Annotated in this window: 53 protein-coding genes (1 of these 53 cut by a window edge); 26 read left to right on the forward strand and 27 right to left on the reverse strand. The window is 77.6% G+C overall.

All coding sequences use genetic code 11. The annotated features are described in order from the left end of the window. The coding region (locus ACRYR7_RS03015) for a hypothetical protein (protein WP_432570579.1) at window positions 1–2,301 on the reverse strand (2,301 nt) is incomplete at its 3' end. 81 nt (window positions 2,302–2,382) lie between these two features. On the opposite strand from ACRYR7_RS03015, the gene ACRYR7_RS03020 reads away from it, so the two are divergent. From ACRYR7_RS03020 to pheA, 3 genes are all read left to right on the forward strand, one after another. Then, window positions 2,383–3,711: a glycosyltransferase 87 family protein gene (locus ACRYR7_RS03020; protein ID WP_432570580.1), complete on the forward strand. Its 1,329-nt coding sequence runs from the start codon at window positions 2,383–2,385 to the stop codon at window positions 3,709–3,711. 76 nt (window positions 3,712–3,787) lie between these two features. Continuing rightward, on the forward strand, window positions 3,788–4,093 hold the full coding sequence (locus ACRYR7_RS03025) for a WhiB family transcriptional regulator (protein ID WP_432570581.1): 306 nt from the start codon (window positions 3,788–3,790) through the stop codon (window positions 4,091–4,093). Between the two features lie 94 nt (window positions 4,094–4,187). Then, window positions 4,188–5,123 carry a prephenate dehydratase gene (gene pheA, locus ACRYR7_RS03030; protein ID WP_432570582.1) on the forward strand — a complete coding sequence of 312 codons (936 nt, stop codon included), beginning with the start codon at window positions 4,188–4,190 and terminating at the stop codon, window positions 5,121–5,123. A gap of 33 nt (window positions 5,124–5,156) precedes the next feature. Here pheA and ACRYR7_RS03035 read toward each other — a convergent pair whose 3' ends face one another. Next, window positions 5,157–6,275 (reverse strand): diacylglycerol/lipid kinase family protein, encoded by a 1,119-nt coding sequence (locus ACRYR7_RS03035; RefSeq protein ID WP_432570583.1) that lies wholly within the window; start codon window positions 6,273–6,275, stop codon window positions 5,157–5,159. A gap of 86 nt (window positions 6,276–6,361) precedes the next feature. On the opposite strand from ACRYR7_RS03035, the gene serS reads away from it, so the two are divergent. The 3 genes from serS (at window position 6,362) to ACRYR7_RS03050 (ending at window position 10,340) form a co-directional block, all read left to right on the forward strand. Continuing rightward, window positions 6,362–7,633, forward strand: a complete 1,272-nt coding sequence (gene serS / locus ACRYR7_RS03040) for a serine--tRNA ligase (protein ID WP_432570584.1) — start codon at window positions 6,362–6,364, stop codon at window positions 7,631–7,633. 114 nt (window positions 7,634–7,747) lie between these two features. Then, window positions 7,748–8,584: an HAD family hydrolase gene (locus ACRYR7_RS03045; protein WP_432570585.1), complete on the forward strand. Its 837-nt coding sequence runs from the start codon at window positions 7,748–7,750 to the stop codon at window positions 8,582–8,584. A 244-nt stretch (window positions 8,585–8,828) separates the two neighbouring features. Next, complete coding sequence (locus ACRYR7_RS03050; protein ID WP_432570636.1) at window positions 8,829–10,340, forward strand: methyl-accepting chemotaxis protein; 1,512 nt, start codon at window positions 8,829–8,831, stop codon at window positions 10,338–10,340. Between the two features lie 44 nt (window positions 10,341–10,384). On the opposite strand, the gene ACRYR7_RS03055 is transcribed toward ACRYR7_RS03050, so the two are convergent. Further along, window positions 10,385–10,618, reverse strand: a complete 234-nt coding sequence (locus ACRYR7_RS03055) for a hypothetical protein (RefSeq protein ID WP_432570586.1) — start codon at window positions 10,616–10,618, stop codon at window positions 10,385–10,387. Between the two features lie 251 nt (window positions 10,619–10,869). Here ACRYR7_RS03055 and ACRYR7_RS03060 point away from each other — a divergent pair, with 251 nt between their 5' ends. After that, window positions 10,870–11,835, forward strand: a complete 966-nt coding sequence (locus ACRYR7_RS03060) for an oxygenase MpaB family protein (protein ID WP_432570587.1) — start codon at window positions 10,870–10,872, stop codon at window positions 11,833–11,835. 171 nt (window positions 11,836–12,006) lie between these two features. Beyond that, window positions 12,007–13,545 (forward strand): multidrug effflux MFS transporter, encoded by a 1,539-nt coding sequence (locus ACRYR7_RS03065; RefSeq protein ID WP_432570588.1) that lies wholly within the window; start codon window positions 12,007–12,009, stop codon window positions 13,543–13,545. Between the two features lie 6 nt (window positions 13,546–13,551). On the opposite strand, the gene lysA is transcribed toward ACRYR7_RS03065, so the two are convergent. Together lysA and ACRYR7_RS03075 are read right to left on the reverse strand one after the other, a co-directional pair. Then, window positions 13,552–14,886: a diaminopimelate decarboxylase gene (gene lysA / locus ACRYR7_RS03070; RefSeq protein ID WP_432570589.1), complete on the reverse strand. Its 1,335-nt coding sequence runs from the start codon at window positions 14,884–14,886 to the stop codon at window positions 13,552–13,554. After that, entirely contained in the window at window positions 14,883–15,272 is a 390-nt protein-coding gene (locus ACRYR7_RS03075; RefSeq protein ID WP_432570590.1) for an SAV_915 family protein, read from the reverse strand. The genes lysA and ACRYR7_RS03075 overlap by 4 nt, the downstream gene beginning before the upstream one ends. 179 nt (window positions 15,273–15,451) lie before the next feature. Between ACRYR7_RS03075 and ACRYR7_RS03080 the strand changes: the two genes are divergently transcribed. Further along, on the forward strand, window positions 15,452–15,607 hold the full coding sequence (locus ACRYR7_RS03080; protein ID WP_432570591.1) for a hypothetical protein: 156 nt from the start codon (window positions 15,452–15,454) through the stop codon (window positions 15,605–15,607). 51 nt (window positions 15,608–15,658) lie between these two features. Next, a complete protein-coding gene (locus tag ACRYR7_RS03085) occupies window positions 15,659–18,550 on the forward strand; it encodes an AfsR/SARP family transcriptional regulator (protein WP_432570592.1) in 2,892 nt (963 codons plus the stop codon). On the opposite strand, the gene ACRYR7_RS03090 is transcribed toward ACRYR7_RS03085, so the two are convergent. Then, complete coding sequence (locus tag ACRYR7_RS03090; RefSeq protein WP_432570593.1) at window positions 18,543–18,872, reverse strand: hypothetical protein; 330 nt, start codon at window positions 18,870–18,872, stop codon at window positions 18,543–18,545. The two genes, ACRYR7_RS03085 and ACRYR7_RS03090, sit on opposite strands and share 8 nt — an antisense overlap. A gap of 144 nt (window positions 18,873–19,016) precedes the next feature. On the opposite strand from ACRYR7_RS03090, the gene ACRYR7_RS03095 reads away from it, so the two are divergent. Beyond that, the gene (locus ACRYR7_RS03095) at window positions 19,017–19,883 is read left to right on the forward strand and encodes an HAD family hydrolase (RefSeq protein WP_432570594.1); all 867 of its coding nucleotides are present in this window, start codon (window positions 19,017–19,019) and stop codon (window positions 19,881–19,883) included. On the opposite strand, the gene ACRYR7_RS03100 is transcribed toward ACRYR7_RS03095, so the two are convergent. The 6 genes from ACRYR7_RS03100 to ACRYR7_RS03125 all read right to left on the reverse strand — a co-directional run bounded on the left by ACRYR7_RS03100 (window position 19,864) and on the right by ACRYR7_RS03125 (window position 24,163). After that, window positions 19,864–20,124, reverse strand: coding sequence for a hypothetical protein (locus ACRYR7_RS03100; RefSeq protein ID WP_432570595.1), 261 nt, complete (start codon window positions 20,122–20,124; stop codon window positions 19,864–19,866). The two genes, ACRYR7_RS03095 and ACRYR7_RS03100, sit on opposite strands and share 20 nt — an antisense overlap. Continuing rightward, window positions 20,121–21,104 (reverse strand): chymotrypsin family serine protease, encoded by a 984-nt coding sequence (locus ACRYR7_RS03105; protein ID WP_432570596.1) that lies wholly within the window; start codon window positions 21,102–21,104, stop codon window positions 20,121–20,123. The genes ACRYR7_RS03100 and ACRYR7_RS03105 overlap by 4 nt, the downstream gene beginning before the upstream one ends. A gap of 92 nt (window positions 21,105–21,196) precedes the next feature. Continuing rightward, window positions 21,197–21,523, reverse strand: coding sequence for a hypothetical protein (locus ACRYR7_RS03110; RefSeq protein ID WP_432570597.1), 327 nt, complete (start codon window positions 21,521–21,523; stop codon window positions 21,197–21,199). Between the two features lie 94 nt (window positions 21,524–21,617). Then, on the reverse strand, window positions 21,618–22,208 hold the full coding sequence (locus tag ACRYR7_RS03115; protein ID WP_432570598.1) for a bacterial proteasome activator family protein: 591 nt from the start codon (window positions 22,206–22,208) through the stop codon (window positions 21,618–21,620). Between the two features lie 28 nt (window positions 22,209–22,236). Continuing rightward, on the reverse strand, window positions 22,237–23,106 hold the full coding sequence (locus ACRYR7_RS03120; RefSeq protein WP_432570599.1) for a phosphatase PAP2 family protein: 870 nt from the start codon (window positions 23,104–23,106) through the stop codon (window positions 22,237–22,239). Window positions 23,107–23,230: 124 nt separating this feature from the next. Next, entirely contained in the window at window positions 23,231–24,163 is a 933-nt protein-coding gene (locus tag ACRYR7_RS03125) for an aldo/keto reductase (protein WP_432570600.1), read from the reverse strand. A 111-nt stretch (window positions 24,164–24,274) separates the two neighbouring features. Here ACRYR7_RS03125 and ACRYR7_RS03130 point away from each other — a divergent pair, with 111 nt between their 5' ends. Then, window positions 24,275–24,862 (forward strand): TetR family transcriptional regulator, encoded by a 588-nt coding sequence (locus ACRYR7_RS03130; RefSeq protein ID WP_432570601.1) that lies wholly within the window; start codon window positions 24,275–24,277, stop codon window positions 24,860–24,862. A 61-nt stretch (window positions 24,863–24,923) separates the two neighbouring features. Next, window positions 24,924–26,609 carry an MDR family MFS transporter gene (locus tag ACRYR7_RS03135; protein WP_432570602.1) on the forward strand — a complete coding sequence of 562 codons (1,686 nt, stop codon included), beginning with the start codon at window positions 24,924–24,926 and terminating at the stop codon, window positions 26,607–26,609. 6 nt (window positions 26,610–26,615) lie between these two features. On the opposite strand, the gene ACRYR7_RS03140 is transcribed toward ACRYR7_RS03135, so the two are convergent. The 4 genes from ACRYR7_RS03140 to ACRYR7_RS03155 all read right to left on the reverse strand — a co-directional run bounded on the left by ACRYR7_RS03140 (window position 26,616) and on the right by ACRYR7_RS03155 (window position 31,752). Next, entirely contained in the window at window positions 26,616–28,472 is a 1,857-nt protein-coding gene (locus ACRYR7_RS03140) for a putative bifunctional diguanylate cyclase/phosphodiesterase (protein WP_432570603.1), read from the reverse strand. A 156-nt stretch (window positions 28,473–28,628) separates the two neighbouring features. Beyond that, on the reverse strand, window positions 28,629–29,753 hold the full coding sequence (locus ACRYR7_RS03145; protein ID WP_432570604.1) for a calcium:cation antiporter: 1,125 nt from the start codon (window positions 29,751–29,753) through the stop codon (window positions 28,629–28,631). Window positions 29,754–29,764: 11 nt separating this feature from the next. Then, window positions 29,765–30,454, reverse strand: a complete 690-nt coding sequence (locus tag ACRYR7_RS03150) for a LuxR C-terminal-related transcriptional regulator (protein WP_432570605.1) — start codon at window positions 30,452–30,454, stop codon at window positions 29,765–29,767. Then, window positions 30,451–31,752, reverse strand: coding sequence for a PspC domain-containing protein (locus ACRYR7_RS03155; protein ID WP_432570606.1), 1,302 nt, complete (start codon window positions 31,750–31,752; stop codon window positions 30,451–30,453). The genes ACRYR7_RS03150 and ACRYR7_RS03155 overlap by 4 nt, the downstream gene beginning before the upstream one ends. A 125-nt stretch (window positions 31,753–31,877) precedes the next feature. Between ACRYR7_RS03155 and ACRYR7_RS03160 the strand changes: the two genes are divergently transcribed. From ACRYR7_RS03160 to ACRYR7_RS03175, 4 genes are read left to right on the forward strand one after another with little or no spacing between them, the layout of a single operon-like run. Continuing rightward, entirely contained in the window at window positions 31,878–32,258 is a 381-nt protein-coding gene (locus ACRYR7_RS03160) for a PspC domain-containing protein (RefSeq protein ID WP_432570607.1), read from the forward strand. Window positions 32,259–32,316: 58 nt separating this feature from the next. After that, entirely contained in the window at window positions 32,317–33,972 is a 1,656-nt protein-coding gene (locus ACRYR7_RS03165) for a PspC domain-containing protein (protein ID WP_432570608.1), read from the forward strand. Between the two features lie 14 nt (window positions 33,973–33,986). Next, the gene (locus tag ACRYR7_RS03170; protein WP_432570609.1) at window positions 33,987–34,265 is read left to right on the forward strand and encodes a hypothetical protein; all 279 of its coding nucleotides are present in this window, start codon (window positions 33,987–33,989) and stop codon (window positions 34,263–34,265) included. Between the two features lie 56 nt (window positions 34,266–34,321). Continuing rightward, window positions 34,322–35,437 (forward strand): aldose epimerase family protein, encoded by a 1,116-nt coding sequence (locus ACRYR7_RS03175; protein ID WP_432570610.1) that lies wholly within the window; start codon window positions 34,322–34,324, stop codon window positions 35,435–35,437. A 119-nt stretch (window positions 35,438–35,556) separates the two neighbouring features. On the opposite strand, the gene ACRYR7_RS03180 is transcribed toward ACRYR7_RS03175, so the two are convergent. From ACRYR7_RS03180 to ACRYR7_RS03190, 3 genes are all read right to left on the reverse strand, one after another. Further along, window positions 35,557–36,015, reverse strand: coding sequence for an SRPBCC family protein (locus ACRYR7_RS03180; RefSeq protein WP_432570611.1), 459 nt, complete (start codon window positions 36,013–36,015; stop codon window positions 35,557–35,559). A gap of 129 nt (window positions 36,016–36,144) precedes the next feature. Next, on the reverse strand, window positions 36,145–36,495 hold the full coding sequence (locus tag ACRYR7_RS03185) for a DUF3140 domain-containing protein (RefSeq protein ID WP_432570612.1): 351 nt from the start codon (window positions 36,493–36,495) through the stop codon (window positions 36,145–36,147). A 17-nt stretch (window positions 36,496–36,512) separates the two neighbouring features. Next, entirely contained in the window at window positions 36,513–37,577 is a 1,065-nt protein-coding gene (locus ACRYR7_RS03190) for a spore photoproduct lyase family protein (protein ID WP_432570613.1), read from the reverse strand. Between the two features lie 118 nt (window positions 37,578–37,695). On the opposite strand from ACRYR7_RS03190, the gene ACRYR7_RS03195 reads away from it, so the two are divergent. The 3 genes from ACRYR7_RS03195 (at window position 37,696) to ACRYR7_RS03205 (ending at window position 41,414) form a co-directional block, all read left to right on the forward strand. Continuing rightward, on the forward strand, window positions 37,696–38,589 hold the full coding sequence (locus ACRYR7_RS03195) for an SDR family oxidoreductase (RefSeq protein WP_432570614.1): 894 nt from the start codon (window positions 37,696–37,698) through the stop codon (window positions 38,587–38,589). A gap of 172 nt (window positions 38,590–38,761) precedes the next feature. Continuing rightward, a complete protein-coding gene (locus ACRYR7_RS03200; RefSeq protein WP_432570615.1) occupies window positions 38,762–40,411 on the forward strand; it encodes a RecQ family ATP-dependent DNA helicase in 1,650 nt (549 codons plus the stop codon). A gap of 43 nt (window positions 40,412–40,454) precedes the next feature. Next, complete coding sequence (locus ACRYR7_RS03205) at window positions 40,455–41,414, forward strand: DMT family transporter (RefSeq protein ID WP_432570616.1); 960 nt, start codon at window positions 40,455–40,457, stop codon at window positions 41,412–41,414. A gap of 61 nt (window positions 41,415–41,475) precedes the next feature. Here the strand turns inward: ACRYR7_RS03205 and ACRYR7_RS03210 are convergent, their stop codons facing one another. Continuing rightward, window positions 41,476–42,129, reverse strand: a complete 654-nt coding sequence (locus tag ACRYR7_RS03210) for an HD domain-containing protein (protein ID WP_432570617.1) — start codon at window positions 42,127–42,129, stop codon at window positions 41,476–41,478. Between the two features lie 313 nt (window positions 42,130–42,442). Between ACRYR7_RS03210 and ACRYR7_RS03215 the strand changes: the two genes are divergently transcribed. Next, window positions 42,443–44,842 (forward strand): WD40/YVTN/BNR-like repeat-containing protein, encoded by a 2,400-nt coding sequence (locus tag ACRYR7_RS03215; protein ID WP_432570618.1) that lies wholly within the window; start codon window positions 42,443–42,445, stop codon window positions 44,840–44,842. Window positions 44,843–44,922: 80 nt separating this feature from the next. On the opposite strand, the gene ACRYR7_RS03220 is transcribed toward ACRYR7_RS03215, so the two are convergent. After that, entirely contained in the window at window positions 44,923–45,678 is a 756-nt protein-coding gene (locus tag ACRYR7_RS03220) for an NAD-dependent epimerase/dehydratase family protein (protein WP_432570619.1), read from the reverse strand. 129 nt (window positions 45,679–45,807) lie between these two features. Here ACRYR7_RS03220 and ACRYR7_RS03225 point away from each other — a divergent pair, with 129 nt between their 5' ends. From ACRYR7_RS03225 to ACRYR7_RS03240, 4 genes are all read left to right on the forward strand, one after another. Continuing rightward, on the forward strand, window positions 45,808–47,031 hold the full coding sequence (locus ACRYR7_RS03225; RefSeq protein WP_432570620.1) for a DUF418 domain-containing protein: 1,224 nt from the start codon (window positions 45,808–45,810) through the stop codon (window positions 47,029–47,031). Between the two features lie 49 nt (window positions 47,032–47,080). Further along, the gene (locus ACRYR7_RS03230) at window positions 47,081–47,890 is read left to right on the forward strand and encodes a DNA-formamidopyrimidine glycosylase family protein (protein ID WP_432570621.1); all 810 of its coding nucleotides are present in this window, start codon (window positions 47,081–47,083) and stop codon (window positions 47,888–47,890) included. Between the two features lie 73 nt (window positions 47,891–47,963). Further along, entirely contained in the window at window positions 47,964–48,227 is a 264-nt protein-coding gene (locus ACRYR7_RS03235) for a hypothetical protein (RefSeq protein WP_432570622.1), read from the forward strand. After that, the gene (locus ACRYR7_RS03240; RefSeq protein WP_432570623.1) at window positions 48,224–48,811 is read left to right on the forward strand and encodes a hypothetical protein; all 588 of its coding nucleotides are present in this window, start codon (window positions 48,224–48,226) and stop codon (window positions 48,809–48,811) included. Before ACRYR7_RS03235 ends, ACRYR7_RS03240 begins: the two co-directional genes overlap by 4 nt. 31 nt (window positions 48,812–48,842) lie before the next feature. Here ACRYR7_RS03240 and hisS read toward each other — a convergent pair whose 3' ends face one another. The 5 genes from hisS to ACRYR7_RS03265 all read right to left on the reverse strand — a co-directional run bounded on the left by hisS (window position 48,843) and on the right by ACRYR7_RS03265 (window position 54,950). Then, window positions 48,843–50,123, reverse strand: a complete 1,281-nt coding sequence (hisS, locus tag ACRYR7_RS03245) for a histidine--tRNA ligase (RefSeq protein ID WP_432570624.1) — start codon at window positions 50,121–50,123, stop codon at window positions 48,843–48,845. Between the two features lie 63 nt (window positions 50,124–50,186). Beyond that, window positions 50,187–51,692, reverse strand: coding sequence for a mannitol dehydrogenase family protein (locus ACRYR7_RS03250; RefSeq protein WP_432570625.1), 1,506 nt, complete (start codon window positions 51,690–51,692; stop codon window positions 50,187–50,189). After that, window positions 51,689–52,579: a carbohydrate ABC transporter permease gene (locus ACRYR7_RS03255; RefSeq protein ID WP_432570626.1), complete on the reverse strand. Its 891-nt coding sequence runs from the start codon at window positions 52,577–52,579 to the stop codon at window positions 51,689–51,691. Before ACRYR7_RS03255 ends, ACRYR7_RS03250 begins: the two co-directional genes overlap by 4 nt. Further along, on the reverse strand, window positions 52,576–53,544 hold the full coding sequence (locus ACRYR7_RS03260; RefSeq protein ID WP_432570627.1) for a carbohydrate ABC transporter permease: 969 nt from the start codon (window positions 53,542–53,544) through the stop codon (window positions 52,576–52,578). The genes ACRYR7_RS03255 and ACRYR7_RS03260 overlap by 4 nt, the downstream gene beginning before the upstream one ends. A gap of 20 nt (window positions 53,545–53,564) precedes the next feature. Then, window positions 53,565–54,950: an ABC transporter substrate-binding protein gene (locus ACRYR7_RS03265; protein ID WP_432570628.1), complete on the reverse strand. Its 1,386-nt coding sequence runs from the start codon at window positions 54,948–54,950 to the stop codon at window positions 53,565–53,567. 158 nt (window positions 54,951–55,108) lie between these two features. Here ACRYR7_RS03265 and ACRYR7_RS03270 point away from each other — a divergent pair, with 158 nt between their 5' ends. After that, the gene (locus ACRYR7_RS03270) at window positions 55,109–56,074 is read left to right on the forward strand and encodes a sugar-binding transcriptional regulator (protein WP_432570629.1); all 966 of its coding nucleotides are present in this window, start codon (window positions 55,109–55,111) and stop codon (window positions 56,072–56,074) included. A gap of 37 nt (window positions 56,075–56,111) precedes the next feature. On the opposite strand, the gene ACRYR7_RS03275 is transcribed toward ACRYR7_RS03270, so the two are convergent. Beyond that, window positions 56,112–56,929, reverse strand: partial view of an aldo/keto reductase gene (locus ACRYR7_RS03275; RefSeq protein ID WP_432570630.1) — the 3' portion only. 151 nt of this gene lie beyond the right edge of the window; the window shows 818 of its 969 coding nt (coding positions 152–969); its start codon lies off the right edge, out of view; its stop codon occupies window positions 56,112–56,114.

Consider the following 56,929-nt stretch of genomic DNA (forward strand, 5'->3'; position numbering starts at 1 on the left):
GGCGGGGGCCGGGGGGTGCGGGTCCGGCGCGGCCGCGGCGGGGGAGCCGGGGGAGCCGGGGGAGCCGGGGGAGCCGAGGTCCTCCAGGGTGCGGGTGCAGGTGGCGATGAGCAGCGGCACCGCCAGCATCGCGCCCACCGCCGGCACCGCCGCGCCGGAGTCGTTGACCGCGAAGCCCACCGCCAGCAGCACCAGCAGCGCCGTGCAGCCCGGCTTCAGCGCCGGGTGCCGGTCGTAGGCGCGCTCCAGCACCGCCACCCCCAGCACGCGCGGGCGCACCAGCACGAACGCGATGAACACCGCCGCCAGCGCCAGCACCAGGCTGAGGATCCAGTTGCCCACGAGGATGCGCAGGTTCTGCGCCGCCTTGCGCTCCACCACCTGCCAGGCGCCGCCGTCCACCAGCGTCTGCACGAACCGCCCCAGGTGCGTCTGGTCGTCCACCGGGCGCAGCCAGTCCGCCACCGAGATCGCCGCCAGCACCAGCACCGTGCCCGCGCCGATGAGCAGCACCCGCCGCCACGTCACCCGCACCCCGGCCACGAACAGCGCCAGCAGCCCGAAGGCGGGGATGATCGCCGGCGGGCCGCCGAAGTCGCTGCCCAGCACGCCGTCCACGTACACGGCCACCACGCCCAGCACCGCGACCACCGCCACCGCCGCGCGCCGGCGCCCGGCGCGCAGCAGCGGGTCGGCCACCGCCACCGTCAGCAGCAGCGCGCCGGTGGCGAACAGCGCGAACTGCTGGTTGCCCAGGCCGTAGAAGCGCCCGGCGACCACCGGCTGCAGGCCGTTGAGGCTGGAGGTGATCAGCCGCGAGCCGGTCGCGGCGTCCACCGCGAGCACCGCCGCGGTGACCGCGCCCACCACGCCCAGCGGGCCCAGCGGGTGCCGGCGCCAGGGGCCCAGCAGCGCCAGGGCGGTCACCGCCGCCACGTACAGGGCCACCGCCCCGGTCACGGCCAGCAGGTGCGTGCCGGTGGAGTCCCCCGCGCGCCACCACGGCAGCGTGTTGGCCAGGAACGTCGAGGCGGGCACCGCCCCGTAGACCACGGCCAGGGCCCGCAGCCAGGACAGCACCCGCCGGCGCCCGCGCGCCCCGCCCCACGCCCTGCGCAGCGCCAGCGTCGCCACCGCGTACAGCACGAGCTGGCTGGCGGCCCAGGTGGAGAAGAACGGCGCCACCAGCGGCTGCACGGCCTGCGCGGCCGCGTCCAGGTCGCGCACCTTCTCCTCGCGCTGCGCCGCGCTCGCCCCGGCGTCGGTGCTGGTGACGGGCGCGCCGACCAGCCCGCGGGTGCCGTGGTCGCCGCCCAGCGCCAGCGCCAGGACGGTGGGGGTCAGGTCGGTGGTCTGCACGATGCCCGTCTGGCGGGTGGAGCGGCTGCCCAGCAGCCCGTCGTAGGCGCCGCCGCCGGGCTGCGGGCCGGTGGCGGCGGCGAACTGCAGGTGCGCGGTGCGCCCGGCGTCGGCGATCGAGGCGGCGATCAGCGTGGTGGCGCCGGTGCCGGTGCTGGCGGCCACCGCCTGCTGCACCGCGGCCACCACCGCGTCCACGGCGGCGACCTGCTCGGCGACCGCGGCCGCCGGCGGCTCCTCGTCCGCGGGCAGGTCCTCGGGGTCGCGCACCCGCCCGGCGTCGACGACGACGACCCGCGCGCCGGACTCCAGCGCGTCCTGCACGTACCCGCCCACCGCCCGCGGGTCGGCCGCCGGCGCGCCGGGCACGTAGCCGTCCACGCGCCCGTCGGAGCGCGCCAGCGCCACCCCGGCGCCGGGCCCGACCGCCAGGGTGCGGGTGCCGGCGGCGGCCAGGGCGTCGCCCAGCAGCCCGGGGCGCGCGCCGAAGGTGCCGGCGGCGGCGATCCGCCGGTACTCCGCCCACCCCGGCTGCGCGCCGTCGACGACGTCGGCGACGGGCGCGCAGGCGGCGCGCACGTGCTCGGCGGAGGTGCCCGCGGAGTCGGTGGCGCGCCGGCCGGCGGACAGCGCCAGCCAGCCGTCGCCCGGGCACGCCGCGGTGAACACGCTGCGCACGGCGACCGTGCCGATCGCGCCGTCCACCATCGAGGCCAGCGCGGGGGTGGCGCCGGTGGAGACGTCCTGCCAGCGCACGCCGCTGAAGCCGACGAGCACCAGCGGGGCGCCGCCCGCCGAGGGGGCCGGTGCGGCCGCCCGGGCGGGCGCGGCCAGCCCCAGCAGCACCGCCAGCGCGGCCAGGGCGGTCAGCGCGCTCAGCGCCGCGCGGGCCGGGGCGCCGGGGCGCGCGGGGGGACGGGCGGGCGTGGAGCTGGGCAGCACCCGTCCAGGCTAGGGACGCGGGCGGGCCCCGCCGCGCGCGCACGTGCCCGGGCACGTGCAGGACTGGGGGAGGATCGGCGCGTGGTCGTGCAGGGGAAGTCGCAGGCGGTGGGCCCGGGGGGCCCGGTGGACCCGGCGGGGGCCGGGCAGCGGGCCCGGCAGCGGGCCGGGCGCTCGCCGTGGGTCCTGCCGCTGGGGGTGCTGGTGCTGCTGGCGGCGGCGGTGCCGGTGGTGCACCGCTACCTGGTGGCGTACCCGGACGACCAGTGGCAGGTGGACCTGGAGGTGTACCGGGAGGCCGGGCGCAGCCTGCTGCTGGGTCGGCCGGTGTACGACGCGCTCACCGAGGCGCCGCAGCTGCTGCCCTTCACCTACCCGACGTTCTCGGCGCTGCTGTCGGTGCCGCTGGCGCTGGTGCCGTGGACCGCGGCGGGCTGGCTGTGGACGGGGGTGCTGCTGGCGCTGCTGTGGGCGGTGGTGGGCCTGGCGTTCGGCCCGCTGCTGCGGCGCGCCGGGCGCTGGGCGCCGCTGGCCCAGGGCGCGGTGGCCGCGGCGTGCGTGTGGATCTCCCCGGTGGGCGAGAACGTGCGCTTCGGGCAGGTCAACCTCGTGCTGGTGGCGCTGTGCCTGCTGGACGTGGTGCGCGGCGCCGACGGGGTGCGCCTGGGGCGGGTGCGGGTGCGCTGGCCGCGCGGGGCGCTGGTGGGCGTCGCGGTGGCGGTGAAGCTCACCCCGGGGGTGTTCCTCGTCCACTTCGCGATCACCCGGCAGTGGCGCGAGCTGCGCAACGCGGTGCTCTCGGCGGCGGGCGTGACGGTGGCGACGTTCCTGGTGGCCCCAGAGGCCTCGCTGGAGTTCTGGACCTCGGCGCTGCTGGACCCCGACCGCCTGGGCCCGAACGCGGGCTCGTCGAACCAGTCGATCCGCGGCTTCCTGCTGCGCCTGTACCTGTCGCAGGAGCTGACCTCGCTGCTGTGGCTGGTGGCCGCCGGCGCGGCGGCGGTGGCGGGCTTCGCGGTGGCGCGCCGCATGCACCGGCGCGGGGCGCTGGTGGGCGAGGTCGCCGCGTGCGGCGTGGTGGCGCTGCTGGTCTCGCCGGTGTCGTGGCTGCACCACTTCGCGTGGGGCGTGGTGGTGCTGGGCGCGCTGGTCGGCGACGGCCGCGAGCGCCGGCGCGCGGTGGCGGCGCTGGTGGGCTTCGCGCTGCTGTGCGTGGCCTGGCCGTGGTGGGGGGCGAACCTGCTCGCCGGGCGCGACGTGCCGGTGCCGCTGGCGCGCGCGGTGCAGAGCGGGGACCTGTGGTGGGCGCTGGCCTCGCTGGTGGCGCTGGTGCGCCTGGTGGGGGTTCCGCGACCGGCCCGCGGGGAGACCGTCACGCCCGGGAAGGTCTCACCGTCCGTGATCGATTAGTAGCTCTGTGTTTAGCCTGCGGTGACCCTGGGCAAGAGCGGTCAGCAAGACCGATCCGTCCACGCCAGGGGGAACCGTGAACCAGACGACGCACGCGCTGCGCCCGACCGTCGACGCGTGGGAGTGGCAGCTGCGCGGCTCGTGCCGCGACGCCGACCCGGAGCTCTTCTTCCACCCCGAGCTCGAGCGCGGCGCCGCCCGCCAGCACCGCGACGCCGCGGCGCTGGCCGTGTGCGCCGAGTGCCCCGTGCTGCGCCAGTGCCGCGAGCACGTCCTGTCCCACCGCGAGGTCTACGGGGTGTGGGGCGGGCTCACCGAGGACCAGCGCGAGGAGATCTGGAGCGCCCGGCAGGACCGCCGCCGCCTGCGCCGCGCCAGCTGAGCCCGCTGCGCCGACCGGGGCGCGCGGTCCGGTCCCCTCCCGGGCCCCGCGCCCCGGCCGGTGCAGCGGCCGGCGCGGGATAGCGTTCCGCCTCGTGCCCCGCTACGCGTACTTCGGCCCCGTCGGCACCTTCTCGGAGGCGGCGCTGCGCACCGTGGTGCCCGACGCCCCGGCCGAGGCGATGGCCAGCGTCGACGCCACCATCGAGGCCGTGCGCAGCGGCGCCGCCGACGTCGGCTGCGTGCCCATCGAGAACTCCGTCGAGGGCGGGGTGCCCGCCACCCTCGACGGCCTCGCCAGCGGCGACCCCCTCGTCGTGGTCGCCGAGGTCGTCCTGCCCGTCTCCTTCGTCCTGGCCGCCGCGCCCGGCACCGCGCTGGCCGACGTGCGGCGCGTGAGCACCCACTCCCACGCCTGGGCGCAGGTGCGCCACGGGCTGCACCAGCGCCTGCCCGGCGTCTCCTACGTGCCGGCCACCTCCACCGCCGCCGCCGCCGAGGCCCTGGCCGCCCAGCGCGACGGCGGGCCCGCCGCCGGCTTCGAGGCCGCCGTGTGCGCGCCCTTCGCCGCCGAGCGCTTCGGCCTGGACGTCCTGGCCGAGCGCATCGAGGACCGCTCCGGCGCCCAGACCCGCTTCGTGCTGCTCTCGCGCCCGGGCACCCTGCCCGCGCGCACCGGCGCCGACAAGACCTCCCTGGTCGTCTTCCTGCGCGAGGAGCGCCCCGGCGCCCTCGTGGAGGCCCTGGAGCAGTTCGTCACCCGCGGCATCAACCTCACCCGCATCGAGTCCCGCCCCGCCGGCGACGCCCTGGGCCGGTACTGCTTCTCCATCGACTGCGACGGCCACCTCGCCGACGCCCGCGTCGGCGAGGCCCTCATGGGCCTGCACCGGGTCTCCGAGCGGGTGCGCTTCGTCGGCAGCTACCCGCGCGCCGACGGCGGCGCCACCGTCCTGGGGCACGGGCCCAGCGACGCCGACTTCGCCGACGCCCAGCGCTGGCTGGAGCACCTGCGCGCCGGCGGCGCCTGACCCGCCCGCCCGGGCGGGGCCCGGCGCGCCCGCTCAGGCGTGCTGCGGCGGGCAGCGCACCAGCAGCACGCCCGGCTCCACCGCCACGCCGATGCGCAGGGCGGTGCCGACGGGGTCGCCGTCCAGCTCCACCTCCTGCGGCTCGGCGCAGCGCACCTCGAAGGTGCGCCCGCGCAGCCGCTGCACCCGCCGCTGCCCGCGCCGGTCGCGGGTGAGGATCGCCCAGACCACCTCGCCCCAGGCGATGCCGCCGCGCGGGGAGAGCACCACCGCGTCCAGCAGGCCGTCGTCCACGCGCGCGTCCGGCATGAGCACCAGGTTGCGCGTCAGCCGCCCGCAGTTGCCCACGATCACGGCCCGCGTGCGCACCGGCTGGAGCCCGCCGCCGTCCACGCCCACCCGCACCCGCGCCTGCGGCCCCCACAGCGCCCGCGCCCCGGAGACCACGTACGCGCCGTAGCCCAGGTGCCGCTTGAGGCGGTCCTCCACGCCGGCCATCACCGCCGCGTCGAAGCCCAGCCCGGCCATGACGAGGAACAGGTGCTGCTCGGGGTCGGCGTCCGAGCCGGTGCGGTCCACCGTCAGCCAGCCCACGTCCACGGCCGTGTCGGGGGCGGAGAACACCAGGTCCAGCGCGGCGGCCAGGTCCGCGTGCGGCACGTCCAGGTTGCGCGCCAGCAGGTTGCCGGTGCCGGCCGGCAGCAGGCCCATCGGCACCCCGGTGCCCGTCATGGCCTCCGCGACCGCGCGCACCGTGCCGTCGCCGCCGACGGCCAGCACGATGTCCACCCCCGCCGCCAGCGCCTCGCGGGCCTGCTCGGCGCCGCGCTCGGCCGGGGTGGTCTCCAGCCACAGCGGGTCCTCCCAGCCGTGGGAGCGGAAGACCGCCGCGGTGTACGCCTGCCGGCGGCGCACCGCGTGCTCGTCCAGGTGCGCGAACTTCGAGGGGTTCACCACGATCCCGGCCCGCGGGCGCGCGGGCCGCTCGACCCGCGCCGGCACCGGCGACGGCGGCGGGGCGGTGGCCTCCACCAGGGCGCGCAGCCGGCGGGCGGTGCCGCGCTCGCGCACCAGCAGCGCGCCGGTCACCACGAGCAGGACCGCCAGCACCACGGCGAGCGCGCCCGCGTCCCACAGGTCGCCCGCCGCCACCCGGGCACGCTACCGGGGCCCGCGCGCCCGCGGGCCCGCCGCCGCGCCGGGGCCCGCGCCGCGGCCGCTCCGTTAGGGTTCACCGGGTGATCGACCTGCGACTGCTGAGGGACGAGCCGGACACCGTCAAGGCCAGCCAGCGGGCCCGCGGCGAGGACGAGTCCGCCGTCGACCGCGCGCTCGCCGCCGACGTGCGCCGGCGCGGCGCCATCGCCGAGTTCGAGCGGCTGCGCGCCGAGCAGAAGTCCCGCGGCAAGGACGTCGCGAAGGCGAAGGGCGAGGAGAAGCAGGCGCTGCTGGCGGGCGTGAAGGAGCTCTCCGAGCGGGTCAAGGCCGCCCAGGCCGAGGCCGACGCCGCCGCCGCGGAGTTCGACGAGGTGCTGCGCTCCATCCCCAACGTCGTCGAGGACGGCGTGCCGCCGGGCGGGGAGGACGACTACGTCGTGCTGGAGGAGGTCGGCGCCAGGCCGGAGCTGCCCGAGGGCCTGGAGGCCTGGCGCGACCACCTGGAGATCGGCGAGCTGCTCGGCGCGATCGACACCGAGCGCGGCGCGAAGGTGTCCGGCTCGCGGTTCTACTTCCTCACCGGCGTCGGCGCCCGGCTGGAGCTGGCGCTGCTGAACCTCGCCGTCGCCCGCGCCGTCGAGGCCGGCTTCACCCCGATGATCACCCCGACGCTGGTGAAGCCGGAGGTCATGGCCGGCACCGGTTTCCTCGGCGCGCACGCGTCGGAGGTGTACCGGCTGGAGGAGGACGACCTCTACCTCACCGGCACCTCCGAGGTGGCGCTGGCCGGCTACCACGCCGACGAGATCCTCGACCTGTCGGCGGGCCCGAAGCGCTACGCGGGCTGGTCGGCCTGCTACCGGCGCGAGGCCGGCTCCTACGGCAAGGACACCCGCGGCATCGTGCGGGTGCACCAGTTCCACAAGGTGGAGATGTTCTCCTTCTGCCGCCCCGAGGACGCCGCCGCCGAGCACCGCCGCCTGCTGGAGCTGGAGCGCGCGATGCTCGCCGCGGTCGAGGTGCCCTACCGGGTCATCGACACCGCCGCCGGGGACCTGGGCAGCTCCGCGGCCCGCAAGTTCGACTGCGAGGCGTGGGTGCCCTCCCAGGGCGCCTACCGGGAGCTGACCTCCACCTCGAACTGCACGACGTTCCAGGCGCGCCGCCTGGGCGTGCGCGAGCGCGTGGAGGGCGAGGGCGGCACCCGCCCGGTGGCGACCCTGAACGGCACCCTGGCCACGACCCGCTGGATCGTGGCGATCCTGGAGAACCACCAGCAGCCCGACGGCTCGGTGCGCGTGCCGCAGGCGCTGCGCCCGTACCTGGGGCTGGACGTCCTCACCCCCGCCTGAGGCGCCGCGCCCGGCGCGGGCAGCCGCGCCGCGCCCGGCGCGGGTGCCCGCCGCACGGGTGGTGCGCGCCGCGCCGCCGAGCCGTCCGGCCCGGCGGGAACTAGGGTCGGCCCCGTGAACGGGGGGCTGCGGGGCGCGCTGGTCGCGCTCGACGTCGACGGCACGATCGTCGACCACGACGAGGCGATGTCGGACCGGGTGCGCGGGGCGGTGCAGCGCGTGGCGTCCTCCGGGGCGCACGTCGTGGTCGCCACCGGCCGCTCCCTGCACGGGGTGCTGCCGGTGCTGCAGCGGCTGGACCTGCACGAGGGGTTCTGCGTGTGCAGCAACGGCGCCGTCACCGTGCGCCTGGACCCCGCCGCCCCCGAGGGCTACCGCGTCGTCGCGCTGCACACCTTCGACGCCTCCGGGGTCGCCGGCGTCCTGCGCGAGGGCATCCCCACGGGGCTGTTCGCGGTGGAGGTCCTCGGCCGCGGGTTCAAGGTCACCGCCCCCTTCCCGGACGGGGAGCTGACCGGCGAGGTCGAGGTCGTGCCCTTCGAGGAGATGTTCGACGAGCCGGTGATGCGCGTGGTGGTGCGCAGCCCCGAGCACACCCCCGCGCAGTTCAGCGCGCTGGTGGAGTCCGTCGGCCTGCACGGGGTGGCGTACTCGGTGGGCTGGACCGCGTGGCTGGACCTGGCCCCGGACGGGGTGACCAAGGCCAGCGCCCTGGAGGACGTGCGGGTGCGCCTGGACGTGCCGCGCTCGGCGACCCTCGCGGTCGGCGACGGGCGCAACGACGTGGAGATGCTGCAGTGGGCCGCGCGCGGCGTGGCGATGGGCAACGCGCCCGAGGAGGTGCGCGCCGTCGCCGACGAGGTCACCGCCGGCGTCGACGACGACGGCCTGGCCGACGTCCTGGAGGACCTGCTCGAGCGCGGCGAGCGCGAGGCCCGCGCGGCCTCCTGAGCCCGGCCCCCTGAGCCCGGCCCGCTGAGCCCAGCCCCTGAGCCGGGCCCCCGCGGGTTCAGGGACGGCGCCGCGCTGCCGATGGACCCGGTGCACCGCAGCGTCCCCGGGCAGGCCGGGCCGCCGGTGGCGGGTCCTGCAGCGGGCCCCACGCGACCTCGCCGCGCCGAGGCCGGAAGCCGGAAGGACGGGCCCACCCGTGTTCGGACGCAGCACCCCCCGCCCCGCGCCCGCCACCGCGCCGATGCCGCGCGACGTGGAGGCCCTGGAGGCCGTCCTGGCCGCCCTGGACGCCGGCGTCAGCGGTGAGCTGGACGCCCACCGGGCCGTCGTCGGCGCCCTCACCGCCGCGCTGGACCTGTCCTACGGGGCGGTGTGGCTGCCGGTGCCGGGCACCGGCGCCGCCGGCGGGGCGTTCCGGCTGGCCGCCGAGGTCGGGCGGCTGCGCGACGCGCTCGCCGCCGGCGGGACCACCGCGATCACCCTGGACGCCCAGCAGCTGCGCTGGGCCGCCGGCCAGACGATGGCGGTGCTCGACGAGGCCTCCACCGCGGCGGTGCCCACCTACGAGCGCTGGGTGGTGGCCCGCCGCGCCGGCGCCGGGCAGGGCGCGATCCTGCCCGTGGTCGTCGGCGGGCGCGTCGTGGCGCTGCAGGAGTACTACGGGGCGGCGCCGCTGCCGTTCTTCGGCGGCCGCGACGAGAAGTGGAAGGCCATCGGCCGCGTGATCTCCCACGCCGTCCAGCACGCGCTGACCGCCGCCGCCCTGGAGGAGACCCTCGGCGACCGCGAGGCCGTCACCACCGTCATCGCCCGCGTCGGCGAGGCGGGCGACGCCGACGCGGCCCTGCGCACCGCGCTGGAGACGGTGCGCGAGGCCTTCGGCTGGGCCTACGGCTCGTTCTGGCGCCTGGACGAGGACAGCCGCGCCCTGAGGTTCCAGCTGGAGTCCGGCTCGGCCGGGCAGGAGTTCCGCGACGTGACCCTGCGCGCCTCCTTCGCCGAGGGCGTGGGCCTGTCGGGCCGGGCGTGGAAGGCCCGCGACCTGGTCTTCGTGCAGGACCTGGCCGAGGTCACCGACTGCGTGCGCGCCCCCGCCGCCCAGCGCGCCGGCGTGAAGTCCGGCGTGTGCTTCCCGCTGCTCAGCGAGGGCCGGGTCGTCGGCACGATGGACTTCTTCACCACCGAGTCCGTCGAGCTGTCCGCCTCGCGCGCCGCGGCGCTGCGCAACGTGGCCCAGCTGCTGTCCCAGCGCCTGGAGATCCTGCACCGCGCCGAGCGCGACGCCTCCTCCGCGCGCGCCCTGCTGGACACCGTCTCGCGCCTGCGCCGGGCCGCGCAGAACTCCGACCGCGTGGCCGGGGAGGCGCGCGGGCAGGCGCAGGCGATGGTCGCCGAGGTCGGCGCCCTGGAGCAGGTGACGACCTCCGTCGGCGACGTCATCAAGATCATCTCCGGCATCGCCGGTCAGACGAACCTGCTGGCGCTCAACGCCACCATCGAGGCCGCGCGCGCCGGGGAGGCCGGTCTCGGCTTCGCCGTGGTCGCCGACGAGGTCAAGGAGCTGGCCCGCGAGACCGCCGAGGCCACCCAGCGCGTCAGCGAGCAGATCGCCGACATCCAGTCCAGCAGCCGCAGCGTGGCCGCGGGCATCGGGGAGACCGGGCGCGTCATCGGCGAGCTGGACGCGGTGCAGGCCGACATCGCCGCGGTCCTGTCCGAGCAGGAGCAGCTCGCCGGCGAGCACGGGCGCTGAGGGCGGCGGCGCCCCCGGCGGCCCGGGCCCCCGGCGCCCGTCCCTCAGGCGGTGGGCGCGACCCGGGGCCCGACCGCGGGGTGGACCACGGGCTCGGCCTCGGCGCTGATGGTGATCCGCACGCGCAGGTCGCCGAGGATGACCTCCACGGCCTCGCTGGGACGTCCGCACAGCGACAGGCCCTGCTGCTCGGCGCGCCGGCGCAGCTTGCCCTGCACGGTGCTCAGCGCCCGCAGGGTGTCGGCTCTCCACTCCGCCTCGCCGACGATGCTGGTCACGACGAGGTGCTGACGGCTTCCCATGTGGTCCCTCGGTGCACGTCGCAGGTGCGCCCGCCGGCCGCCCGGTTGGAGACGGCGGGGAAGGCCGACGGGGTCCGGGTCGACGTTCCCCACCAGCATGCCCCACCGGGACCGGTCCGGGCAGCCGGACCGCGCCGAGCGGGGCGCGGCGGGTGCGCGGGCCCGGGTGCGCGGTCGGTGCGCCGGCCCGGGGTGCGCGGCGGCGGGGGCCGGGCCAGGCTCGGCGGGTGCACCGTCCCGGGACCGCCGCCCCGCCCCGCACCACCGCACCCGCTGCACCCGCCGGGCCGCTGGGCCGCGTGCGCGGCACCTTCCGCGCCCGCGTGGCCGGCGACCCCACCGGGGCGCCCGGCTGGGTGCGCGAGATCGCCGTCGTCGGCGGCCGCGAGGGCTGGTTCGACCCCTCCGGGGTGGTGTGGGCCGTGCACGGCGGGCTGACCACCCTCGTCGGCGGCCTCGTCGCCCTGCTCGGGCAGGCCGCGCACCCGCTGGCGCTGGCGGGCGTGCAGGGCCACTCGAACTACCGCGAGGACCCCTGGGCGCGGCTGGCGGGCACCGCCCGCTGGCTGGCGGTGTGCACCTTCGGCTCCGCGGAGCTGGCCGAGCGCGACTGCGCGCGCGTGCGCGGCATGCACCGGCGGGTGCGCGGCACCACCGCCGACGGGCGCGCCTACTCCGCCGGCGACCCCCAGCTCCTGCGCTGGGTGCACCTGGCCTTCACCGACGCCTTCCTCGCCGCCCACCGCGAGCTCGGCGCCGACCTCGCGCCCCGCTTCGGGCCGCGCTGGGCGGACGCCTACGTGCGCGACTGGGCCCGCACCGCCCGGGCCCTGGGCGCCGGCGACCTGCCCGGCAGCGAGGCGGAGCTGGCCGAGGCCCTGGCCGGGTTCGCGCCGGTGCTGGAGCCGGTGCCGGCGGACCTGCGCCGCTTCCTGCTCGCCCCGCCGGGCCTGAGCCGCCCCGAGGTGCCCTTCTACGCCGGGCTGTCGGGCGCGGCGGACCTGCTGCTCTCGCCGGTGGTGGCGCCGCTGGCCGGGGCGCCGGGGCGCAGCGCGCGCGGCCCGCGCCAGCGGCTGCGGCTGGCCGCCACCCGCGCCCAGCTGCGGGCGCTGCGCGCGGTCACCGGCCGCGAGCCGTGGGAGCAGGCCGGGCGCTTCCGCACGGGCACGGGACCGCGGCCGGACTGGCTCTGAGCCCGGCGCGCCGCGCGCGCCGCGCCCGCCGCACGTTTCCCCGAACCGGTTCAGGGGCATCCCCCGTACGTCGGGGCGACGGCCGGCGCGGGGGACCCGCGTCCCGGCCGCGTGGAGCCGTCGCGAGCCCCGGCGCGCGACAGGCCCGACCCCTCGCCCTGGAGACCGCCCGTGCCCGGCAGCTCACCGACGCCCGACCCCTCCACCACCTCCACCGCGGCCGCGCGGGCCGCCCGGGGCGCCCGGGGCGTCGGCTCCGCGCCGCCCGGGGCGTGCCCGCCGCAGCGCACCGGTGCGCCCGGCGCCCCGCGCCCGCGCGCGGACGAGGTCCCCGACCCCGCCACCGCGGTGGCCGACGCCGCCGCCGCGGACGTCGCCCCCTCGGCCGCGGGCCCGGCGGTCCCCGAGCCGCTGGCGCGACCGCTGGCGGAGCCGCCGGCGGAACCGCCGCGCGCGGCTCCGGCGCAGCCGCCGGCCGGGCGTCCGCGCCCGCCCCGCACGTTCGGGCTGGTGCTGCTGCTGGGGTCGATGGCCGCGCTGGGCGCGGTGAACACCGACCTGTACCTGCCCTCGCTGCCGCAGGTGGCGCGCGACCTGGGCTCCTCCGCGGCCGGCGCCCAGCTCACGATCACCGTCGTGCTGGTGGGGATGGCGCTGGGGCAGCTCGTCGTGGGCCCGCTGAGCGACCGCTACGGGCGCCGCCCGCCGGTGGTGGCCGGGTGCGCGCTGTTCGTCGTGGCCTCGCTGCTGTGCCTGGTGGCGCCCACCCTGCCGGTGCTGGTGGCGCTGCGGTTCCTGCAGGGGCTGGGCGTGGCGGCCGGCGCGGTGACGGGCATGGCGGTGGTGCGCGACCTGTTCACCGGGTCCACGGCCTCGCGGCTGATGTCGCGCCTGGTGCTCGTCATCGGGGTGGCGCCGCTGTTCGCGCCCACCCTGGGCGGGGCGCTGGCGGGCGTGGCCGGGTGGCGGGCGGTCTTCGCGGTGCTGGCCCTCGCCGGCGCCGGGGTGCTGCTGGCGGTGCGGCTGCGCCTGCCCGAGACCCGCGCGGACGCCCCCGCCGCCGGCCCCGCGCCCGGTGGGCGGGGGGTGCGCGCCACCCTCGCGCAGGCCCTGGGCACGTACGCGCGGCTGCTGCGCGACCCCCGCTTCGTGGGCTTCGCCCTGCTGCCGGGCCTGGCCATGGCGGTGATCGTCTGCTACGTCTCCGTCTCGCCGTTCGTGTTCCAGGAGGTGCACGGGCTGTCCACGACGCAGTTCGCGCTGCTGTTCGCGGTCAACGGCGTCGCCCTGGTGGGCGGCACGCAGCTCAACGCGGCGCTGGTGTCCCGGCACGCCCCGCTGACGCTGCTGCGGGTGGGCGTCACCTGCTCCGCGGCGCTCTCCCTGGTGCTGCTGGTGGTGGTGCTCACCGGCGCCGGCGGGTTCGCCGGCCTGCTGGTGGTGCTGTGGTTCCTGCTGGGCGTGGGCGGCCTCGTCTCGCCCAACGCGGTCACGTGCGCGCTGGAGGAGCACGGCCGCACCGCCGGCTCGGCCGCCGCCCTGGTCACGGCGGCGCAGTCGGGCGTCGGCGGCGCCGTCGGCATCCTGGCGGGGGCGCTGGGCGGCGACGCCACGGCCATGGCGGCCGTCATGGTCGGCGCGACGCTGACCGCGGCGTGCTCGCTGCTGGTGGCCGTGCGCGCCCGCCGCGCCGCGGTCGCCCCCGCCTGAGCGCGCTCACACCCCCACGTCGCGCCGGCGCAGGTCCTCGACGGTCTCGCGGCGCACCAGCAGCCGCGCGGTGCCGGCGCGCAGGGCGACCACCGGCGGGCGCGGCACGGCGTTGTAGTTCGAGGCCATCGACGCCTGGTAGGCGCCGGCGGCGGGCACGGCGACCAGGTCCCCGGCGCGCACGTCGGCGGGCAGGTCCACGGCCGGGGCGAGCACGTCGCCGGTCTCGCAGTGCCGGCCCACCAGCGCCACCTCGCGCACGGGCGCGCCCGCGGGCCGGCCCAGCAGGCGCGGTTCGCCCAGCGCGCCGTACAGGGCCGGGCGCGGGTTGTCGCTCATGCCGCCGTCGACCGCGACGAAGGTGCGCCGGCCGGTGGTCTTGACCCCGACGACCCGGTACAGCACCGCCCCGGCGGGGGCGACCAGGGCCCGGCCCGGCTCGACGAGCAGGCGCGGCACCGGCAGGCCCGCCGCCGCGCAGGCCGCCTCCAGCTCCCCGCGCAGCACCCGCGCCAGCCGCGCCACGTCCAGGGCGGCCCCGCCGGTGCGCGAGGCGACGCCGTGCCCGCCGCCGAGGTCCACCTCGCGCACCACCACGCCGGTGCTGTTGCGCACCCGCGCCGCCAGCGCCACGAGGCGGCGCGCGGCGAGCGCGTACGGCTCCACCTCGGTGACCTGCGAGCCCAGGTGGCAGTGCAGGCCGGTCAGCTCCAGCGCCGGGTGCTCCCGCACGGCGGCCACGGCCGCGGTCAGCTCCGGCCCGTCCACGCCGAACTGCGCGTCGGCGGTGCCGGTGCGGACCTCGGGGTGGGCGCCGGCCTCCACGTGCGGCACGACGCGCAGCAGCACCCGCTGGCGCGCGCCCGCCGGCAGCAGGGCCGCCAGCCGGTGCGCCTCGTCAGCGCTGTCCAGCACCACGCGCCCCACGCCGGCCTCGACGGCGGCGCGCAGGTCCTCCCCGCTCTTGGCGTTGCCGTGCAGCAGGACCCGGTGCGCGGGCACGCCGGCGTCCAGGGCGCAGCGCAGCTCCCCGGCGGAGCAGGCGTCCACCCCCAGGCCCTCGTCCTTCAGCCAGGACAGCAGCCCGCGGCAGGCGAACGCCTTCGCCGCGTAGTGCACCGCCACCCGGCCCCGGGCGTCCGGGCCCCCGAAGGCGCGGCGGTAGGCGCGGGCGCGGGCGCGCACCTCGCCCTCGTCGAGCACGTGGCAGGGGGTGCCGAAGCGCCGGGCGACCTCCGTCAGGGACACCCCGGCCACGCGCACGTCGCCGTCGGCGGTCAGCGCGGCCGAGGCCGGCCAGGGGGCGGCCAGCGCGGCGGCGCGCTCGGCCACGGCGGTCACGCCGCGACCCGGGGCGCGGGCACGGCCGCGGGCGCGGTGGTCACCGCGGGCGCGGGCACCGCGGCGGGCACCGCGGGCGCGCTCCCTCCCAGCGGCGCGGGCAGCGGCGCGCACAGCACGGGGTCGACCACGAGCGCGTCCACGCCCAGCGGGGCCAGCAGCGCCCGCACGGCCCGCTCGGCGAGCTCCACGTGGGGCCGCTGCTCCCCGAGCACCCGGTGCATCAGCTCGCGCGAGGTGAAGGCGACGGCGGTGCGCCGGCCGCGGGCGTCGGCGAAGACGGCCAGGCGGCAGCCGGCCGGGGTGGGCCGCACCGGCACGAGCAGGGGGGCGGGCCGCGACGAGGGGGTGCGCGGTGAGGGGGCGGGCGACGAGGGGGTGTGCACGGGGTGTCCTCGGGTCTCGGTGGTGCCGGGCGGGGTCCCGCCCGCTGCCGACCCTGCGCCCGCGCCCCCCGCGCGCGGCAGGCGCCCTGACGGGGCCCTGACGGCCCCTGACGCGACCTTGACGCGGCCCGCGCGCCGAACCGCCGCGCACCCCGCGGCGCGGGCGCCACGCTGCCGGGGTGAGCTCGCACCTGCTGTGCGCGGAGCACCTGCGCGCCGACGTCCGCGTCCCCGCCACCGTCCTGCTGGGCGGCACCAGCCTGTGCTGCGCGTGCTGCCGCGCGCTGCAGACGGCCACCCCCGCCGCCCCCGCGGCGCCCCCCCTCGGGGGGTGAGGGGGCAGAAACCGCTTCACAGCGGGCCCGGCGGTGCCGTGGGATGGCCACGTGCACGCCACCGGCCCCGAAGCGCTGCAGGTCCGCGTCCTGGGGGAGCTGGAGGTCCTCCTGCCCGGCGGGCCCGTCGCCGTGGGCGGTGCGGTGCCGCGCGCGCTCGTGCAGCGGCTGGTGCTGGCCGACGGCGCCGTGGTCACCGACGCCGCGCTCGCCGAGGACCTCTGGGACGGCGCCCCGCCGCCCAGCGCCACCGGCTCCCTGCAGGCCCACGTCTCCCGCCTGCGCCGCGTCCTGGAACCGGCCCGCGCGCCCGGCGAGGAGCCGCGGGTGCTGGTGCGCCGCGGCCCCGGCTACGCCCTGCGGCTGGCGCCGGGCGCCGTGGACGCCGCCCGCTTCGAGGAGCTCGCCGCCCGCGGCCGGGCGCTGCTGGAGGTCGACCCCGCCGGGGCCGCGGCCGCCCTCGACGAGGCGCTGGGGCTGTGGCGCGGGCCCGCCTACGCCGACGTCGCCGCGCGGCCCTTCGCCGCCGCCGGGGCGCGGCGCCTGGAGCAGCTGCGCACCGCCGCCCGCGAGGACCGCGCGGCCGCCGACCTCGCCCTGGGCGAGGCGGTGCGCGCCGCCGCGGCCGCGCAGGTGCTCACCGCCGAGGAGCCGCTGCGCGAGCGCGGCTGGGAGCTGCTGGCGCTGGCCCTGTACCGGCAGGGCCGGCAGGCCGACGCGCTGGCGGCCCTGCGCCGGCTGCGCGAGGTGCTCGCCGAGGAGCTGGGCACCGACCCCGGCCCCGCGGCCGCCGCGCTGCACCGCGCCGTGCTGGCCCAGGACCCGGCGCTGCTCGCCCCGGCCGAGGGCGCCCCGCGGCGGCCCCCGTCGGCGGCGGTGCGCGCCACGAGCAACGTGCCCACGCCGGTGTCGCCCACCGTGGGGCGGCGCCGGGAGGTCGCCGAGGTGGGCGCGATGCTCGCCGCGCACCGGCTGGTCACCCTCGTCGGGCCCGGCGGCGTCGGCAAGACGCGCCTGTCGCTGGAGGTGGCGCGCGGGCTGCTCGGCGGCGACGGCCCGTGGTTCGTGGAGCTCGCCGGCGTCCCCGAGGGGCGCCTGCTGCCCGAGGCGGTCACCACCGCCGTGGGGCTGGTGCCCGTGGGCGGCACGAGCGCGCTGGCCGCCGTGCTGCGCGCGCGCCCGACGGTCCTCGTGCTCGACAACTGCGAGCACCTGCTGGACGACGTGGCGCCCTTCGTCAGCGAGCTGCTCGGCGCCTGCCCCGACCTGCGGGTGCTGGCCTCCAGCCGCGAGCCGCTGCTCGTGGACGGCGAGCACACCTACGCGGTGCCCGCGCTGTCCGGCGGGACCGGCGGCGAGGCCGTCCGCCTCTTCCTGGACCGCGCGCGGGCGGTCTCGCCCGGCTGGGAGCCGGACGCGGCCGAGCTGGAGCGGGTGGCGCGCGTGTGCGCGGCGCTGGACGACCTGCCGCTGGCGGTGGAGCTGGCGGCGGGCCAGCTGCGGGCGCTGCCGCTGGCGGAGGTCGAGGCCCTGCTCGACGACCGCTTCGCCCTGCTGCGCGGCAGCCGGCGCGCCGGTCCCCGGCACGCCACGATGCAGGCCGCCGTGGAGTGGTCCTACGACCGCCTCGGGGCGGCCGAGCAGGAGGTCTTCCGCGACCTGGCCGTCTTCCGCGGCGGCTTCACCCTGCAGGCGGCCCGGGAGGTGCTGGACCGCCCCGACGTGGCGCCGGTGCTGGCGGACCTGGTGACCCGCAGCCTGGTCACCGTCTCCGGCCCCGCCTCCGCCCCCGGCGGCGCGCGGCGCTACCACCTGCTGGAGACGCTGCGGTTGTTCGCCCTCTCGCGCACGCCCGCGCCGCGCCGCCGGGAGCTGGCCGCCCGCCACGCCGAGTGGGTGGCCGGCGTCGCCGCGAACGTCGAGCCGGCCCTGCGCGGGCGGCTGGCGGCGCTGGAGACGGAGCGGTTGCGCGAGGAGAGCGCCAACATCCGCGCCGCGCTGCACGAGAGCGACCCGGCCACCGTGGTGCGCGTGGCCGGCGGCTTCTTCTGGTTCTGGTACCGCGAGGGGCTGGTGACCGAGGGCCTGGGCCACCTGCTGCCGGCGCTGGCGGCGGTGGACGAGGGCCGCGGCGGCGACGTCGACGACGCCGCGCTGGCGCGCGCCTGGACGGGCGCGGCGCTGCTGAGCTACCTGGCCGGTGACCTGCCGGCCGTGCTGCGGGCGCTGCGGCGCACCGCGGAGCACGCCGCCCGCTCCGCCTCCCCGCTGGTGCGGGCGCAGTCGCTGGCCACCGTGGCGTACTTCGAGGCGTTCTCCGGGCAGCTCGCGCGGGCGCGCGAGCACGCCGGCGCGGCGCTGGCGATCTGCCGGGCCGTGGACCACGAGCCCACGCTGGCCGAGACGCTCATGGTGCTGGGGGAGGTGGAGCGGCGCGACGGCGACCACGCCGCGTCGCTGCGCCGCCTGGAGGCCTCCGTGGCCGCGGCCGACGCCACCGGCTACTCCTGGGTGGGGCTGTCCGCCCGCTGGGTCCAGGCGAAGACGGCGCTGGACCTCGGCGACGTCCCCGGCGCCTGGGCGGCCGCCGCCGACAGCCTGGAGCGGGCCTACGCCGTGGGGGAGACCACCTCGTGGCTGGTGGCGCTGGCGACCCTCAGCCACGTCCTGCACCGCGCCGGGCGCCCGGTGGAGGCCGCCGAGCTGGCCGGCGTGGTGGCCTGGCGGGGCGGGCGGATCGGCTTCTCCCCGGCGGTGATGGACCCCGACCTGCGCGAGCACGCCGCCGCCCTGGCCGCGGCCCTGCCGCCGGAGGAGCACGCCCGCGCGGCCGGGCCCGGGCGCACGGCCGACCCGGCGGCCGTGGGGGAGCGGGTGCGGGCCCTGGGCGCGGAGCTGGGGTTCGCCCCCGCCGTCCCCGCCGGGGGCTGCGCCGTCAGGTGAGCGCGCCGTCGCCGGGGGCGACGTCGGTGAGCTGCACGATGCGGGTGCGGCCGGACTCGGTGGTGCTCCACGTGGCCCCGGGCCCGGCGCCGGCCGCCGCGCCGGGCAGGTCCGCCAGGGCGCCCTCGCCGCCGGTGAGCACCAGCCGCGCGCCGCGGCGGCGCTCGGCGGCGGCCGCGGCGGCCAGGTCGCCCTCCGCGGCGGCGCGCAGCAGGCGCCGCGCACAGGCCGGGTCCTCCACCAGCACCTGCACGTGGCGCGCGCGGGAACCCTCGGGGCCGGGCGCGGGGCCGGGCGCGGGGTCGGCGGGCGTCCGGGTCAACGGGCCTCCTCGTCCGGTGCCGGCGGGGTCCGGCGGGGGCACCCTCGCGCCCGGGCCTTGCGGCGCGCTTGCGGCCGGCCAGCGGTCTCGCCCCCGCACACCCGCGCCCGCCCCGGTGCCCGCCGCTGCTGGCACGATGGGCCCGTGAGCACCGAGGCGCAGGCCACCACCGTCGACAACGCGGGCGAGGCGGCCTTCGCGCCGGCCTGGCGCCTGGTCGCCACCGACCTCGACGGCACGGTCGTGCCGCACGGGCGCCCGGTCTCGCGCCGCACCCTGGACGCGTTCGCCGCGTGCGCGGCCGCGGGCATCCCCGTGGTGCCGGTGACGGGCCGCCCGCCGCGCTGGGTGACGCCGCTGGCGCAGGAGGCCGGGCTCGGCGGGCAGGTGGTGTGCGCCAACGGCGCCGTCGTCTTCGACCTGGACAGCGGCGAGGTGGTGCGCCGCCACGCCCTGGACCCCGACGCGGTGCGCGAGGTGGCCGCGCGGCTGCGCCCGGTGCTGCCGGGCATCGGCTTCGCGCTGGAGGCGGTCACCGGCTTCCGCCGCGAGGAGGCCTACGCGACGACCTTCGACACGGGCCTGGAGCACGCCGTGGGCGACCTGGAGGAGCTGCTCGCCGGCTCCCCGCCGGTGGTGAAGGTGCTGGCCAAGTGCCCGGGGGCGGGCAGCGACCGGATGCTGGAGGTGGCGCTGCGCGAGGTGGGCGACCTCGTGGGCGTCACGCACTCCAACGCCGCGGACTCCCTCATCGAGGTGATGGCGCTGGGCGTGAGCAAGGCGAGCACCCTGGCGGAGGTCGCGCGCGACCGCGGCAGCGGACCCGAGGGCGTGGTGGCCTTCGGGGACATGCCCAACGACCTGGAGATGCTGCGCTGGGCGGGGCGCTCCTACGCCGTCTCCGACGGGCACCCGGCCGCGGTGGCGGCCGCCGACGACGTCGCGCCGGCGTGCGGGGACGACGGCGTGGCGCAGGTGCTGGAGCGCCTGCTCAGCCGGCGTGCGGGGTGATCGGGCCGATCCCGCGCACGAGCACGGGCACGCCGTCGACGCGCTCGGGCAGCTCGGGCCGGTCCGCGTCGTCGTGCACGTTCACCTTCACCGCCCACTCGCGGTGGTGGCGGGTCAGGCCGATGCCGTTCACGCGCGAGTCGCCGCCCACGAGCTGACGGACGTGCGCCTTCGCGGCGCGCGCGGCACCGGCCCCGCCCCGGGAAGAGGGGTCCACACCGTCGGTGTCACCAGGGGTCACACGACCAGTGTGGCACCGAGGGCGTCGAGCACAAGGCCGATGGGGTTGCAGAACGTGAGCCCGGTGCCGTTCTCGCCGCCGCGCTCGCTGCCCGCGAACAGCAGCCCGACGGCCTGGCGGGTGTCGGGCCGGTAGACCAGCGAGCCGGAGTCGCCGCCGGCGGAGAACGCGCCGCTCAGGCCGGTGACCTCCACCTGCCCGTCGAAGGAGACGACGCCGACGGGGTACTCCACGGCCACGTCGTCGAGCTCGATGGCGGTGATCCGCCCGCGGGTGTGCCCGGTGGTGCGGCCCACCTTCTCCACCTCGACCTCGTCGTCGGCCTCGGCCCAGCCGGTCAGCCGGCCCACGGGGTAGACCGGCTCGAAGCCCGCGGGCCCCTCGACGTCCTCCAGCAGCACCAGGGCGGCGTCCACGCCGTTGCCGCCGCCGGCGTCCAGGGGCACCGCGCGCGCCAGGCGCCCGACGCGGTCGGCGGCGGTGCCGCCGTCGGCGGGGCCGGGCTGCAGGACCGGGTCGTCGAGCGCGGCCTGGTCGGAGTCGGCGACGACGTGGTTGTTGGACAGGGCGTACACGCCGTCGGAGCCGGTGACGGTGACGAAGGCGCCCAGGGTGCCGGCGGTGACGTCGCGGTGCGCGATCGACAGGCCCGGGTGCAGGGGGCGCACGCGCCGGCGCAGCTCGGCGGGGGTCCAGGTGCGCCCGGCGGCGGGGGCGGTCAGGGCCCGCACGCGCCCGACGTCGCGCACGTCGATCTCGGCGGCGGCGGCGGTGCCGGCCAGCTCGCGCGCCTGGCCCAGCAGGTTCTCCCCGCGCTCGCCGGAGTAGCGCACGGCCAGGCCGTAGCGCGGCCCGTCGGCGCCGCGGCCGAGCAGGCTGATGCCGACACTGGCGACGCCCTCCGGCGCGGCCAGCGAGGCCACCGCGACCGAGCGGGCGCGCAGCCGGGCCTTGAGCTCACGAGCGTTGTCGATGTGCACCGCAGGTCCTCCTGGCAGCCGTCCGTGCTCTGACGTTCACACTCTGGCACCGGCCCCCGACAGAGGGCCCCGGCGCGGGCCCGGCGGGGTGCTCAGCGCAGCCCGGCGAGCTCCTCGGCGCGCACCACGGCCCGCTCCACCGAGGCCAGCGAGCCCCCGCCGACGCGGACCATCGCGGCGGCCTCGGCGACCTGCGCGCAGGCGGTGGCGGTGCGGGTCAGGCGCCGGTGCACCTCGGGGTGGCGGCCCTCGGGGCCGCCGGGGACGGTGAAGCCGTCCGAGGGCGCCTCGGCCTGCGCCTGCAGCGCCCGGGCGCGCGCGGCGCGCGCGACCAGGTCCACCCGCGGCAGGTACGCCTCCAGGGCGGTGCGCTCGGGCCCGGGCGGGCACCCGTCGACGACCTGCTCGACGCGGCGCACCGCCCGGTCCACCGAGTGCTCGGCGCGCGCCCACACCCCCTGGCCCAGCGGGTCGGGGGTGCGGCGCCAGAACGCGAGCCTCAGCGCCCTCGCCTCACAGGTACTGGCCGGTGCCGCCGGGCTGCGCGCGCGGGATGCCGCCGCGGCCGCCGGGGACCCCGGGGGCGCCGGGCACGGCGCCGGGCAGGGCGCGGCGCATCTCCTGCAGCTGCGCCTGGGCGGCCATCTGCTGGGCCACCAGGGCGGTCTGGATGCCGTGGAAGAGGCCCTCCAGCCAGCCCACGAGCTGGGCCTGGGCGATGCGCAGCTCGCTCTCGGAGGGCGCGGCGCCCTCGGCGAAGGGCAGGGCGATGCGGCGCAGCTCCTCCACGAGGTCGGGCGCCAGGCCGTCCTCGAGCTCGCTGAGGGAGCGCTCGTGGATCTCGGCGAGGCGGTGGCGGCCGGCCTCGTCCAGCGGCGCGGAGCGCACCTCCTCCAGGAGCTGCTTGACCATGCTGCCGATCCGCATGACCTTGGCGGGCTGGCTGACCAGGTCCGCCGGGCCGGGGGCACCCTCCTCGGGCGGTTCCGCGATGCCCATGCCCTGCGGGGTCACCACGACCACGCGCGGGTCGGCGCCGTCGGCGGGCTCGCGCCGCACGTCGGGCGCCGTGGGGTCTTCGGGGGGCTGGGGGTGCTCGGACATGGCCCCCATCCTGCCGCCGATCGCGCCGTCAGGCCCGCGCGCGCGCCCGCCGCGGCAGGGCGCCCGCCGCGAGCAGCACGGTGGCGGCCACGGCCAGGCCGGGGGCGGCCACGGCGGTGCCCAGGCCCGCGCCCGGGACGGCGTAGGCGGCGACCAGCGCGGCGGCGCAGGCCGCGGGCACCCCGGCGGCCAGGGCGGCCACCCGCCCGCGGCGCGGGACGGCGGGGGCGCGCCCGCGGCGGGGGCGCTCGGGGGCCAGGGCCTGGGCCAGGGCGAAGGCGGCGGAGCCGACGAGCGCGGAGGCCAGCGGGTCGCTGACGCGGTGCCAGCCCTCGGCGACGACCATGGCGGCCATCGCGCCGGAGGCCAGCGCCCCGGCGGGGGCCAGCACCCAGCGCCAGCAGGGCGGGGCGGCCGCGAGCAGGCCCAGGCACACGCCGAGCACGCCGGCGGTGTGGCCGCTGGGCAGGCTGTTGTGGGTGCTGGCCGCCTCGACCAGGTCGGGGCGCTGCAGCACGACGAGCTTGAGCAGCTCGGTCGCGCCCAGGGTGGCGGCGGCCACGGCCAGGCCGAGCCCGGCGCGGGCGGGGGAGCGGCGCGCCAGCCCGGCCAGCACGACGAGCCCGGCGCCGGCGAGCAGGTGCACCGGCTCCAGGTGCCCGGCGAGGTGCAGCAGGCGCTCGCCCGGCGCGGGCAGCCCGGCGTCGGCCGAGCGCAGCGCGGCCTCGTGCACGGCGTCCTCGGCGGCCTGCCCGCGCGCGGTGCGCACGCAGACGGCGTAGAGGACGGCCAGGGCGGCGGCGTGCAGCAGCGCGGCGGCGGTGAGGGCGCCGGCGCCGCGCCGCTCGGCGCCGCGCCGGGGCGGGGCGGGGGCGGTCGGGACGGTGCTGGACGTCACCGTCCCACTGTGCGGCACGCGGGCGCCGGGTGCCGCGCCGGTGCGCGCGGGGTCCGCGCACGTCGTGTGCAGCGGGTGTGCAGCGCTCGTGCGCGCCCCTCCCGCACGCCCCCGCGCGGGCGCCTCAGCGGGAGGCGCGCTCCAGGGCGGCGACCTCCTCGTCGGTCAGCTCCAGGTCCAGGGAGGCCAGCAGCGGGCCGACCTGCTCGACGGTGCGGGCGCTGGCGATGGGCGCGACCACGGTCGGCCGGCTGCGCAGCCAGGCCAGCGCCACGGAGGGCACCTCGGCGCCGTGCGCGGCGGCGACCTCGTCGAGGGCGGTGAGCACGCGCTGGCCGCGGGGGGTGTCCAGGTGCGCGGAGGCCTTGGCGCTGCGGGCGCTGTCGGGGCTCTGGCCGGGGCGGTACTTGCCGGAGAGGAAGCCGGAGGCCAGGGCGAAGTACGGCACCATCGCCAGGCCCTCGGCGGCCACGACGTCGGCGGGGCCGGACTCGTACTCCTCGCGGGCGACGAGGTTGTACTCGTTCTGCAGGGCGACGTAGGCGGCCAGGCCCTCGCGGCGGGAGGTCTCCAGGGACAGCCGCAGGCGCGGGCCGGTGAAGTTGGAGGCGCCGATCGCGCGGACCTTGCCGGCGGTGACGAGCTCGTCGAAGGCGCCGAGGGTCTCCTCCACGGGCGTGGACTCGTCGTCGGCGTGCGCCCAGTACAGGTCGATCCGGTCGGTCCCCAGCCGCTGCAGGGAGGCGTCGACGGCCTTGCGGACCGTGCCGGCGGCCAGGCCCTCCAGGCCGGGGGCCTTGCCGACCTTGGTGGCCAGCACGACCGCGTCGCGCTTGCCGGACTTCGCGAACCAGCGGCCCAGGATCGTCTCGGAGATGCCGGCGCCGCCCTCGCTCCAGGCGGAGTAGACGTCGGCGGTGTCGACGAAGTCGCCGCCGCCGTCGACGAAGGCGTCGAGCACGCGGTGCGACTCCTGCTCGTCGGAGGTCCAGCCGAAGGTGTTGGCGCCCAGGCTCAGCGGGCGCACGTCGAGTTCGGAGGTGCCGATGCGGGTCATGCGCCCAGCACAGCACCGGGGGGCCGGGTGCGCGCGCGGAGCACCCGTCCGGCGCACGGCGTGCGGACAGTGCACTTGACGCCTTCTTTGCACTGAGTGCACAGTGGTGCGGTGCCCACCTCCCCGCCCCTCGCGCCCCTGCGCGAGCGCCGCCGCGCCGAGACGACCGCCGCCGTGGCGCGCGCCGCGCTCGACCTGGCCTGCGAGCGCCCCTGGGCCGAGGTGACCGTCGACGACGTCGCCGCCCGCTCGGGGATCTCGCGCCGCACGTTCTTCAACTACTTCCCCTCCAAGGACGAGGCGCTGCTGCACTTCGCCCCCGCCTGGGACGCCGACCTGCTCGCCGCGTTCCGCACCGGCACCGGCCCCGCCCTGGACGCGCTGGAGGAGCTGCTGGTCACCCAGACCGAGCGCGCCCACGTCCACCGCGAGGACGGCCGGCGCTTCTTCGGCGTCGTGCACGACAACCCCGTGCTGCTGCCGGTGCTGCTCGGGCGCGTCTCCGCCGTCGAGGAGGAGCTGGCCGCCGCCGTGCGCCAGCGCGAGCCGGACGCCGACGACGTGCGCGCCCGCGTGCTCGCCGCCTGCGCCGCCTCCGTCTCGCGCGTGGCCGCCCAGCGCTGGACGGCCGACCCGGGCACCGACCCGGTCGCCGCCGTGCGCGACGCCTTCGCCGCCCTGCGCGGCGTCACCCGCTGACGCGGACCCCCGCGGACCCCCGCGGACCCCACCACCCGCCCCGCCCCGTCAGGAGCCGCCCGTGACCGCCGCCGCACCACCCGCTCAGCACCGGGGCGACCGCGCCCCCCGCACCGGGTGGATCTTCACGTCCCTGATGCTCGTCATGCTGCTGGCCTCGCTCGACCAGACGATCGTGGGCACCGCGCTGCCCACGATCGTCGGCGAGCTCGACGGCCTGGAGCACATGAGCTGGACCATCACCGCGTACACGCTCGCCCTGACGATCGCCATGCCGGTCTACGGCAAGCTCGGCGACCTCGTCGGCCGCAAGAACCTGTTCCTGGTCGCCATCGCCCTGTTCCTGCTCGGCTCGGCGCTGTGCGGGTTCGCGCAGGGGATGGTCGAGTTCGTCCTCTTCCGCGGCCTGCAGGGCCTCGGCGGCGCCGGCCTGATGATCATGTCCCAGACGATCATCGCCGACGTCGTGCCCGCCAAGGACCGCGCGAAGTTCATGGCCCCCATGGGCGCCGTGTTCGGCGTCTCCGCCGTCGCCGGCCCGCTGGTGGGCGGCTGGCTGACCGACTCCGTCGACTGGCGCTGGGTGTTCTGGATCAACCTGCCGCTGGGCGTCGCCGCGCTCGCCGTCGCCGCCCTGACCATCCACCTGCCGAAGCGCAGGAACACCGCGAGGATCGACTACGCCGGCATGGTGACCCTGGCGCTGGCCCTGACCGGCACCGTCCTGGTCACCAGCTGGGGCGGCACCGAGCACGCCTGGGGCTCGGCGACGATCCTGGGGCTGAGCGCGGCCACCGTCGTGCTGGCCGTCGCGTTCGTCCTGATCGAGCTGCGCGCCCCCGAGCCGGTCCTGCCGATGCGCCTGTTCCGCAACCGCACGTTCGTCGTCACCACCCTGCTCGGCTTCGTCGTCGGCGCCGGGATGATGGGCGCGCTGGCCTACCTGCCCACCTACCTGCAGATGGCCTACGGCGTGGACGCCACCGAGTCCGGCCTGCTGCTGCTGCCGATGGTCGTGACGCTGCTGGTCACCAGCATCGCCTCCGGCGCCGTCGTCTCCCGCACGGGCCGCTACAAGGCCCTGCCGGTCGTCGGCACCCTCGTCGCCGGCGCCGGCATGCTCCTGATGTCCACGCTGGACCTGGACACCCCGCTGTGGCTGCTGTGCGTGTACGTCGCCGTCCTCGGCGCCGGCCTGGGCCTGTTCATGCAGATCATCGTGCTGGCGGTGCAGAACGCCGTGCACCCCCGCGAGATCGGCACCGCGACCTCCTCGAACAACCTGTTCCGCGAGCTGGGCGTCACCGTCGGCGTCGCCGTCCTGGGCACGGTCTTCACCAGCCGGCTCACCGAGCGCCTCAGCGGGCTGCTCCCCGGCGGCGTCACCGCCGGCGGTCACGGCACCTCCTCGCTCACCCCGGAGGTCGTGCGCTCGCTGCCCGCCGACGTCGCCGACGGCGTCGTGGACGCCTACGCCACCTCGCTGACGCCGATCTTCCTGTGGCTGGTGCCGATGTTCCTGCTGGGCACCGTCATCGCCCTGTTCCTGCCGGAGGTGCCGCTGTCCTCCACCGCCCCCGTCGGCGAGGCGGAGGCGGAGGCGCTGGGCGAGCGGGCCGCGGCGGCCGCCACCGCCCCGGCGCCCGCGCCCACCGCCCCCACCGGACTCACCGGCCCCACCGGCCAGGTGCCCGCGCAGGCCGGCGCACCGGACACCGACGGGGCGGCGGCGGACCCGCGCCCCTGACGCGGTTCAGCGCCCCCCGGGACGAGCGCGGCCGGTGACCTCCCCCGGCGGGAGGTCACCGGCCGCGGCCGGTTCCCCGTACAGGAACCCCTGCGCGTGCACCGCGCCCAGCTCGCGCAGCACCCGCTCCTGCGCGGGGCGCTCCACCCCCTCGACGACCACGTCCAGCCCCAGGTCGCGCCCCAGCGCCAGCAGCGCCCGCAGGAACTGCTGCGCCCGCGGGCACACGTCCACGTCGGCGGTGAAGCCCCGGTCGATCTTCACCGAGTCCAGCGGGATCGAGCGCAGGTGCAGCAGCGAGGAGTACCCGGTCCCGAAGTCGTCCAGGGACAGCCCGAAACCCGCCGCGTGCAGCCGGCCGGTGACGTCCTGCGCGGCGGGGAGGTCCTGCAGCAGCGCGTCCTCGGTGACCTCCAGCACCACCCGCGAGGGCGGCACCGCGTGCCGGCGCGCCACCTCCTGCACCGTCGCGGGGAACCCGGGGTCGGTGAGCAGCTCCGGCGGCACGTTCACCGCCACCCGCAGCTCCGCGCGCCCGTGCCGCGCCCACCGGGCCAGCTGCGCGCACGCCTGCTCCAGCACCGCGGCGGTCAGCGCCGGCAGCAGGTTGCTGCGCGCGGCCAGCGGCACGAACACCTCCGGGGGCACGTCCCGGCCGCCGTGCGACCAGCGCGCCAGGCACTCCGCGCCGGTGACGGCGCCGGTGCGCAGGTCCACCAGCGGCTGGAACGCCGTGCGCACCTCGCCCTCGGCCAGGGCGCGGCGCAGCGGCTCGCGCAGCGAGAGCCCGCGCGCGCCCGGCAGGCTCATCGTCGGCCGGTACAGCGACCACCGGTTGCGCCCGGCCCGGCGGGCCTCGTCCAGCGCCACGTCGGCGTGGGCGAGCACCTGCGCCGGCGACGGCACGGGCCCGCGCTCCTCCCCGGCCACCTCGGCCACGCCCACGCTCACCCCGACCCCGACCTGCCGGCCCAGCACCGTGAACGGCTCGGACATCGCCGCCACCGCCCGCTCGGTCAGCGAGAGCACCTGCGGGTGCGCGGCCCCGCGCGCGCCGTGCTCGACGAGCACCGCGAACTGGTCGCTGCCCACCCGCGCCAGGGTGTCGCCGGCGCCGACGACCCCGCGCAGGCGCTCGGCCGCGCGGGTCAGCAGCTCGTCGCCGCCGGGGTGGCCGAACGCGTCGTTGACGGCGCGGAAGTCGTCGATGTCGATGCTCAGCACCGCCAGCGGGCGCCGGTCGCGCCCGTGCAGCTCCAGCGCGTGGGTGAGCCGGTCCAGGAACAGCGCCCGGTTCGCCAGGCCCGTCAGGTCGTCGTGCAGCGCGCGCCAGCGCAGCGCGGCCTCGCGCGCCTCGGCCTCCCCGCGCAGCCGCTCGGTGGCCAGCACCTGGCCCAGCAGCGTCGACAGCAGCTCCAGCAGCGGCCCGTGCCGGGTCAGCTCCGGCGGCTGCACCCGCGGGTCCAGCCCGCACAGGGTGCCGAACAGGTGCCCGTCGCCGTCGCGGATCGGGATGCCGACGTAGGCCCCGATGGTCATCTCGCGCGCCACCCCGGCCGCGGCGTAGAGCGGCACGGCCATCACGTCGGGGGCGATGCGCGGCGCCTCGCCGGCCACCGCGTGCCGGCAGAACGACTCGGACCACTCGTGCCAGTCCCCGGCGCGGCGGCCGTAGGCCTCGTCGCGCACGTGCAGGTGGACCTGGCGGCCGTCCACGCGGGAGGTGATGGACCAGAACCCCAGCGGCACGTGCTCGCGCAGGTGCTCCAGCACCCGCGCGCACGCCTCGTCGAACGTGAGCGCCCGCGCGGGCAGGCCCAGCACCGCCCCCGCCGGCCCGCTGTCCAGCTCGGTCAGACCCACGACGTGCCGCCCTCCGGTGAGCTGCGGACGTCCGTGTCCCCGTTCCCGGTCGCCGTCCCCGGCCCCCGTCCCCGCCGCCGGCCAGCGTGCCACGCGCGCGCCGCGGGGGCACGGGGAGGGCGCGGGCACGGCGCGCGGGGCCGGCGGCGGGGCGGGTCAGGGGGTGGCGGCCAGGAAGAGGAACGCGGCCAGCAGCACCAGGTGCACCCCGCCCTGCAGGCGCGTGGCGCGCCCGGGCACGACCGTGAGCACGCCCACCAGCACCGTCAGCGCCAGCAGGACGAGCTGGGTGGGGCCCAGGCCCAGCAGCAGCGGCCCCTCCAGCCAGATCGAGGCCACCGCGATCACCGGGATGGTCAGCCCGATGCTGGCCATCGCCGAGCCCAGCGCCAGGTTCAGGCTGATCTGGGTGCGCCCGCGCCGGGCGGCGTTGGCCGCGGCGATCGTCTCGGGCAGCAGGACGAGCAGGGCGATCACCACGCCGACGAAGGACTGCGGCAGCCCCAGGCCCGCCACGCCGGCCTCGATGGCCGGGGACTCCACCTTGGCCAGGCCCACCACGGCCACCAGCGCCAGCAGCAGCAGGCCCAGGCTGGCGGTGGCCGCGCGGGTGCTGGGCGGGGCGGCGTGCTCGTGCTCCTCGTGCTCCCGCCCGGCCCGCCCGTCGCCCTCGCGGACCACCGGCAGGAAGAAGTCGCGGTGGCGCACCGTCTGGGTGACCACGAACATCGCGTACAGGGCCAGGGAGGCGGTGGCGGCGAACGCCAGCTGCGCCGGGGAGAACTCCGGGCCCGGGCGGGCGGTGGTGAAGGTGGGCAGCACCAGGCTGAGCGCGGCCAGCGTCGCCACCGTCGCCAGCGCCGCGCCGGTGCCCTCGGCGTTGAAGACGGTGGTGCCGAAGCGCCGCGCGCCCAGCAGCAGCGACAGCCCCAGGATCCCGTTGCACGTGATCATCACGGCGGCGAAGACGGTGTCGCGGGCCAGGGAGGAGGCCCCGGGCCCGCCGGCGGCCATCAGCGTCACGATCAGCGCGACCTCGATGACGGTGACCGCCACGGCCAGCACCAGGGAGCCGTACGGCTCGCCCACCCGGTGCGCGACGACCTCGGCGTGGTGCACCGCCGAGAGCACGGCGGCGGCCAGGACCACCGCCACCACGGCGACCACCACCCCGCCGGGTTCGCGGCCCCACGTCAGCAGCAGCAGCACCAGGGCCACCACCGGGGCGACCGTCGTCCAGGTGAGCCACCCGGGGGCGGCGGAGCGCGGCGCGGCGGTCATGCCCCCGAGTCTCACAGCAACCGGCGCGCCTGCGCCCACCGCGTCAGCTCGTGCCGGTTGGACAGCTGCAGCTTGCGCAGCACCGCGGAGACGTGCGTCTCCACCGTCTTCACGGAGATGAACAGCTCCTTGGCGACCTCCTTGTAGGCGTAGCCGCGGGCGATCAGGCGCATCACCTCCCGCTCGCGCGCGGAGAGGCGGTCCAGCTCCTCGTCGGTGGCGGCGACCTCCCCGGCCACCGCCCCGAAGGCGTCCAGGACGAAACCGGCCAGGCGCGGGGAGAACACCGCGTCGCCCTCCGCCACGCGCCGCACCGCCGCGGCCAGCTCCTCGCCGCCGATGCTCTTGGTGACGTACCCGCGCGCGCCGCGGCGGATGACGGCGATGACGTCGTCGGCGGCGTCGGACACGCTCAGCGCGAGGAAGCGCACGGGCCGCTCGCCGCCGAGCAGGTCCGCGCAGCCGTCGAGCACGCGCGCCCCGCCGGAGCCGGCGCCGGGCGCGGGCGGCTCCCCGGCCGCGGCGGGCAGGTGCACGTCCAGCAGCACCACGTCCGGCAGCTCCCGGCGCACCGCCGCCACCGCCGCGGCGGCGTCCCCGGCCTCGCCGACGACCTCCAGGTCCGCGGCCGCGGCCAGCTCCGCGCGCACCCCGCTGCGCACCATGCGGTGGTCGTCGACCACGAGCACCCGCACCGTCACGACGCCTCCCGCTGCGCGCCCGCCGCCGCGGGCAGGCGCAGCACCACCTCGGTGCCGCCGTCGGCGGGCCGGCGCACCGCCGCGCTGCCGCCGGCGCGCGCCATGCGGCCCAGGATCGACTCGCGCACCCCCAAGCGGTCGTGCGGCACGGCGTCCAGGTCGAAGCCGGGCCCGCGGTCGCGCACGAACACCTCGAAGGAGCGGGCGCCCTCGGCGCCCAGGGACTCCGCGTACAGCGAGACGGTGCCGCCGGCGTGCCGGCCGGCGTTGAGCAGCGCCTCGCGCGCGGCCTGCGCCAGCGCGCCCGTGCCGCGCCCGAGCGGCAGGGCGTCCAGGTCGCCCACCAGCACCACCTCCACCGTCGCGCCGGAGGCGTCCTCGACCTCGGCGGCCGCCGCCCGCAGCGCCGCGCCCAGGGTGCCGGCCGTGCTGCCGTGGTCGCCGTACAGCCACCGGCGCAGGTCCCGCTCCTGCGAGCGCGCCAGCCGCGCCACCTCGGTGGCGTCGGCGCTGCGCCGCTGGATCAGCGCCAGCGTCTGCAGCACCGAGTCGTGCACGTGCGCGGCCAGCTCGGCGCGCTCCTGCTCGCGGGCCAGCGCGGCCCGCTCCGCGCCCAGGTCGTGCCACAGCCGCACCGCCCACGGCGCCAGCACGACGCCCACCCCGGCCAGCACCGCCAGCGCCCCCAGCAGCGAGCCGCCCAGGGCGGCGACGTCCCCGCCCAGGACCAGGAGCAGCACCACGCCCAGCAGCACCAGCGAGGTGCCGGCCACCACCCGCAGCGCCGCGGTGCGCCCGCCGCCGGCGCCGGCGCCGCTGACCCAGCGCGCGCGGCGGGTGGCGTCGAGCTGGCTCCACGCCAGCACCAGCCCGGCGCCGACGACGAGCACCGGCAGCACCACGCGCGCGGAGGCGCCCACCCCGCCCACCCGCAGCGCGGCCAGCGCCCCGGCCACCACCAGCGCCCCGCCCACCAGGGCGTCGCGGTGGGCGAGCACCCACGCGGAGGGGTCGGCGCGGCGCCCGCCGCCGGCACCCGGCCCGGCGGGGACGTCCCGCTCGTCGGGCACGAGGAACCAGTACGCCGCGTACAGCGCCAGGCCGGTGCCGGCCAGCACCGACAGGGCCACCAGCGCCACCCGCAGGCGCCCCACCGGCACGTCCAGGTGCGCGGCCAGGCCGGCGGCGACCCCGGCGGCGCGCCGGCCGGCGACCGGGCGCACCAGCCGCGGGCGCACCGCGCCGGGCGCGGCCGCCGGGCCGGGCGCGGAGGGGGCCTGCGGGGCGGTGGTGCTCACCCGGCGATCGTGGCACGCGGCGCCGTCGCCGGGGATCCCCCGGGCGGTGTTCCGGGGTCCGCTCAGGGTCGGCTCAGGGTGCGTCCCGGAGGTGCCCGGCACCCGCCGGCGGCCACGGTGGAGCCATGACGAACACCGACACCAACACCGAGCTCCCCCGCCCCTCCGCGGCCACCGGCCCCGAGCGCTTCTTCGGCGCGCTGCGCCGCACCGGCGTCGTGCGCGGTCGCGACCGCTGGATCGCCGGCGTGTGCGGCGGCCTGGCCCAGCGCCTGGGGGTCAACCCCGCCTGGGTGCGCGGCGCCGCGGTCGTGCTCGCCCTCCTGGGCGGGCTGGGCCTGCTGCTGTACGGCCTGGCGTGGGCGCTGCTGCCCGACGCCACCGGGCGCATCGAGGCGGAGGCCGCCCACCGCGGCGACGTGTCCGCCTCCTTCGCCGTCGCCGTCGGCCTCGTCGTCGTGGACCTCCTCGGCGGCGCCGGCCTGAGCCTGCCGTGGCACTGGTGAGCACCGTGCGCACCCCGGCCCTTCCGCGGGCGGCCTCGCACCGGGCAGGGTCGCGACCGTGAGCACCGCGGACCCCGGCACCGGCACCGACCCGGCGGCCGACCCCGGCCCGGGCGCCGGGACCCCCCCGGGCAGCGGCACCGGGAACTCCCCGGGCACCGGCCCGGGCCCGGACCCGGACCCCGCGGCCGCGGCCGCGCGCGAGCCGGGCACCCCCGGCGGGCGCGGCCCCCTGGCCCGCGCCACCGCCCTCGTGCGCTCCTGGGGCGTGGTGCGCGGGGAGGACCGCTGGTTCGCCGGCGTGTGCGGGGGCGTGGGCGCCCGCCTCGGGGTGGACCCGGTCCTGGTGCGCGGGTTGCTCGTCGCCCTGACCCTCGTCGGCGGCCTGGGCCTGGCGCTGTACGGCCTGGCCTGGGCGCTGCTGCCCGACGCCCGCGGGCGGGTGGAGCTGGAGGCCACCTCCGAGGGCGACGTCTCCGGCGCCTTCGCCCTGGCCGCCGGGCTCGTCCTGCTCGACCTGGCCGTCGGGCGCGGCGTCGTCGGGCTCGCCGGCCTCACCGTCGGCCCCCTGGGCGCCGGGCCGGGCTGGGGCTTCCTCGTCACCGGCCTGGTCGCCGCCCTGCTGTGGTGGGTCTTCCGCGACCGGGTCGCCGCGCTGCGCGCGCAGTGCGCGGGCCGGCGCGCCGAGCGCCCCGCCCCGAGCGCGCCGGCCCCGGGCGCGCGCGCCCCGCTGTCGCTGCGCAAGGAGCCCCCGGGCGTGGACCGGCTGGTCGAGCGGGTCCGCGCGCAGGTGGACGCGCAGGTCGACGCGCGGGTGAGCGCGCTCGCGGCCGCGCCGGCCGCCGGGTTCGGCTCCGCCGCCGAGCGCCGCGCCGCCGCCCGCGAGGAGGGCCGCGCCGCCGCCGCGCGGGCCCGGGCCGCCGCCGAGCGGGCCCGCGCCGCGCGCCGGCCCGGTTCCCCGCTGCTGACCACCGCCGTCCTGGGCCTGGCCCTGGTCGCCGCCGGCGCCGTGGTCGTGGCCGAGATGCTGGTGGTGCTGCCCGCGCCCGCGCCCGTGCTGGCCCTCGTCGCGGCGCTGGCCGTCGTCGGCGCCGGGGCCGTGGCCGCGGGCCTGGCCGGCCGGCGCAGCGCCCTGGTGGGCTTCGGCACGCCGCTGGCGGTGCTGACCGTGCTGGCCGGGACCGTGCCGGACTCCGGCGGCTGGCAGTGGCAGGTCAACCGCACCTGGGCGCCGACGAGCGCGTCGGTGCGCGCGCAGGACGCCCTCAGCTCCGGCGTCGGGCGCCTGCGCGTGGACCCCTCCGGCCTGGTGCCGAGCGGGCCGGCCACGACGGTGGTCACCGCGACGGTGGCCGCCGGGCGCCTGGAGGTCGTCGTGCCCGAGGAGCGCACCGTCCTGGTGGACGCCCGCGCCCTGGCGGGCAACCTGCGCTGGCTGGTCGGCCCCGGCGCGGTGGTGGTCGACGACGACCACCGCTCGCTGGTGGGCTCCTCCTCGCGGCGGGGCGCCGAGCAGCACGAGGGCGGCCTGGACAGCGCCAAGGTGCTGGCCGTGGGCCCCGACGCCGCGCGCGTCGCGGGCGCCACCCGCGTGCGGGGCGCCGACCCGGCCGGCTGGACCGTCCCTGAGGGGGTCGCCGTGGTGCGGGCCGTGGTGTGGGCCGGCGAGGTGCGCGTGGGCGCCGCCGGTTCCGGGTTGCTGGAGGGGTCGTGACCGAGGAGCGGGACGTGCGGGAACAGGACGCGCGGGGGACGGACGCGCTGGGGACGGACGCGCTGGGGACGGACGCGCTGGAGCGGGCGCGCCCGGCCACCACCGTCGACGTCGGCGCGGTCGTGTGGGGGTTCGCCTTCCTGGCGGTGGCCGCGGTCGTGGGCGTGCGCGCCGCGACGGGGGTCTCCTGGCCGTGGGGCTGGAACGTCGCCGGGGTGCTGCTGCTCGGCGGGCTGGCCACGGTCGCCGCCAGCGCGGCGGCCGCGGCCCGCGGCGCCTCCCGGTGCCGGTAGCGCACCGGCAGCGCGCCGGGGGCGCGCCGGGGGCGTCGAGTGGGTAGCTTCGGGACGTGGCACACCTGGCGCACCTGGGGCACCGCGACGACGACGCGCACGGCGAGGTCCGTGCCGAACCGGGGTGGGGGACCACCGCCGACGGCTCACCGGTGACGCGGTGGGTCCTGGACGACGGCACGCTGCAGGTCGGGCTCGTCGAGCACGGCGCGCGCATCCAGTCGGTGCTGGCGCCGGACCGCGACGGCGTGCGCGCCGACGTCGCGCTGGGTTTCGCGGACCTGGCCCCCTACGAGGGCAAGGGCCGCTCGTTCGGCGCGACGGTGGGCCGGTTCGCCAACCGCATCGCCGGCGGGACGTTCACCCTCGACGGGCGCACGTCCTCGATCCCCACCACCGACCGCGGCAACGCGATCCACGGCGGGCCGCGGCCGTTCTCGCAGGCGCTGTGGACCTCGCACCCGGTGGAGGGCCTGTGCGGGGTGCGGTTCTCGCTGCTGAGCCCGGACGGCGACAACGGGTTCCCCGGCGCGCTGAGCGTGCACGTGCAGTACGTCCTGCACGGCGGGGTGCTCACGGTGCGCACGTCGGCGACGACGGACGCGCCGACGGTGGTGAACCTCACCAACCACGCCTACTGGAACCTCGCCGGCGACGGCAGCGGCACGGTCGACGCGCACCTGGTGCAGGTGGCGGCGCAGGCGTTCCTGCCGGTGGACGACTCCGGCCTGCCCACGGGGGAGCGGCGCCCGGTGGCGGGCACGCCGTTCGACCTGACCGAGCCGGTGCCCGTGGGGTACCGGTTGCGCGACGGGAAGGAGTCCGGCGACGAGCAGGTCGCGCGCGGTTCCGGTTTCGACCACTGCTGGGTGCTGGCCGAGGTGCCCGGCGGCGAGCGTGAGCCGGCGTTCGCGGCGCGCGTGGAGGAACCGGTGTCCGGGCGCACCCTGGAGGTGTGGACGGACCAGCCGGGGATCCAGGTGTTCACCGGCGGCACCCTGGCCGGCACGCTGGTGGGCAAGGCGGGGGTGGCCTACGGCCCGCGCGCGGGCCTTGCCTTGGAGGCGCAGGCGTTCCCCGACGCCCCGAACCACCCCGACTTCCCCACCACGGTGCTGCGCGAGGGCGACGAGTTCCTCTCCGTCACCGACTTCCGCTTCGGCGTCTCCTGAGCGGGCCGCGGTGCGCGCCGTCCCGGCGCGCACCGCGGGTGGGCCGGGCGCGTGCCGGGCGTGGACGTGGAAGAGCCCGGGTCCCCCGCGGGGGGATCCGGGCTCTTGCCGTCAGCGCGTCACTTGGGCGGGGTGACGTCCCCGCGCCAGGCGCCGGTCTCGGCGCCGCGCGACTCGATGAACTCCTTGAAGCGCTTGAGGTCCGCCTTGATCTGGCGGTCGTCGGCACCGATCGCGGCGCCGACCTTCTCGACGAGGCCCTCGGTCTCCCAGTCCATCTGGACGGTGACCTTGGTGGTGGTGTCCGAGATGCGGTGGAAGGTGACGACACCGGCGTGGTCCTTGCCGTCCACGCTCTTCCACGCGACCCGCTCGTCGGGGTGCTGCTCGGTGATCTCGGTGTCGAACTCGCGCTCCACACCGGCGATCTTCGTCTTCCAGTGGTTGCGGGTCTCGGTGATCTGGGTGATCTCCTCGACGCCGTTCATGAAGTGCGGGAAGGTCTCGAACTGCGTCCACTGGTTGTACGCGGTGTGGACGGGGACCTCGACGTCGATGCTCTCGGTCACGCTGCTCATTGCTGAACTCCTCCTGCGGCTCGGGGGTCCGGGAGCCGCTCGTCGTCCGAACTACGTGCTGCCCCCACTGTGCCCGTGGGGGGCGAGGCGTGCATCTCGAAGGTCACGAGGCGCGCGCCCGGGGCGTGCTCACCCCTTCTTGAGGGGGTCGTTGCCCCAGTTCATGAGGGAGTAGCGCCACTTGGTGTCCGTGACGTCGCCCTCGGGGCGCTGGGCGGAGTGGCGGTGGACGTAGCCCACGACCTTCTTCATGTGGGCGTAGTCGTCGTCGTCCAGGTCCGCCTCCTTCGCGCGCAGGACCTCCACGATCCGGCGCCCGGAGGCGTGCCCGACGGACTCGCCGCCGTCGCTCTGGCCCACCGACTTCGACTCGTCGGTCTCCAGCCACTCCTCCAGCTCCTTGGGCGTCATGTTCACCGCCTCGCCGAAGTCGCGGCCGATGTCGCGCCGCTCGTCGTCGCTCAGCGTCTTCTCCGCCATGGCGCCAGGGTGGCGCGTCAGAACGCGTAGCGCACGTCGAGGTAGGGGGCGCGCTCGGCGATCAGGTCCAGGAGCCGGCGCACGTGGCGGCCCTTCTCGCCGGTGCGGTAGCGCACGTTGACGCCGCCGCCCTCGGAGCGCTTGGCCTCCTGCACCGCCGGGCGCCACAGCAGCTCCTCGGCCTTGGGGTGCCAGCCGAGGTTCACCTCGTGCAGCCGCTCGTTGTGGGTGAGGAAGATCACCTCGGCGGCGAGCTGGCGCTTGGTGGCCGCGCTCGTGGCCTCGCCGAGCTGGTCGAGCAGGCGCGCCCACTGCTCCAGCCAGCCCTCGGTGACGACGACGGGGGAGAGGTTGACGTGCACCTCGTACCCGGCGGCGACGAAGTCGTCGAGGGCGGCCAGGCGCGCGGCGACGGGGTCGGTGCGCACGTCGAGGACCTTGGCGACCTCCTCGGGCATGAGGGAGAAGCGCACCCGGGTGCGCCCGCGCGGGTCCAGCTCCAGCAGCCGGCGGTTGACGTGCTTGGTGGCGAAGGACGCCTTGGCCGTGGGCAGCTCGCGGAAGAGGGCGATGAGGTCGTCGACGTTGCCGGACAGCTCGGCGTCCACCGAGCAGTCGCTGTTCTCGCCCACGTCGTACACCCAGGCGTGCGGGTCCACCTGGTTCGGCTCGGCCTTCACGCCCTGCCGGGCGACGTGGCGGCGCAGGTAGGCGGTGATCTGCTCGATGTTCGCGAACACCGTGACGGGGTTGCTGTACCCCTTGCGGCGCGGCACGTAGCAGTACGCGCAGGCCATCGCGCAGCCGTTGGCGGTGGAGGGGGCGATGAAGTCCGCCGAGCGGCCGTTGGGGCGCGCGGCCAGGGACTTCTTCACGCCCAGCACCAGCGCCTCGCGCTTGATCCGCACCCAGCGCGCCACGTTCGCCTCGTCGCCGTGCAGCTCGGGGATGTTCCAGTGGCTGGCGACCTCCACGCGGGTGGCGTCCGGCCAGCGCTCGAGGACCTCCCGGCCCCGGGGCAGCTCCGCCGCGGCGGGTTCGTAGTAGATCCGGGTGACGTCGACCAGCCGCTGCTCCCGCACGTCCCCAGTGTGCGCGCCGGGTCCGACACGGGCGCCGGCGCGGGGGTCGCGCGGGTGCCCGCGCGGGGCCCGCGTGATCGGCGGGCGCGGTGCCGCGGCGCTGCCTACGGTGGGGGCCGTGAGCGACCAGTACACCTTCCAGAACCCGGTCGAGCAGTACCGCACCGAGGGGTACGAACCGCAGCCGCAGGAGGGCCCCGGCCTGGCCGGCGAGCTCGGCCCGGCCCCCGACCACGGCGAGTCCACCTACCGCGGCACCGGGCGCCTCACCGGCCGCCGGGCGCTGGTCACCGGCGCCGACTCCGGCATCGGCCGCGCCGCCGCGATCGCCTTCGCCCGCGAGGGCGCCGACGTGGTGCTGAACTACCTGCCCGAGGAGCAGCCCGACGCCGAGCAGGTCGCGCAGCTCGTGCGCGACGCGGGCCGGCGGGCGGTGCTGGCCCCGGGCGACCTGACCGACGAGGCGTTCGCCCGCGGCCTGGTGCGCACCACCGTCGACGAGCTCGGCGGCATCGACCTCATCGCCAACGTCGCCGGCAAGCAGCAGCACGCCGAGGACGTCGCCGACATCACCTCGCAGCAGTTCGACGAGACGCTGCGCACGAACCTGAACGCGCTGTTCTGGATCGTGCAGGAGGCGGTGCCGCACCTGCCGCCGGGTTCCACGATCGTCAACACCTCCTCGGTGCAGGGCTACCAGCCCTCGCCGAACCTCGTGGACTACGCGACGACGAAGTCCGGGATCATCGCCATGTCCAAGGCCCTGGCGCAGCAGCTCGCGCCCAAGGGGATCCGGGTGAACGTCGTGGCTCCCGGCCCGGTGTGGACGCCGCTGCAGGTCGCCGGCGGCCAGCCGGACGAGGCGATGCCGGAGTTCGGCCAGCAGACCCCGCTGGGCCGCGCCGCGCAGCCGGCGGAGCTGGCCCCGGCCTACGTGTTCCTGGCCTCGCCGGAGTCCAGCTACGTGATCGGCGAGGTCCTCAACGTCAACGGCGGGATGCCCACCCCCTGACCCGCGCCCGCCGCGCCGCGCCCGCCGCGCGGTGCGGCCGCGCGGTGCCTACGGTGGGTGGCGGGACCGTCCCGCGGGGCGGTCCCGCGACGGTCCCGGTGCGCTCCAAGCGCGCGGTCGCCCGGGACCGCGGGGACGGTGGCGGCACGCGCCACCGCGACGTGGAGGACCTGTGACCCGACGCGCGTCGGACGTGGACGCCGACCTGCTGCGCACCGCGCGGGAGGCCTTCGGCTTCGAGGAGCTGCGACCGGGCCAGGCGGAGGCGATGCGCGCCGTCGCGCGGGGCCGCGACGTCCTGGCGGTGATGCCCACCGGTGCGGGCAAGTCCGCGATCTACCAGGTGCCGGCGCTGCTGCTCGACGGGCCGACGGTCGTCGTCTCGCCGCTGATCGCCCTGCAGCGCGACCAGGTGGACGGCCTGCGCGAGGACGTGCGCCGCGGCGGGGCGGTGATGCTGAACTCCCAGCTCCCGGCCGCCGCGTGGCGCGAGGCGCGCGAGGCCCTGCGCCGCGGCGACGTGCGGTTCGTGTTCCTGGCCCCCGAGCAGCTCGCCCGCGACGAGGTCGTCGAGGAGCTGGCCGCGCTGCGCCCGTGCCTGCTCGTCGTGGACGAGGCGCACTGCGTCTCCGCGTGGGGGCACGACTTCCGACCGCAGTACCTGCGCCTGGGGTCGGCCGTGGAGCGGCTGGGGCGCCCGCAGGTGGTGGCCCTCACCGCCACCGCCGGCCCGCAGGTGCGCGAGGAGGTCGTGGACCAGCTGCGCCTGCGGGACCCCGCGGTCGTCGCGGAGGGTTTCGACCGCCCCGAGATCGACCTGCGGGTGCGCCGGCACTCCCGGGCGGACCACCAGCGCGCCGCGGTGCTGGAGTCGGTGACCTCCACGCGCGGCGCGGTCCTCGTCTACGTCGCCCGCCGCCGCGACGCGGAGGAGATCGCGCAGGAGCTGCGCGGGAGCGGGCGCGCGGTGGACCACTACCACGCGGGCCGCCGCCGGGCCGACCGCGACCGGGTGCTGCGCGAGTTCGTCGACGGCACCCTGGACGTGGTCGTGGCCACCAGCGCGTTCGGCATGGGGATCGACAAGCCGGACGTGCGCGCGGTCGTGCACGCCCACGTCCCCGACTCCCTGGACAGCTACTACCAGGAGATCGGCCGCGCGGCCCGCGACGGCGAGCCGGCCGTCGCCGTGCTGCACTACCGGCCCGAGGACCTGGGCCTGCGCACGTTCTTCGCCTCCGCGGTCGCCAAGCCGGAACCGCTGCGCGAGGTCGCCGCGGCCGTGCGCGCGCACGACGAGCCGGTCGGGCCCACGCAGCTGCGCCGCGAGCTGGGCACCACCGCCTCCCGCCTGGCCGGGGTGGTCAACCTGCTGGAGGAGGTCGGGGCTGTCCACGAGGACGAGCGCGGCCGGCTGACCGCCGACCCGGACGGGCCCAAGCCCGCCGCGGCCGCCGAGGCGGCGGTGCACGTCTCGGAGCAGCAGCGCTCGGTGGAGCGCTCCCGGCTGGAGATGATGCGCTCCTACGCGGAGACCACCTCCTGCCGCCGGCTGTCGCTGCTGGGGTACTTCGGCGAGCAGCTCCCCGGGCCGTGCGGGAACTGCGACACCTGCCGCGCGGGCACCGCCGCCGGGCGCAGCGCCGAGCCGGCGGACGAGCAGCCGTTCCCGGTGGGCTCCGACGTCGCGCACGGCGAGTGGGGCCGGGGCCGGGTCATGCACTACGAGGACGACCGGGTGACGGTCCTCTTCGACGGCGTGGGCTACCGCACGCTGGCGCTGGCGCTGGTGGAGGACAAGGAGCTGCTGCGCCCGGCGTGAGCCGTCCCGCCCGCGCAGGGGCCGACGACCGCTACGCTGACTCATGAGGAACACGGATAGCGCTACCGTCCCGCCGCGGCTCCCGCTACCACGGGCGGCCCGTCCCACCGCCCACCCGGCCCGCCCGCTGGCCGGTCCGCTCCTCGGCCTGGTCGGCGTGGTGGTCTTCTCCCTCACCCTGCCGCTGACCCGCACCGCCGTGCGCACCCTGGACCCGCTGCTCGTCGGCGCCGGCCGCGCCGCGGTCGCCGGCGTGCTGGCGGCGCTGGTGCTGGCGGTGACCCGCACCCCGCGCCCCCCGCGGCACCTGCTGCCGCGCCTGCTGCTCGTCGTCGCCGGCGTCGTGGCGGGGTTCCCGCTGCTGACGAGCGCGGCGATGCGCGACCTGCCCGCCGCGCACGGCGCCGTCGTCATCGGCGTCCTGCCGGCGGCCACCGCCGTGGCCGCGGTGCTGCGCACCCGCGAGCGCCCCGGAGCGGGCTTCTGGGCGGCGGGCGCGGCGGGCCTGGTCGCGGTGGTCGTCTTCGTCGCGCTCAGCGGCGGCGGCCTGGGCGGCGTGGGCGCCGGGGACGCGCTGCTGCTCGGCGCGGTCGCCCTGGCCGCCGTGGGCTACGCCGAGGGCGGGCTGCTCGCGCGCGAGCTGGGCGCCTGGCAGACGATCTGCTGGGCGCTGGTGCTGGCGCTGCCGCCGATGGCGGTGCTCACCGTCCTGGGGGCCGCCTCCGGTCGCACGAGCGCGGGCTGGGCCGGCTGGGCCTCGTTCGCCTACCTGGCGGTCTTCAGCATGTTCCTGGGCTTCTTCGCCTGGTACCGGGGCCTGGCGATCGGGCCGATGACCAGCGTCAGCCAGGTGCAGCTCGTGCAGCCGGTCCTGACGATCGCGTGGGCGGCGCTGTTCTTCGGCGAGGAGCTGGGCGCGGGCGTCGTCGCGGCCGCCGCCGCCGTCCTGGTGTGCGCGGCGACGGCGGTGCGGGCCCGGGTGCGCGTGGCCCCCGCCCGCTGAGCCGGGGCCGGGGCGCACGCGCCGCCCCGGCCCCGACCCCGGCCCCGAGGGAGCGGGTGCCTCAGCCGCGCGGGGCGGGCGCGCCCCGCTCGTGCGCGCGCCGCAGCCGCTGCTCGGTGCGCTGCACCGCGCCGCGCACGGCCGGCCCGCGCAGGTGGTGGCAGCGGGCGTTGGGGCTGTCGGGGCCGTGCCGGCGCAGCACGTCGGCCAGGCGCTCCTCCACGTCGACGACCTCGCCGGTCGCGGAGGTGGTCTGGTCCGCCCACGTCAGCGCGTCGGCCAGCGCCCCCTCGACGGCGCGGGGGTGGTCGTGGGGGGCGAGCTCGGCCTCCAGGCCGCGCACCCGCGCCACGAAGCGCGCCCCGGAGTGGTGGGCCACCAGGGAGGAGACCAGCGGGTCCCAGCCCTGCGCGCGCAGGTGGTCGGCGCCGTCGACGGGGTGGAACCCGGTGCGGCGCACCGGGACGGCGTAGCCGACGTCGTGCAGCCACGCCGCGGCGACGAGGGTGGCCCGGTCGGCCGGCGCGACGGCCGCGGTGCCGGCGGCCGCCCGGGCCGCCACCGCGCTGGTGTGCTCCCAGCGCGGGTGCAGGTCGCCGAGGAGGCGCTCGGCGAGCCGGGCGGCGGCGGCGACCAGCTCGTCGCCGTCGAGCTCGGCGAGCAGGCGCTCCCAGTCGGGCGGGAGCGCGGGGGTGAGCGCAGGGTTCCCACTCATGCGGTGAACGGTAGAGGGCGATCGCCGCGCACCCGCACCGCACCGGGGACCGGTCCACCTCCCGCCCCGCTTTCTCAACGCTCAGTCACCATGTGGCTGCGCATGGTGGTGGCCCCCGTGCCGGCGCCCCCGTCGTCCCGGTGCCGGCCCCGGTGGTGCCGCCGGGCCTCGACCGCCGGGTCGGACAAGCGCTTCGACGTGCCGGCGCGCGAGGCGCTCGCCGGATGTCCCGGAAACGCGCTCGGAGGCAGCACCTGCCGGGAGCTCCGCGGGGTCTTGACGACGCCGCGTGCAGAACTGTTCACTCGATCAGGTGAAGCGCTTCGATGAAGAAGTCACCTCCTCTCGCACCCCGTCCGCCCCGGGGCCCACCCTCGGCTCCACCCCGGGCGTGCGCCGCCGCAGCCTCCTCGCCGGCTCCGCCCTGACTGCGGCCGCCGCCTCCACCGCGTTCGCCGCGCCGGCCGCCGCGGGCGGTCCGCGCTACCGATGGCGCAACGTCGAGATCGTCGCCGGCGGCTTCGTGCCCGGCATCGTCTTCAGCCGCGCCGAGCGCGGCCTGGCGTACGCGCGCACCGACATCGGCGGCGCGTACCGCCTCGACCGCCGCTCGCGGCGCTGGGTGCCGCTGCTGGACTGGGTCGGCTGGGACCGCTGGGGCTGGAGCGGCGTGCTGAGCATCGCCGCCGACCCCGTGGACGCCGACCGCGTCTACGCCGCCGTGGGCACCTACACCAACGACTGGGACCCCAGCCCCGGCGCCGTGCTGCGCTCCACCGACCGCGGGAGGAGCTGGGAGGCGTTCGAGCTGCCCTTCAAGCTCGGGGGCAACATGCCCGGCCGGGGCATGGGCGAGCGCCTGGCCGTGGACCCCAACCGCCACCAGAACGTGTACCTCGGTGCGCCCAGCGGGCGCGGGCTGTGGCGCAGCACCGACTCCGGCGCGACGTTCGCGCCCGTGGAGTCCTTCCCCAACCCCGGGCCGTGGGCCGCCGACCCCGGCGACGCCAGCGGGTACTCCAGCGACCCGCAGGGCGTGCTGTGGGTGACGTTCGACCCGCGCAGCGGCGGTGGCGGCCGGGGCCGCGGGCGCGGCGGCCGGCGCGGTCGCGGGGAGCGCGGCGGCAGCTCCACGTTCTACGTCGGCGTCGCCGACCCGCAGAACGTGCTGTACCGCACCACCGACGGCGGGCGCACCTTCGAGCGCGTGCCCGGCCAGCCCACCGGTTTCCTGCCGCACAAGGGCGTCCTCGACGAGGCGAGGGGGCACCTCTACCTCGCCACCAGCGACACCGCCGGCCCCTACGACGGTTCCCGGGGCGACGTGTGGCGCCTGGACACCGCCACGGGGGAGTGGGTCAACGTCAGCCCCGTGCCCTCCACCAGCCCGGACGCCGCGTTCGGCTACAGCGGCCTGACCGTGGACCGGCAGCGGCCCGGCACCCTCGTCGTCGCCACGCAGATCCAGTGGAGCCCCGACGTGGTGTTCTTCCGCAGCACGGACTCCGGCGCGACGTGGAGCCGCGCCTGGGACCTCGACGCCGACGGCCGGCGCCGCAACCGCTACGAGATCGACACCAGCGCCTCGCCGTGGCTGACGTTCGGCCAGACGCCCGAACCTCCCGAGGAGCCGGTGAAGCTGGGCTGGATGACGGAGTCCGTGGAGATCGACCCCTTCGACCCCGACCACCTGCTCTACGGCACCGGCGCGACCCTCTACGGGGTCGAGGACCTCACCAACTGGGACCGCGACCGGACGTTCCACGTCTCCGTGCACGCCGAGGGCATCGAGGAGACCGCGATCCTCGACCTCGTCAGCCCCGCCGAGGGCGCGCACCTCGTCTCCGCCGTCGGCGACCTCGGCGGTTTCGTGCACCACGACCTCGACCGCGCCCCGGACCTGATGTTCCAGCGCCCGTACTTCACCTCCGGCACCGGCGTGGACGCCGCCGGCCTGCGCCCGCGGGTGCTGGCCCGCGTCGGCAACCCCGGTGCGCAGCAGGCCGCCTTCGGCCTGTCCACCGACGGCGGCGCCACCTGGACGCCGGCGGCCACCCAGCCGGCCGGCACCACCGGCGGCGGCAACGTCGCCGTGGGCGCCGACGGCAGCCGCACCGTGTGGGCCCCGGCCGGTGCCGCGGTGAGCTGGACCCGCGACGGCGGCGCCACCTGGGCGCCGTCCGCGGGCGCGCCCGCCGGCGCCGCCGTGGAGGCCGACCGCGTCGACCCGGCGGTGTTCTACGCCTTCGCCGCCGGGGTGTTCTCGCGCAGCGACGACGGCGGGGCCACGTTCACCGCCACGGGCGCCACCGGGCTGCCCGCCGCCGGCGCCGCCCGGTTCGCCGCCGTGCCCGGCCTGCGCGGTCACGTCTGGCTGGCCGGCGGCCAGGAGGGCGGCACGTACGGGCTGTGGCGCTCCACCGATTCCGGCGCCACCTTCACCCGCGTCGCCGCCCTGGAGGAGGCCGACGCCGTCGGCTTCGGCAGGGCGGCCCCCGGCGCCGACCACCCCGTGGTGTTCACCTCCGCGCAGCAGCGCGGGGTGCGCGGCATCTACCGCTCCGACGACGCCGGGCGCACCTGGGTGCGGGTGAACGACGACCGCCACCAGTGGGCGTGGACGGGCGCGGCGATCACCGGCGACCCGCGCGTGCACGGGCGCGTCTACGTCGCCACCAACGGGCGGGGCATCCTGCGCGGCGACACCCGCTGACGGGGCGCAAGACCACCGGCCGGGAGGTGAGGACCCCTCCCGGCCGGCCGGCCGGTCGCGCGCCCGGCCCGGCGCCGGGTTCAGCGCGGGCAGGCCACGGCGTCCGTGCCGTCGTCCTCCACGGCGTCCGCGAACCCCTCGGGGTCCAGCTCCGGGGCGTACCCCAGGTCCTCGTGCGCCGGGCCCAGGTCCCAGTGCCGGCGGGTGTTCGCCGACACCGCCGGGTACCCGCCCAGGCGCACGCGGGCGGCGTCCACCTCCAGCGCCCGCACCACCACCCGCCGCAGGTCCGCCGGCCCCAGCCAGCTCGCCAGCTGCGAGCGCTTCTGCGGCTCCGGCACCGTGGCGCCCAGCCGCAGCCCCACCGTGCTCACCGGCCCGCGCCGCGAGGCCACGCCCGCCACCGCCTCGTCGAACGCCTTCGTCGCCCCGTAGGGGCAGCACGGCCGCGGCGGCCACGCCGCGTCCACCGGCACCCGCCCGTCCGTCTCGTGCGCGCCCATGGCGTGCACCGAGCTGGCGAACACCACCCGGCGCACCCCGGCGCGCGCCGCCGCGGCCAGCAGGGCGGCGAAGCCCTCCACGTTGGGACCGCGCAGCTCCTCCCACGCCGCCGTCGGCGCGGGGTTGCCCGCCAGGTGCACCACGGCGCCCACCCCGTCCAGGGCGCGCTCCAGGTCCGCCGGCTCGGTCAGCTCGCCGGTCACCACCTCCGCGCCGGGGTGCTGCGCCGCGGTGCGGTCGAACAGCCGCAGCGGCCGGTCCGCCAGGCCCGGCAGCAGCTGCCCGGCCACCCTGCCCGCCGCCCCGGTCACCAGCACGAGCTCCTCAGCCACCTCGGCAGCCTCCCGCACCCCCGGCCCGCCCGCCCCCCGGCGCGGGTCCGCTCCCTCCGCCCTGCGGCGCGCGCCGGCACGACGACCGGTGGACGCGCCGGGCGGGCCCGCGCCGCCACGATGACCGCCGTGCCCCCGACGCCGACGCCCGCGCCCGCGCGCGCCACCGCGCCCGCCGAGCGGGTCCCCGCCCCCGACCTGGCCCGCGGCGCGGTGCTGCTGCTCATCTGCCTGGCCAACGTCCACGTGTTCCTGCCCGCCGGCGGCGGGGGCGTGAGCGGCTACCCGGGCCCGGCGTCGATGTCGGCGGCCGACCGCGCGGTGGCGCTGCTGCAGAACTGCCTCGTCGACGGCCGCGCGTTCCCGGTGTTCTCGCTGCTCGTCGGGTACGGCACCTGGCAGCTCGCGCGCCGGCGCCTGCGGCTGGGCGAGGAGCACGAGCGCGTGCGCCGCCTGCTGCGCCGGCGCGGGTGGGCGCTGGTGCTGATCGGCGCCCTGCACGGGGTGCTGCTGTTCTCCGGCGACATCGCCGCCACGTACGGGCTGCTGCTCGTGGTGCTCGCCGGGGCGCTGGCCTCCCCGCGCCGCCGCGGCCTGGTCGTCCTGGCCGTCGCCGGCACCGCGCTGACCGCCGCGTCGGGGCTGCTGGCCGCGGTCCCCGTCGAGGGCGCGGCGGACGGCCCGGTTAGCTCCCTGGAGAGCGCGAGCCTGCCGGGCGCCCTGCTGGCGCGGGTCCTGGAGTGGTCCACGGGCACCGTCGCCGGGCCGCTGGTCGTGGCCGGCCCCCTGGCGCTGGGGGCGCTGGCCGCGCGCGCCGGGCTGCTGGAGGACCCCGCCCGGCACCGGCGCACCCTCGTCGTCCTCGCCGCCGCCGGCGTCCCGCTCGCCGCCCTGGGCGGGCTGCCGCTGGGTCTGCTGGCCGTCGGGGCGTGGCAGCCGGGCACGCCCGGCGCGCTGGCCGCCGGCGCCGTGCACGCCCTCACCGGCTGCGCCGGCGGGGTCGGCTACGCAGCGCTGGCCGGCCTGGTGGTGGCGCGCGCCGGGCGGGGCGCGTCGCTGCCCGCGCCGGTGCGCGCGCTGACCGCGCTGGGCCGGCGCTCGCTGTCCGGGTACCTGGGGCACTCGGTGGTCCTGGCCGCGCTGCTGCCCGCCTCCACCCTGGGCCTGGGCGCGCGCCTGGGCGTGGCGCAGGCCTCGGCGCTGGCGGTGCTCACCTGGCTGGTGCTGCTGCTGGGCGCGCTGGTGCTGGAGCGCACCGGCGGGCGCGGGCCGGCCGAGGTGCTGCTGCGCCGCCTGACCTACGGCCGCCCCCGCCCGGCGGTGCCCGTGCCGCACCTGCGCGTGGTGCGCTGAGCCGACCGCCCGGCTCGCGCGGGGCGCCCGCACCGCCGAGAGTGGGCGCGTGCCGGAGGGGGACAGCGTGTACCGCGTGGCGCGCACGCTGGACGCGCGGCTGCGCGGCACCACCGTGCGCGCCAGCGACTTCCGCGTCCCGCAGCACGCCACCGCCGACCTCGCCGGGGCGCGGGTGCTGGGCACCTCCCCGCGCGGCAAGCACCTGCTGACCCGCTTCGACCTCGACGGCGACGCGCTGACGCTGCACACCCACCTGCGCATGGACGGCTCGTGGACGGTCCTGGCCCCCGGCAAGGTGCTGCCCCGGCACCTGCAGCCGGACGTGCGGGTGCTGCTGCGCACCGACGGGCCCAGCGCCGCCGGGCTGAAGCTGGGCGTGGTGGAGCTGCTGCCCACCGCCGACGAGCACACCGTCGTGGGCCACCTGGGCCCCGACCTGCTCGACGCGGTCGCGCCCGTGGACGAGGTCGTCGCCGCGGCGGTGCGCAACCTGGCCGCCGACCCGCAGCGCCCGCTGGCCGCGGCGCTGCTGGACCAGCGCAACCTCGCCGGGCTGGGGAACCTGTGGGTCAACGAGCTGTGCTTCCTGCGCGGGCATCTGCCGACCCGCCCCGCCGGCGAGGTGCCGCTGGGACCCCTGGTGCGCCTGGCGGTGAAGCTGCTGCGGTTCTCCACCAGCCCGCGCGGGGCGCACCAGGTCACCACCGGCGACACCCGCCCGGGCCGGCAGCACTGGGTGTACGGGCGGGCCGGGCAGCCGTGCCTGCGCTGCGGCACGCCGGTCGAGGTGAGCGCGGAGGTGCCCGGCGACCCGGAGCGGCGCCGGACGTGGTGGTGCCCGCACTGCCAGCGCTGAGCCCGGCGCCACCGCCGGGACGGCTCGTCAAGAAGTCCTTGACGAGCCGCCGCCGTCAAGACATCCTTGACGCATGACCGCACCCCGACGGGCCCCCTCGCAGCGCCTGGCCCTCGTCCCCCTGCTGATCCCGCTGGGCGTCGCCCTGGTGCTCCTGAGCACCGGCGACCACCCCCTGCGCGCCGTGCTCCTCCTCGCCGTCGCCCTGGTGGGCGGCGTCCTCGGCGGCCTGGCGCTGCGCACCCAGGTGCGCCGCGCGAGGGTCGCGCAGGAGGACCGCGAGACCCTCGACGCCCTGGAGCCCCTCGGCCCGGCCGACGAGCGGGAGGCCCGGTGACCCTGACCGCCGGGCTCGACGAGGCCACCACCGCCCGGCTGCGCGAGCGCATCGCCGCCGCCGTCGTGGAGGCCGCCGGCACGCCCGGCGACCCCGCCGCGGACCCCGAGGGCACGCTGCGCCTGGTGGACGCCGCGCGCGTCGCCGCCGAGGAGACCAGCCGCCTGCTGCGCACCTCCATCGACGGCGCCCGCTCCGCCGGTCACCGCTGGGACGCCGTCGGCGCCGTCCTCGGCGTCAGCAAGCAGGCCGCCCAGCAGCGCTTCGGCTCGCCCACCGCCAAGCCCGGCCAGGACGCCGGCACCGGCGAGGGCGGCCGCCCGCGCCGGATCCTCACCCCCCTCACCGCCTTCGACGAGATGGAGGTCCTGGAGCGCGAGGGCCGCCGCGGCTGGCACGTCGTCGACTACGGCACCCTGTACCACCTCGTCGAGGCCTCCGAGCACCAGTGGGAGCACCTGCGCCAGCCGTGGAACCCCGCCGCGCGCCGGCGCCTGGAGGAGGGCGGCTGGACGCTGGTGAAGTCGATGACGTTCCCGTGGGGCTACTACAAGCGCCCGCTGGACCTGCCCGCCGAACCGTGAGGGCCGCGGCGGGCGCCCGTCGCCGGAGCGCTCAGCCGGCGCTGCCGCTCAGCGGGGCGGGGTCGCTGAACGCCACCGCGCCGTCCTCGCCGACGCGGGCGCGCACCAGGCTGCCGTAGCCCTCCTCGACGAGCTTGTCGAGCAGCGGCTGCATCCGCTTGGCCTGCTTCACCAGCGCCACCCGGTACCCCTGCGCGGCCATCTCGCGCTGCTTGCGCACCAGCTCCCCGGCGGGCGCGTCCGCCGGGTGCACCAGGGCGCACGAGCGCGAGCGGTCCTCGGCCAGCGCGACGTGGTCGGCGATGCGCTCGAAGCCGATGGAGAACCCGCACGCGGGCAGGTCCCGGCCGGTGAACCGGCCCACCATGTCGTCGTAGCGGCCGCCGCCGGCGATGGAGGAACCCGAACCCTCCAGCGCCATCTCGAAGATCGGCCCGGTGTAGTAGCCCATGCCGCGCACCAGGGAGACGTCGAACACCACGGGCAGCTCCGGCGCCGAGACCGCCAGCGCCGCACCGATCTCGCCCAGGCGCGCCACCGCCTGCGCGGGCACCGCCCCCGGCAGCGCCGCGGCCAGCGCGTCCGGCGCCGACAGGTCGGTGGTCGTCAGCAGCTCGCCCAGGGCGGACTCCAGCGCGGCGACGTGCGCGGCCTCGAACCCCTTGCCGCGCAGCTCCTCCATCACGCCGTCCAGGCCGACCTTGTCGGCCTTGTCGACGGTGATGAGGACGCTGCCGTGGTCGGCCTGCGCGAAGCCGCAGCCGGTGAGCAGGCCGGTGAGGACCTGCCGGTCGTTGATGCGCAGCGTCGTGCCGCCCAGGCCCAGGCGGGTCAGCGCCGTGTGGGTCGCGGTGACCAGCTCGACCTCGGCGATGCTGCCGGGCTCGCCGACGACGTCGATGTCGCACTGCACGAACTGCCGGTAGCGGCCCTTCTGGGGGCGCTCGGCGCGCCACACCGGCCCGATCTGCAGCAGCTTCGCCGGGGTGCGCAGCACCGCGGCGTTGGAGGCGACGTACCGCGACAGCGGCACCGTCAGGTCGAAGCGCAGGCCCAGGTCCGCGGCCTCACCGGGTTTGACGGCCTCGTCGGGGTCCAGGCCCCGGCGCAGCACCTTGAACAGCATCTTCTCGTTCTCGCCGCCCTGCCCGGACTCCAGGCGGCTGAGGTCCTCCAGCGCGGGGGTCTCCACCTCGTCGAAGCCGAAGGAGCGGTACACCTCGCGGATCACCCGCAGCGCGTGCTCCCGGCGGGCCTTGTCGGCGGGGAGGATGTCGCGCATGCCGCGTGCGGGGACGACCTTCGGAGCCATGCCCCGATCCTAGTGGCCGCCCCCGGCCCCTCCCCGGGCCCGGGGGAGGGGCCGGGGGCGGTGTCAGGAGGGGGCGTCGCGGGCGACGAGGTCCTCCAGGGTCGCGCGGGCGCCGCGCTCGTGCAGGGACGCCAGCGTCGCGGTGTACTCCGCGACGAAGCGCTCGTCGTCGACGAGGTCGCCGAAGAGGGAGCGGTCCTCGATGAACGCCGTCGGCTCGGTGCGGTTGCGCTGCGCGGTGGCGACCAGGCGCTGGGCGAGGCGGTCGGAGACCTCGATGGGCTCGCCGTCCTCGTCGACGCCCTCGGCGTAGCGCGCCCAGCTCGCCACGACGGCCGCGCCGCGGAAGAACTCCCCGCCGTGGGCGAGCTGGTGGCGCACCACCGGCAGCAGCCACTTGGGGATGCGGTCGCTGCTCTCGTTGCACAGGCGGGCGACGGTGTCGCGGACCTCGCCGTTGGAGAAGCGGGAGATCAGCTCGCGCCGGTAGGCGTCCAGGTCGATGCCCGGCACCGGCGGCAGCGTGGGGGTGCCCTCGCGCTCCATGTACGACAGCAGGAACCGCGCGAACAGCGGGTCCTGCACCACCTCGTGCACGAGGCGGTAGCCGGCCAGGTGCCCGAAGTAGCACAGCGCCTGGTGGCTGGCGTTGAGCAGGCGCAGCTTCATCAGCTCGTACGGCTCGACGTCGGCGACGACCTGCACGCCGGCGTCCTCCAGCGGCGGGCGGCCCAGGGGGAAGTCGTCCTGCACGACCCACTGGGTGAACGGCTCGCAGACCACCGGCCAGGCGTCCTCGATCCCGAAGCGCTCGCGCACCTCGGCGCGGTCGGCGTCGGTGGTGCCGGGGGTGATGCGGTCGACCATGGTGTTGGGGAAGGCCACGTGCGCGTCGACCCAGGCGCCCAGCTCGGGGTCCTTGGCGGTGGCGAAGGCGACGAAGGCGTGCCGGGCGAGGTCGCCGTTGCCGGCCAGGTTGTCGCAGGACATGAGGGTGAACGGCGTCAGGCCCCGCTCCCGGCGCCGGCGCAGCGCCTCGACGACGAGGCCGAAGGCCGTGCGCGGCACGGCGCCCCCGGCGAGGTCGGCGGCCACGCCGTGCTCGTCGAGGAGGAACTCGTGCGTCACCGCGTCGATGTTGTAGCCGCCCTCGGTGATGGTGAGGGAGACGATGCGGATGCGCGGGTCGGCCATCACCTCGACCGCGGCGTCGGGGTCCTCCGGGGCGAGGGTGAAGTCGAGGATCGAGCCGACCACCCGCGGCTCGCGGCTGCCGTCGGGGTGCTTCAGGACGAGGGTGTACAGCCCGTCCTGGGCGTCCATGACCTCCTTCATCCGCGCGTCGTGCGGCAGCACCCCGATCCCGCGGATGCCCCAGTCCAGCGCCTTGCCGTCGTTCATCAGCCGGTCCAGGTACATCGCCTGGTGCGCGCGGTGGAAGCCGCCCACGCCGAGGTGGACGATGCCCGGGGTGACCGCCGAGCGGTCGTAGGAGGGCACCGGGACGGCCTCGCCGATCGCGGCGAGGCCCGCCGTCGACAGCGGGGTCGTGGAGGTGGTCGAACTCACTTGACGGCTCCGAGGGACAGGCCCTGGACCAGCTTGTCCTGGGCGGCGAAGCCGGCCACGAGGACCGGCAGCGAGACGACGGTGGCGGCGGCGCACAGCTGCGCCAGGAACAGGCCCTGGCTGGTGACGAAGCCGGTGAGGAACACCGGGGCGGTGCCGGCCACCGTGGCGGTGAGCGTGCGGGCGAGCAGCAGCTCGTTCCAGCTGAAGATGAAGCAGATCAGGGCGGTGGCGGCGATGCCGGGGACGGCGACCGGGGCCACGATGGAGCGCAGCGTGCGGATCAGCCCGGCGCCGTCGATGGACGCCGCCTCCAGCATCTCCCCGGGCACCTCGGCCAGGAACGACTGCATCATCCACACCGCGATCGGCAGGTTCATCGCCGTGTAGAGCACGATGAGCATCCAGATGTTGTCCACGAGCCCGGTGTTCAGCGAGAACAGGTACAGCGGCAGCAGCCCGGCGACGATCGGCAGGAACTTCGTGGACAGGAAGAAGAACATCACGTCGGTCCACTTGCGCACCGGCCGGATCGACAGCGCGTAGGCCGCCGGGATCGCCAGGCACAGCACGATCGCGGTGGAGATCAGCGAGGCGCCCGCGGAGTTCAGCAGCGGCGCGGCCGGGGAGGAGTCGAAGAAGGCGCGGTAGCCGTCCAGCGTCAGGGAGGCCGCGACCGACGGCGGGTTCGTCGCGGCGTCCTCCTCCGAGTGCAGCGAGGTCAGCACCATCCACAGCACCGGTGCGACGAAGAGGAAGCCGACGACCCAGGCCAGCACCGCCCACAGCGGGCTGCTGCGGTCCATGCGGCGGGCCTTCTGCTCGCGGCGCGAGGTGGGCACGTGCGGGTGGGAGGTCCCGCGGGCGGGGGCGGTGGCGGTGCTCATCGGCCGGCCTCCTGGTTGAACATGGACGAGACGGTGCGCAGCGCGAACGTCGCGATGACGATCGTGGCGATGACGACGACCACGCCCATGGCCGAGGCGAGCCCGTAGTCCTGGGCGGAGAAGAACGTCTGGTAGATCGTGTAGGGCAGGTTCGCGGTGCCCAGGGAGCCGGCGGTGATGGTGAACACCGCGTCGAAGTTCTGCACGATGTAGATGGCGCCGAGCAGGCCGCCCAGCTCCAGGTACTGCCGCAGGTGCGGCAGCGTGAGGTACCGGAAGATCTGCCAGGAGTTCGCGCCGTCCATGCGGGCGGCCTCCACGGCGTCGGCCGGCTTGGACTGCAGCCCGGCCAGCAGGATCAGCATCATGAACGGCGTCCACTGCCAGATCAGCGCGGCCTCGATGGCGACCTTGGGCGCCAGCGTCAGCCAGTCCGGCTGCGGGGGGTTGTCGCTGCCGAACAACCCCCACAGCGCGTTGAGCAGGCCGTTGAAGAGGCCGTAGGAGGGGTTGAACAGCGCGTGCTTCCACAGCAGCGCGGCGGCGATGGGCACGACGAGGAACGGCGCGATCATCATGGTGCGCACGATCCCGCGGCCGGCGAACCTCCGGTCCAGCAGCAGCGCGATGAGCATCCCCAGCACGAGGCTGACGAGCACCACGGTGACGGTGATGACGACGGTGCTCCACACCGACGAGCGCAGCGAGGCGTCGGTGAACACCCGCGCGTAGTTGCCGAAGCCGGCGAACCCGCGGTCCTCGGGGTGGAAGGCGTTCCAGTCCATGAACGAGATGACCAGGGTGGCCACGAACGGGAGCTGGGTCACGACGATCGTGAACACCAGCGCCGGCATCAGGGGGGCGCGGCGGGCCCAGTCGGCGGCGCGCCGGGCCGAGGCGGGCCGCTGCGCCAGGGACGGGCCGACGTGCGGCTGGGGTCGGGTGGGGGTGCTGCTCGTGCTCACTTCGGGCCTCCGGCGTCCGGTCAGCTGCGGTACTGGTCGGTGACCTGCTCGACGGCGAGGTCCTGCGCGAAGTCGAGCGCCTGGACGACGCTCTGCTTGCCCGCGATCGCCGCGCTGACGCCCTGGGACGACAGGGTGCCCAGGTTGGCGAACTCGGGGATGGCGACGAACTGGATGCCCGGTGCCGGGCGCGGCTGCACGCCGGGGTCGTCGGGCCTGGCAGCGTTGATGGCCGCCTGGGTGGGTTCCCAGAACGGGCCGGCGGAGCCGCGGTAGTCGCTGTTGGCGTAGGTGGAGTTCCGCTTGCCGGCGGGCACGTTGGGCCAGCCGATCTCGTTGCCGACGAGCTCCTCGTACTCCTTGCCCGAGGCCCAGGAGATGAACCGCCACGCCAGGTCCTGCTTGGCGGAGGCGGCCTGGATCGCCCAGGACCAGGCGAACAGCCAGCCGGAGGACTCCGTCTGCTCCACCGGGGCGGGGGCGTAGCCCATCCTCCCGGCGACGGGGGAGTCGGCGCTCTCCAGGCTGCCGGCGGCCGACGTCGCGTCGTACCACATCGCCACCTGGCCCTGCGTCATGCCGTTGAGGCACTCCGTGAACCCGGACTGCGGGGCGCCGAGCTGCCCGTGGGCGCGGACGAGGTCGACGTAGAACGTCGTGGCCTCCACGAACGGGCGGTCGTTGACGCGCGCGGTCCAGTCCTGCTCGAACCAGGTGCCGCCGAAGGTGTTCACCACGGTGGTCAGGGGCGCGAACACCTGGCCCCAGCCGGGCAGGCCGCGCAGCGCGATGCCGCGCATCCCGCCGGAGGTGCCGTCGACCCGCGCGGCGATCTCGGCGACCTCGCGCCAGGTGGGGCGCTCGGGCATCGTCAGCCCCTGCGCCTCCAGCACGTCGGCGCGGTACATCAGGAACGAGGACTCGCCGTAGAACGGCTCGGCGTAGACCCTGCCGTCCTCGCCGGTGAGGGCCGTGGAGAGCGGTTCGAGGACGTCGCCCTGGTCGAAGCCGGGGTCGGCGGCGATGTGCTCGTCCAGGGGGGCCAGCCAGCCCAGCTTGGAGTAGAACGGCACCTCGTAGTTGGAGATCGAGGCCACGTCGTAGGTGCCGGCCTGGCTGGAGAACTCCTGGGTGATCTTGTCGCGCACGTCGTTCTCCGGCAGGACCGTGTAGTTCACGGTGATGCCGGTGCTCGCGGTGAAGTGGTCGCGGGTGAGCTGCTGCAGGTCCACCATCTGCGGGTTGTTGACCATCAGCACGTTGATGCTGTCGTCCCCGCCGCCGCCCACGGCGTCGCCCGCCCCGGCGCAGCCGCCCAGCAGGGTGGCGCCGCCGATCCCCGCCAGCGCACCGCCCATCGCCGCGCGTCGGCTCGGGGTGGCGCGGGGAGTGCGCCGTCCGACCATCGTCCCTCCATCGTCGTCGTCGACCGGTGTGCGGGCCGGCACGGGCCGCGGGGCCGTGGCCCTGGGGCCTTGCCTGCGCTCAGATGAGCGGGATACTCTCAAGCGAGCGTCAGTGTTCTCGCGAGCGCTCGCGTTGTCAACCGCTCCCGGGAGGTGCCGTGGCGAAGGTGCCCGCGCAGGGGGCGACGACGTCCGGGCTGGCCCTGGCCGCCGCCGTCGCCCGGCGCTTCTACGTCGAGGACTGGACGAAGGTCCGCATCGCCGAGGAGCTCGGCGTCAGCCGCTTCAAGGTCGCCCGCCTGCTCGCCGACGCCCGCGACGCCGGGCTCGTGCAGATCCGCGTGCTCACCCCGCCCGCGCTGGACGGCGAGCTCGGCGAGGCCCTGCGTGCGCGCTTCGGCCTGCGCGCCGCCTACGTCGTGCGCCCCGACGGCCAGGACGTGCCCGCGCAGCGCCGCGCCGTCGCCCAGTTCACCGCCGGGCTGCTGGAGGAGACCGTCGCCCCCGAGGACGTCGTCGGCCTGGCCTGGGGCCGCACCGTCTCCGCCCTCGTCGCCGCGCTGTCCGCGCCGCTGCGCGCCCGCTTCGTGCAGCTCGCCGGCGCCCTGCCCCGCCCCGACGTCGAGGGCAGCGCCGTGGACCTCGTGCGCCACGCCGCCGAGGCCACCGGCTCCTCGGCCGCGACGTTCTACGCGCCGCTGGCCGTGCCCGACGCCGCCACCGCCGGCAGCCTGCGCTCGCAGCCCGAGATCGCCCGGGCCCTGGCCGAGCTGGACACCCTCACCCGCGCCGTCGTCTCGGTGGGCGCCTGGCTGCCGGGGGAGTCCACCGCCCTGGACTCCCTGGACCCCGCCACCGCCGAGCACCTGGCCGCCGCCGGCGTCGTCGCCGAGGTCACCGGGGTGCTGCTGGGCGCCGACGGCGCCGAGGTGCCGGGCCTGGCCGACCGCGTCGTCGGCGTCAGCGGCGAGCAGCTGCGCCGCACCGGCGAGGTCCTGGCCATGTCCACCGGCGCGGCCGGCGTGCGCGCGGGGGCCACCGCCGCCGTCCTGCGCAGCGGCCTGGTGGGCACCCTCGTCACGCACGCCGACCTCGCGCGCGCCGTGCTGGACCTGCCCGGCTGAGCGGACCTGCCCGGCTGAGCGGGCCGGCCCGCCGGCGTCAGAAGCCGACGACCTCGTGCGGCTCGTACGGCGCCTCCAGCTCAGCGACCTCCTGCTCGGTCAGCTCCAGCTCCAGCGCCGCCAGGGCGTCGTCGAGGTGGTGCGGCTTGGTCGCGCCCACGATCGGCGCCACGACGACCGGGTTGCGCGCCACCCACGCCAGCGCCACCTGCGCGCGCGGCACCCCGCGGCGCCCGGCCACCCGCGCCACCGCCTGCACGATCCGCTCGTCGGAGTCGCGGTAGAGCGTCTTGCCGAACTCGTCCTTCTCGGAGCGGTTCGTCGCCGCGTCCCAGTCGCGGGTGAGCTTGCCGCGCGCCAGCGGGCTCCACGGGATCACCCCGACGCCCTCGTCCGCGCACAGCGGCAGCATCTCGCGCTCCTCCTCGCGGTAGAGGAGGTTGTAGTGGTCCTGCATGGTGGCGAAGCGGGTCCAGCCGTTCGCGTCCTGCAGGTGCAGGGCCTTGGCGAACTGCCACGCCCACATGCTCGAGGCCCCGATGTAGCGGGCCTTGCCGGCCCGGACGACGTCGTGCAGCGCCTGCAGCGTCTCCTCCACCGGCGTGGTGGGGTCCCAGCGGTGGATCTGGTACAGGTCGACGTGGTCGGTGCCCAGGCGGCGCAGGCTGTTGTCGACCTCGGTGAGGATCGCCTGGCGCGACAGGCCCGCGCCGTTGGGGCCCGGGCGCATCCGCCCGTTCACCTTGGTCGCCACGACGACCTCCTCGCGCGGGACGTGCTTGAGGAGGACCTCGCCGAGGATCTCCTCGGAGGAGCCGTTGGAGTACACGTTGGCGGTGTCGAAGAAGTTCACGC

Source organism: Kineococcus gurbantunggutensis, from assembly GCF_050871925.1.
In the GTDB taxonomy this organism is placed as follows: Bacteria; Actinomycetota; Actinomycetes; order Actinomycetales; family Kineococcaceae; genus Kineococcus.

Coding starts and splice junctions, on each gene's coding strand:
- ACRYR7_RS03050 (WP_432570636.1), top strand. CDS start 8,829: ATGCCGCGCGACGTGGAGGCCCTGGAGGCCGTCCTGGCCGCCCTGGAC.
- ACRYR7_RS03115 (WP_432570598.1), bottom strand. CDS start 22,208: ATGTCCGAGCACCCCCAGCCCCCCGAAGACCCCACGGCGCCCGACGTG.
- ACRYR7_RS03125 (WP_432570600.1), bottom strand. CDS start 24,163: ATGACCCGCATCGGCACCTCCGAACTCGACGTGCGCCCGCTGAGCCTG.
- ACRYR7_RS03145 (WP_432570604.1), bottom strand. CDS start 29,753: ATGACCGCCGCGCCGCGCTCCGCCGCCCCCGGGTGGCTCACCTGGACG.
- ACRYR7_RS03160 (WP_432570607.1), top strand. CDS start 31,878: ATGACGAACACCGACACCAACACCGAGCTCCCCCGCCCCTCCGCGGCC.
- ACRYR7_RS03180 (WP_432570611.1), bottom strand. CDS start 36,015: ATGAGCAGCGTGACCGAGAGCATCGACGTCGAGGTCCCCGTCCACACC.
- ACRYR7_RS03185 (WP_432570612.1), bottom strand. CDS start 36,495: ATGGCGGAGAAGACGCTGAGCGACGACGAGCGGCGCGACATCGGCCGC.
- ACRYR7_RS03205 (WP_432570616.1), top strand. CDS start 40,455: ATGAGGAACACGGATAGCGCTACCGTCCCGCCGCGGCTCCCGCTACCA.
- ACRYR7_RS03210 (WP_432570617.1), bottom strand. CDS start 42,129: ATGAGTGGGAACCCTGCGCTCACCCCCGCGCTCCCGCCCGACTGGGAG.
- ACRYR7_RS03235 (WP_432570622.1), top strand. CDS start 47,964: ATGACCGCACCCCGACGGGCCCCCTCGCAGCGCCTGGCCCTCGTCCCC.
- hisS (WP_432570624.1), bottom strand. CDS start 50,123: ATGGCTCCGAAGGTCGTCCCCGCACGCGGCATGCGCGACATCCTCCCC.
- ACRYR7_RS03255 (WP_432570626.1), bottom strand. CDS start 52,579: ATGAGCACCGCCACCGCCCCCGCCCGCGGGACCTCCCACCCGCACGTG.
- ACRYR7_RS03265 (WP_432570628.1), bottom strand. CDS start 54,950: ATGGTCGGACGGCGCACTCCCCGCGCCACCCCGAGCCGACGCGCGGCG.